The sequence below is a fragment of the Paenibacillus sp. NPDC057934 genome (genome assembly GCF_042887565.1).
Classification (GTDB): Bacteria; Bacillota; Bacilli; order Paenibacillales; family Paenibacillaceae; genus Paenibacillus_AQ.
In genome coordinates this window covers 690780-748450 of the sequence record NZ_JBHVPB010000001.1, presented here as the reverse complement: position 1 = coordinate 748450, position 57671 = coordinate 690780, and the positions used below count along the sequence as shown (strand labels likewise).

General features: G+C 49.2%; 48 protein-coding genes and 1 pseudogene (1 of these 49 only partly in view). 11 read left to right on the top strand and 38 right to left on the bottom strand.

From position 1 onward, the window contains the following. The first annotated feature begins 14 nt into the window (after nucleotides 1-14). A complete protein-coding gene (locus tag ACFVRY_RS03590; protein ID WP_387497364.1) occupies nucleotides 15-908 on the top strand; it encodes a DMT family transporter in 894 nt (297 codons plus the stop codon). A 140-nt stretch (nucleotides 909-1048) separates the two neighbouring features. Here the strand turns inward: ACFVRY_RS03590 and ACFVRY_RS03585 are convergent, their stop codons facing one another. The 15 genes from ACFVRY_RS03585 to ACFVRY_RS03515 all read right to left on the bottom strand — a co-directional run bounded on the left by ACFVRY_RS03585 (nucleotide 1049) and on the right by ACFVRY_RS03515 (nucleotide 19202). Then, nucleotides 1049-2539: an MDR family MFS transporter gene (locus tag ACFVRY_RS03585; RefSeq protein WP_387497362.1), complete on the bottom strand. Its 1491-nt coding sequence runs from the start codon at nucleotides 2537-2539 to the stop codon at nucleotides 1049-1051. A 20-nt stretch (nucleotides 2540-2559) separates the two neighbouring features. Continuing rightward, entirely contained in the window at nucleotides 2560-3219 is a 660-nt protein-coding gene (locus tag ACFVRY_RS03580) for a TetR/AcrR family transcriptional regulator (RefSeq protein ID WP_387497360.1), read from the bottom strand. A gap of 345 nt (nucleotides 3220-3564) precedes the next feature. Continuing rightward, nucleotides 3565-4380 (bottom strand): GNAT family N-acetyltransferase, encoded by an 816-nt coding sequence (locus tag ACFVRY_RS03575; protein WP_387497358.1) that lies wholly within the window; start codon nucleotides 4378-4380, stop codon nucleotides 3565-3567. 34 nt (nucleotides 4381-4414) lie between these two features. Then, the gene (locus tag ACFVRY_RS03570) at nucleotides 4415-5209 is read right to left on the bottom strand and encodes a M15 family metallopeptidase (protein ID WP_387497356.1); all 795 of its coding nucleotides are present in this window, start codon (nucleotides 5207-5209) and stop codon (nucleotides 4415-4417) included. Nucleotides 5210-5320: 111 nt separating this feature from the next. Then, complete coding sequence (locus ACFVRY_RS03565) at nucleotides 5321-6247, bottom strand: hypothetical protein (protein WP_387497354.1); 927 nt, start codon at nucleotides 6245-6247, stop codon at nucleotides 5321-5323. A gap of 70 nt (nucleotides 6248-6317) precedes the next feature. Next, nucleotides 6318-7640: an FtsW/RodA/SpoVE family cell cycle protein gene (locus ACFVRY_RS03560; RefSeq protein ID WP_387497352.1), complete on the bottom strand. Its 1323-nt coding sequence runs from the start codon at nucleotides 7638-7640 to the stop codon at nucleotides 6318-6320. Beyond that, nucleotides 7637-7969: a PadR family transcriptional regulator gene (locus tag ACFVRY_RS03555; protein WP_387497350.1), complete on the bottom strand. Its 333-nt coding sequence runs from the start codon at nucleotides 7967-7969 to the stop codon at nucleotides 7637-7639. The genes ACFVRY_RS03560 and ACFVRY_RS03555 overlap by 4 nt, the downstream gene beginning before the upstream one ends. A gap of 157 nt (nucleotides 7970-8126) precedes the next feature. After that, complete coding sequence (locus tag ACFVRY_RS03550; protein WP_387497753.1) at nucleotides 8127-9539, bottom strand: DHA2 family efflux MFS transporter permease subunit; 1413 nt, start codon at nucleotides 9537-9539, stop codon at nucleotides 8127-8129. Nucleotides 9540-9616: 77 nt separating this feature from the next. Continuing rightward, on the bottom strand, nucleotides 9617-10201 hold the full coding sequence (locus ACFVRY_RS03545; RefSeq protein ID WP_387497348.1) for a TetR/AcrR family transcriptional regulator: 585 nt from the start codon (nucleotides 10199-10201) through the stop codon (nucleotides 9617-9619). Nucleotides 10202-10390: 189 nt separating this feature from the next. Continuing rightward, complete coding sequence (locus tag ACFVRY_RS03540) at nucleotides 10391-11263, bottom strand: carbohydrate ABC transporter permease (RefSeq protein ID WP_387497751.1); 873 nt, start codon at nucleotides 11261-11263, stop codon at nucleotides 10391-10393. An 8-nt stretch (nucleotides 11264-11271) separates the two neighbouring features. Continuing rightward, entirely contained in the window at nucleotides 11272-12147 is an 876-nt protein-coding gene (locus tag ACFVRY_RS03535) for a carbohydrate ABC transporter permease (protein ID WP_387497346.1), read from the bottom strand. Between the two features lie 118 nt (nucleotides 12148-12265). Next, complete coding sequence (locus ACFVRY_RS03530; protein WP_387497344.1) at nucleotides 12266-13603, bottom strand: extracellular solute-binding protein; 1338 nt, start codon at nucleotides 13601-13603, stop codon at nucleotides 12266-12268. Nucleotides 13604-13778: 175 nt separating this feature from the next. After that, nucleotides 13779-15344, bottom strand: a complete 1566-nt coding sequence (locus ACFVRY_RS03525) for a response regulator (protein ID WP_387497342.1) — start codon at nucleotides 15342-15344, stop codon at nucleotides 13779-13781. Between the two features lie 2 nt (nucleotides 15345-15346). Further along, nucleotides 15347-17107, bottom strand: a complete 1761-nt coding sequence (locus ACFVRY_RS03520; protein ID WP_387497340.1) for a cache domain-containing sensor histidine kinase — start codon at nucleotides 17105-17107, stop codon at nucleotides 15347-15349. A gap of 184 nt (nucleotides 17108-17291) precedes the next feature. Beyond that, complete coding sequence (locus ACFVRY_RS03515; RefSeq protein WP_387497338.1) at nucleotides 17292-19202, bottom strand: beta-N-acetylhexosaminidase; 1911 nt, start codon at nucleotides 19200-19202, stop codon at nucleotides 17292-17294. Between the two features lie 271 nt (nucleotides 19203-19473). Here ACFVRY_RS03515 and ACFVRY_RS03510 point away from each other — a divergent pair, with 271 nt between their 5' ends. Continuing rightward, nucleotides 19474-19926, top strand: coding sequence for a DUF4395 domain-containing protein (locus ACFVRY_RS03510; protein ID WP_387497749.1), 453 nt, complete (start codon nucleotides 19474-19476; stop codon nucleotides 19924-19926). An 83-nt stretch (nucleotides 19927-20009) separates the two neighbouring features. On the opposite strand, the gene ACFVRY_RS03505 is transcribed toward ACFVRY_RS03510, so the two are convergent. From ACFVRY_RS03505 to ACFVRY_RS03445, 13 genes are all read right to left on the bottom strand, one after another. Continuing rightward, nucleotides 20010-20531 carry a hypothetical protein gene (locus ACFVRY_RS03505; protein WP_387497747.1) on the bottom strand — a complete coding sequence of 174 codons (522 nt, stop codon included), beginning with the start codon at nucleotides 20529-20531 and terminating at the stop codon, nucleotides 20010-20012. A 123-nt stretch (nucleotides 20532-20654) separates the two neighbouring features. Next, complete coding sequence (locus tag ACFVRY_RS03500) at nucleotides 20655-21593, bottom strand: NAD-dependent epimerase/dehydratase family protein (protein WP_387497336.1); 939 nt, start codon at nucleotides 21591-21593, stop codon at nucleotides 20655-20657. Further along, nucleotides 21590-23323 carry an aminotransferase class I/II-fold pyridoxal phosphate-dependent enzyme gene (locus ACFVRY_RS03495; protein WP_387497334.1) on the bottom strand — a complete coding sequence of 578 codons (1734 nt, stop codon included), beginning with the start codon at nucleotides 23321-23323 and terminating at the stop codon, nucleotides 21590-21592. Before ACFVRY_RS03495 ends, ACFVRY_RS03500 begins: the two co-directional genes overlap by 4 nt. A gap of 6 nt (nucleotides 23324-23329) precedes the next feature. Next, nucleotides 23330-26329, bottom strand: coding sequence for a type I polyketide synthase (locus ACFVRY_RS03490; protein ID WP_387497332.1), 3000 nt, complete (start codon nucleotides 26327-26329; stop codon nucleotides 23330-23332). Next, entirely contained in the window at nucleotides 26326-28050 is a 1725-nt protein-coding gene (locus tag ACFVRY_RS03485; RefSeq protein WP_387497330.1) for a fatty acyl-AMP ligase, read from the bottom strand. The genes ACFVRY_RS03490 and ACFVRY_RS03485 overlap by 4 nt, the downstream gene beginning before the upstream one ends. Nucleotides 28051-28707: 657 nt before the next feature. Then, entirely contained in the window at nucleotides 28708-30312 is a 1605-nt protein-coding gene (locus tag ACFVRY_RS03480; RefSeq protein ID WP_387497328.1) for an HAL/PAL/TAL family ammonia-lyase, read from the bottom strand. Further along, entirely contained in the window at nucleotides 30305-31447 is a 1143-nt protein-coding gene (locus ACFVRY_RS03475) for a thiohydantoin desulfurase (protein WP_387497326.1), read from the bottom strand. Before ACFVRY_RS03475 ends, ACFVRY_RS03480 begins: the two co-directional genes overlap by 8 nt. A gap of 62 nt (nucleotides 31448-31509) precedes the next feature. Next, the gene (locus ACFVRY_RS03470) at nucleotides 31510-33180 is read right to left on the bottom strand and encodes a thiourocanate hydratase (protein WP_387497324.1); all 1671 of its coding nucleotides are present in this window, start codon (nucleotides 33178-33180) and stop codon (nucleotides 31510-31512) included. Nucleotides 33181-33205: 25 nt separating this feature from the next. Then, nucleotides 33206-34561: an LLM class flavin-dependent oxidoreductase gene (locus ACFVRY_RS03465; protein WP_387497322.1), complete on the bottom strand. Its 1356-nt coding sequence runs from the start codon at nucleotides 34559-34561 to the stop codon at nucleotides 33206-33208. A 74-nt stretch (nucleotides 34562-34635) separates the two neighbouring features. Further along, on the bottom strand, nucleotides 34636-35574 hold the full coding sequence (locus tag ACFVRY_RS03460; protein WP_387497320.1) for an ABC transporter substrate-binding protein: 939 nt from the start codon (nucleotides 35572-35574) through the stop codon (nucleotides 34636-34638). A 29-nt stretch (nucleotides 35575-35603) separates the two neighbouring features. Further along, nucleotides 35604-36254 (bottom strand): ABC transporter permease, encoded by a 651-nt coding sequence (locus ACFVRY_RS03455; protein WP_387497318.1) that lies wholly within the window; start codon nucleotides 36252-36254, stop codon nucleotides 35604-35606. Next, a complete protein-coding gene (locus ACFVRY_RS03450) occupies nucleotides 36251-37390 on the bottom strand; it encodes a betaine/proline/choline family ABC transporter ATP-binding protein (protein WP_387497316.1) in 1140 nt (379 codons plus the stop codon). The genes ACFVRY_RS03455 and ACFVRY_RS03450 overlap by 4 nt, the downstream gene beginning before the upstream one ends. A 236-nt stretch (nucleotides 37391-37626) precedes the next feature. Beyond that, a complete protein-coding gene (locus ACFVRY_RS03445) occupies nucleotides 37627-38367 on the bottom strand; it encodes an IclR family transcriptional regulator (RefSeq protein ID WP_387497745.1) in 741 nt (246 codons plus the stop codon). Between the two features lie 457 nt (nucleotides 38368-38824). On the opposite strand from ACFVRY_RS03445, the gene ACFVRY_RS03440 reads away from it, so the two are divergent. The 6 genes from ACFVRY_RS03440 (at nucleotide 38825) to ACFVRY_RS03415 (ending at nucleotide 43046) form a co-directional block, all read left to right on the top strand. Then, on the top strand, nucleotides 38825-39403 hold the full coding sequence (locus tag ACFVRY_RS03440; protein ID WP_387497314.1) for a CD3073 family putative ECF transporter S component: 579 nt from the start codon (nucleotides 38825-38827) through the stop codon (nucleotides 39401-39403). Next, nucleotides 39393-39911 (top strand): CD3072 family TudS-related putative desulfidase, encoded by a 519-nt coding sequence (locus ACFVRY_RS03435; RefSeq protein ID WP_387497312.1) that lies wholly within the window; start codon nucleotides 39393-39395, stop codon nucleotides 39909-39911. Before ACFVRY_RS03440 ends, ACFVRY_RS03435 begins: the two co-directional genes overlap by 11 nt. Then, nucleotides 39904-40740: an ATP-binding cassette domain-containing protein gene (locus tag ACFVRY_RS03430; protein WP_387497310.1), complete on the top strand. Its 837-nt coding sequence runs from the start codon at nucleotides 39904-39906 to the stop codon at nucleotides 40738-40740. The genes ACFVRY_RS03435 and ACFVRY_RS03430 overlap by 8 nt, the downstream gene beginning before the upstream one ends. After that, on the top strand, nucleotides 40731-41603 hold the full coding sequence (locus ACFVRY_RS03425) for an ATP-binding cassette domain-containing protein (protein WP_387497308.1): 873 nt from the start codon (nucleotides 40731-40733) through the stop codon (nucleotides 41601-41603). The genes ACFVRY_RS03430 and ACFVRY_RS03425 overlap by 10 nt, the downstream gene beginning before the upstream one ends. An 18-nt stretch (nucleotides 41604-41621) precedes the next feature. After that, nucleotides 41622-42413, top strand: a complete 792-nt coding sequence (locus ACFVRY_RS03420; RefSeq protein ID WP_387497306.1) for an energy-coupling factor transporter transmembrane component T family protein — start codon at nucleotides 41622-41624, stop codon at nucleotides 42411-42413. Nucleotides 42414-42587: 174 nt separating this feature from the next. Further along, on the top strand, nucleotides 42588-43046 hold the full coding sequence (locus ACFVRY_RS03415; RefSeq protein WP_387497304.1) for a CcdC protein domain-containing protein: 459 nt from the start codon (nucleotides 42588-42590) through the stop codon (nucleotides 43044-43046). A 60-nt stretch (nucleotides 43047-43106) separates the two neighbouring features. Here the strand turns inward: ACFVRY_RS03415 and ACFVRY_RS03410 are convergent. From ACFVRY_RS03410 to ACFVRY_RS03395, 4 genes and pseudogenes are all read right to left on the bottom strand, one after another. Beyond that, nucleotides 43107-43458: pseudogene (locus ACFVRY_RS03410) on the bottom strand (SDR family NAD(P)-dependent oxidoreductase). A 4-nt stretch (nucleotides 43459-43462) separates the two neighbouring features. Beyond that, the gene (locus tag ACFVRY_RS03405; protein WP_387497743.1) at nucleotides 43463-43543 is read right to left on the bottom strand and encodes a hypothetical protein; all 81 of its coding nucleotides are present in this window, start codon (nucleotides 43541-43543) and stop codon (nucleotides 43463-43465) included. A 262-nt stretch (nucleotides 43544-43805) separates the two neighbouring features. Continuing rightward, a complete protein-coding gene (locus ACFVRY_RS03400) occupies nucleotides 43806-45284 on the bottom strand; it encodes an Lsa family ABC-F type ribosomal protection protein (protein ID WP_387497302.1) in 1479 nt (492 codons plus the stop codon). 262 nt (nucleotides 45285-45546) lie between these two features. Then, nucleotides 45547-46746, bottom strand: coding sequence for a YibE/F family protein (locus ACFVRY_RS03395; RefSeq protein ID WP_387497300.1), 1200 nt, complete (start codon nucleotides 46744-46746; stop codon nucleotides 45547-45549). A gap of 174 nt (nucleotides 46747-46920) precedes the next feature. Here ACFVRY_RS03395 and ACFVRY_RS03390 point away from each other — a divergent pair, with 174 nt between their 5' ends. The 3 genes from ACFVRY_RS03390 (at nucleotide 46921) to ACFVRY_RS03380 (ending at nucleotide 52290) form a co-directional block, all read left to right on the top strand. Further along, nucleotides 46921-48009: a HupE/UreJ family protein gene (locus ACFVRY_RS03390; protein ID WP_387497298.1), complete on the top strand. Its 1089-nt coding sequence runs from the start codon at nucleotides 46921-46923 to the stop codon at nucleotides 48007-48009. Nucleotides 48010-48178: 169 nt separating this feature from the next. Beyond that, nucleotides 48179-51055 (top strand): S-layer homology domain-containing protein, encoded by a 2877-nt coding sequence (locus ACFVRY_RS03385; RefSeq protein WP_387497296.1) that lies wholly within the window; start codon nucleotides 48179-48181, stop codon nucleotides 51053-51055. 77 nt (nucleotides 51056-51132) lie between these two features. Then, the gene (locus ACFVRY_RS03380; RefSeq protein ID WP_387497294.1) at nucleotides 51133-52290 is read left to right on the top strand and encodes a HupE/UreJ family protein; all 1158 of its coding nucleotides are present in this window, start codon (nucleotides 51133-51135) and stop codon (nucleotides 52288-52290) included. 110 nt (nucleotides 52291-52400) lie between these two features. Here ACFVRY_RS03380 and ACFVRY_RS03375 read toward each other — a convergent pair whose 3' ends face one another. From ACFVRY_RS03375 to ACFVRY_RS03350, 6 genes are all read right to left on the bottom strand, one after another. Continuing rightward, complete coding sequence (locus ACFVRY_RS03375; RefSeq protein ID WP_387497292.1) at nucleotides 52401-53855, bottom strand: DUF4179 domain-containing protein; 1455 nt, start codon at nucleotides 53853-53855, stop codon at nucleotides 52401-52403. Between the two features lie 21 nt (nucleotides 53856-53876). After that, nucleotides 53877-54386: a sigma-70 family RNA polymerase sigma factor gene (locus ACFVRY_RS03370; protein ID WP_387497290.1), complete on the bottom strand. Its 510-nt coding sequence runs from the start codon at nucleotides 54384-54386 to the stop codon at nucleotides 53877-53879. A gap of 139 nt (nucleotides 54387-54525) precedes the next feature. Further along, nucleotides 54526-55479 carry an ABC transporter substrate-binding protein gene (locus ACFVRY_RS03365; RefSeq protein WP_387497288.1) on the bottom strand — a complete coding sequence of 318 codons (954 nt, stop codon included), beginning with the start codon at nucleotides 55477-55479 and terminating at the stop codon, nucleotides 54526-54528. Between the two features lie 32 nt (nucleotides 55480-55511). Continuing rightward, complete coding sequence (locus tag ACFVRY_RS03360; protein ID WP_387497286.1) at nucleotides 55512-56540, bottom strand: FecCD family ABC transporter permease; 1029 nt, start codon at nucleotides 56538-56540, stop codon at nucleotides 55512-55514. Between the two features lies 1 nt (nucleotide 56541). Then, a complete protein-coding gene (locus tag ACFVRY_RS03355; RefSeq protein ID WP_387497284.1) occupies nucleotides 56542-57546 on the bottom strand; it encodes a FecCD family ABC transporter permease in 1005 nt (334 codons plus the stop codon). Nucleotides 57547-57668: 122 nt separating this feature from the next. Further along, nucleotides 57669-57671 carry the final stretch of a helix-turn-helix domain-containing protein gene (locus ACFVRY_RS03350; RefSeq protein WP_387497282.1) on the bottom strand. The gene runs 1641 nt beyond the window's last position, so the window shows 3 of its 1644 coding nt (coding positions 1642-1644); its start codon lies beyond the right edge, outside the window; it ends in the stop codon at nucleotides 57669-57671.

Here is a 57671-nt window from a genome sequence, read left to right as displayed (position 1 = left end):
AGGATGATGAACTGATGAAGCCGTTTAAGGCTGATCTCTTGCTGATGGTTGTAACTGTATTTTGGGGCTCTTCCTATCTGTTTATGAAAATGGGACTGGATACCCTCGGCGAATTTAATCTGATTGCGCTCCGATTCGGGCTTGCTTTTATATTATCTGCCGCGATTTTCCACAGGCGCCTGCGCAGGATCAATGCCAAGACCTTGAAGTATGGGGCCTTGCTTGGATTCCTGCTGCTAGGCGTGTTCACATGCATTACGTTTGGGCTAAAGACAACCACGACTTCAAATGCCGGGTTCCTGGTCGCGTTGACTGTCATTTTCGTTCCATTGCTTCAGAGGTTGTTCTTTAAAAATAAAGTCGGATTCCCGCAAGTCTTCGGCTCCCTGCTCGCCATCGGCGGAATCGGTCTGCTTACGCTGAATTCTTCGCTGACCGTGCAACCCGGCGACCTGCTCTGTACGCTATCCGCAGTATTCTATGCAGTACAGATCATCGTTACTGGCAAAGCTGTCAAAGAAAACGACACGCTGAGCATCGGCATCCTGCAGCTCGGCTTTGCCGGCGGATACGCACTGGTGCTGTCCCTACTGTTCGAGACGCCTCATCTGCCCTCTACCTTGCCTGGCTGGACCGCCATTCTGGCACTGGGCATTCTGTGCAGTGCTTGCGGCTTCATCCTGCAGCCGGTGGCACAGAAATACACCTCGCCTGCACGCACCGGACTCATTTTCTCGTTAGAGCCAGTCTTCGCCGCCTTGTTCGGCTACTGGTTCGTCGGAGAGAAGCTGACGAACCAAGGCTATGCCGGGGCGGCACTAGTTCTGCTCGGTATTGTTGCATCCGAGCTGCTGGGTAAGGCATCCTTCGCCCCAGCTTGGATGCAGGGGAAACGCGGTGCCAGTTGATGGCGCCGCCTTAAGGGGGCATGGCAAACGTGCCTGCCCCCTTAAACTTCCTGCACAGCAAAACCCGCAAGTCTCCATCTAACGGAGACTTGCGGGTTTTTATGCTATAACTATGCGTTACGCAATCTTGGGATAGTGGCTTAGTGCCCCATCATCATCGCTGCATCCGTCTTATTGCCCTCTTCAGGGTTAGCGGTTGCTACCTTTGGCTTGCGCAGGATAATACTGATGACTACACCGGCCACGGCGATACAGCCAGCCAGGAAGAAGACATCATTGAAAGCTAATACAGAGGCTGCCAGCGGGTTGCCGCCTTTAGCCATCTCACCCATATGGGTTGTGATTTGACTGGTTAGGTATCCGGTCATACCTGCTACAGCAAAGGAAACAATAACTTGTTGTGCAGCTGCAGTAAGAGGCGTTACACGGCCAACCCATTCACGCGGTGCGGAATTGAGCACATGTGTGTTCAGTGGCATCATGGTCAAGCCCATACCCAGACCCATCATGAACAGGTACACCATAATTTGCGGAAGCGCGGTGTCCATTGTGATCCCTGACAACAGGAACAGAGCTACAGAGATAATCGTCAGGCCGACAAAGGCCAGCGGACGTGCACCGATCTTGTCGAATAGGCGACCTCCAATCGGCATTCCGAATCCGGCAGCCAACGCCTGCGGCAACAAAATCAAGCCAGTCTCAAGCGGTGAAAAATTGCGGATCTGTTGAAGGTAGAGCGGAACGAACAACATGGTACCAAATAGTGCCGCTTGTGTTACCCAAGTCAGGATAATACCACGGGTAAAGTCGGAAGAACGGAAAACGCGCAGTTCCAATAGCGGATGCTTATGCAGCAGCTCAACGATAACGAACAAGACCAGAGCTACGCCACCAACAGACAATCCTACGATTGCCGATGTGGACGACCAACTGCCACCACCGCCTTCGTTAACGCCATAAGCCAGCATGGAGAAAGCGATTGGCGCCAGGATCATGCCCAGCAGATCAAGATGTGTTCTGCCTTTTTTCTCGGAAGCTGGTAGGTATTTAATGCCCAGAATAACAGCTATGATGCCAATTGGCAGGTTGATCAGGAAGATCCAGTGCCAGCTTACGTACTCCACCAACCAACCGGAGAGAATCGGTCCAAGGGCTGGGGCAAGCAGCATCGGAATCCCGAGCATTCCCATAATGGAACCTCTACGCTCTGGCGGTGCCAGTTTGAAGACCATTGCCATCCCGATTGGGGCAACCATACCGCCGCCCAGGCCTTGAATTACGCGGAAAAGAACAAGTTGACCCGAAGTTTGGGCTATGGAGCACAGTACGGAACCCAGAACGAACATGATTACTGTCGCCAGAAAGACCTGCTTTGAACCAAAACGGTCAGTCATCCATCCGGCTAGCGGAATGACAGCAGCCAGGGCTAACGTGTAGCCTGTAATAGCCCATTGCACTGTTTTGAGGTCTGTCGCGAAGTACTCGACAAGTTTAGGAACGGCGACATTAACGACCGTACCATCCAGAATAACCATTATCATACCCACGATAATCGCGAGCAACGGAGGAATGATAGCTTTCAATGAGAAAGCCTGCCCCTCTGCCGTATTTCCATTAACACTATTTGACATTCTTTTCTCCACTCTTTTCTCTATAAATTATATTTGCTGAAATAATGCTCAAACAGCGTATCAATCTGCTCATCGAGAGCCGGAAGGTTAAACACTGGCGTGATCTGTTCCCTCTTGCCAGGCATGTTTGTAATCAGCGCTGGAATCACAACGGCTCCATACAGCTGAAGCATCATCAGTTGCAGACTGTTATCTTCCTCTACATGTGTGATCTCTTTCAATGTATTGTGCATTTTTTTGACCCTCAGGATTTTGGCATAACGATCATATTCTGTAGGTGAGCACATGATCTGGGGTCCCTGCTCCAGTACCTGTCTAGCCAACCCGGGATATCGGAGTAGATTCACAACATACCGACTTAAGAATTGCTTGAGCCGCTCCTGCGGCAGCAAGGAGACATCTTCAAGTGCCTGGAAGGCATCATCGAACGTTGAGAGCAATACACGAACGGCATCTGTCATTAGACTTTCCTTGGAGCCGTAATAATAATTCACCAGCGCAAGATTAGTTTCGGCTCTGGCGGCGATTTTACGCAGTGTCGCACATTGGAATCCTTCCTCCTTGATCAACATCACCGTAGCATCCAAAATCGTCTGTTTAGTATCTTTCTCTGAATGGTCTGCGCTCTGGTCCAGTGTGTTCATCGCTACCGTTACAACCTCCTTTCTCCATGTAATCATTGTTTTAAACACTGTTTAATCGAACACTAATGTACTCCTGAACACCTATCCTTGTCAATAGTCAACATCAGGTAACGGGTGTACTCTGTTCCTTCTATCCGGCAGTTTGGTCATCACACGTTATACTTTCCCTGGAGACGTACTAAATAATTCATCAATACAATCTCCATTCTTCATGTAAATCACTGTTTTAAACATTGTTTAACCGAACATTAATTTACACCTGAACACCTGCCCTTGTCAATAGTCAAGATTAGGCATTTCCATCTATAAAAAAAGCAGCGTTCTCCTAATTGGAAAACACCGCTTTCATACTTTCAGTTGGTTCTTATAGCAAACCCTTTCTTAGGGTAGCGGCCCCCATAACACTCGGGTCCAGGCAATCCGCAATCCGGCACGCTCCATATTATTCTGGCTGACACTACCATATGCTGCTTGTCCGGCTACCAGTTCACAGCCCGCCTTGTATGCTTCGTGCAAACGACTTTGCAGCAAAGTGCTCTGTAGGCCGCGTCCCCGGAAGGCTGGCAGCGTCGCAGCGAGTGCACAGGAGGCAATGCCTTCATCAATATACATGGCCGCGACGGCTGCTGCCTGCCCTTCCCAGAAGCCGAGGAATAGCTTCCAGCCTGTATGACGGAGAAGCCCGATATTGTTGCTGATAAAGTGTCCTTTAGCATCCAATGACATGCCTGAAGCCAGACAATGCACCTCCGCATACGTGTCAAAGAGATCCTCATCCACCACCTCAGTAACGGTGATATTCACGGGTAGCTGAGCTGGCTCGGCAAGCGGCAGTCCATATAACACGGATTGAAAACTGTGCGGGTACAACTCCATTGACGCTAATCTTCCTAGCAACACCGGACTGCTCTCAGAGGGGTCAATTTCGATTTGAAAACTCCGGTCCCTGGCCCGGTAGAAATCCGCGATCTCTTCAAGCAGATCTTTCTCAGCGTCCGTAATCCCTTTGACAGAATTAAAAAGCGCCCATGGCATCTCCTGTATGTAATATCCTGTGGCTGTCCCGAAACGCCGAATCTCTACACCCATGGGGTTGCCAGACCGTTCACCAATGGAAGCTATTCTGGAGGTGAAGAAGCTAATTTCCGCCTGTTGCAGCCGTTTGGCCAGTTCCTTGTTTACTATAGGTAAGCTCATAATTATTCTCCCCCTTCATTTTCAATAATGATTTCTATTCCACGTCAAAATCAAAATATTTCCCGGGATAAAGTTCCTTTTTTAAAGTAAAATGCCACCATTCTTTGCTGTATGGCTGAAATCCCTCTTTCATCATGGCATCCTTAAGTATTTTGCGGTTGGCCATCTGTGTCTTGCTGATCAGCTTCGTGTCGTAATATGAAATGGGACCGAAAAAATCATAAGGGCTACCCATGTCCACTGCAACACCGTTTTTGAGGTAAGCCACTGTCAGGTCCACCGTACTGCCCCGTGAATGACCGGATTTACTGGAGATAAAGCCGAGTTTGAACAAATTCTTTTTATCCAATGCGGGATAATACTGCTGTTTCATCTGGATATCGCTGGCGTCCTTGGACCATCGGATAAAATGATTAACAGCCTTTTGCGGACGGTAGGTGTCATAGATTCTAAGAATATATCCTTGGCGTGCCAGGTTATCGCTGACTGCCTTAAGCGCATTAGCTGCTGGCTGTGACATAATCGCAAACGGGGCCTTATAGCCGTCAATACGTTTTCCCACAAAGTTGTTGCTGCCGTAATAGCGGATCTCATATTGTGCAGGAATAATTTCATCCAGATAAACAAAACCCTGGGGTAGTTTATGTTGCTTCTTAGGCGTGGGCAACGGCTTGGACTGATCGGAACTTTCGGATTTGTGAAAACTCCCGGAACTTACCTCAGTGTTCGCAGCTGAAGCATAATCTCCCAAATCCAAAGGAGTCATTAATAGCATAAGTGCAACGCCTATGCATGAAAATCTCTTCAGCACCTGTGTCTTCTGCTTCATGGTTACAATCTCCTCTTTCCTATCATCAGGCGTACCTACTCGGTCGATCATTTTACTAGAAAATACAATAAAATAACCCCCTAACTTCCGTTAAGGGGCGGGTGGAATTCGTTATTTCACGTGTTTATCGAGGAACTGCTGAACCTCCGGCGTCAATTCGTCATTAGAACTGCCCAGAAGTTCCAACAACTTCGCAATCGTCTGCAAAAGTTCGCTGCTGTCCGGACCGTTGTTCAACGCGGTCTCATATGCAGCACGAAGCTTCGGATTTAGCTTAGGAGGTTCTCCTACCTCACCATCATAGGCGGGAGTATTGCTGGCACCAAAGAATACACGAGACAGCGACAGGTTCAGCTTTACTGCCTCCTTCCGGTTCGAAGCCGGGTATGTCTTAACAAAAGCTTCTTTGGAAAGCGCCCGCGAGATGACCTGATCCCAACCAATAACGATTCCACCATCACGGGTCATCGGCTGATTGGATTCGACCGCCATGAGATCAATATACTCGGCGATATCCTTTTGAATAAAAGGCTTAAAGATCTTGAATCCTTCATAATGCATGACCGGATAGTACATGCCTTCACTGCTGTCCAATTTGTAGCCGTTGTCACGACCTTCAATCAGCACAGCACGGACGCTGGGATCAATAATTTTACTTAGAAGGCCGGAGTAAGTCAGCTCCTTAGGGCGGGCAGCAGCTCTAATCGCCGTTTGTACCTTCTCACCATACATCTTCTCTGAAAAGATCGGGAGCTCCACCACTTGGGCATTTTCCAAATGAAGTGTCATTACTGTAGCATACCAGACATTAACATCTTTAATGTGATTAATTAGATAGTTGCGTGCTTGGGCCAAACTGTCGGGGTTCTTCACATATTTTTCGAATTGCTTATACACAGCGGTAGTCTGCTGCGTAGCCGCGGCATCGGCCGCTTGAGGCAGAAATACAATCGCCCCAGTTCCTGTCCCCAGCAACACAGACAGTCCTAACAGTATGCTCCTACTCCATCGATGCCCTACATGACGATGCAGATTCATAAATACCCCCTCTTATGATAAGTTCCAACTCATAATAATGTAGACGGTTTCCAAATAAAGAAGGTTACATTTATTTTATTGGACGAATTGGAGCCATTGGAATCATATCTTTTCTCCGGTAGATGCCCAGCAACAGCCCGACCGCAGCGAATTCGATTATCACATGACCGCCATAACTAAGAAACGGAAAAACAATACCGCTCAGTACCACCTTTCCACTCACAATAGACAATCCATAGAGCAGCCGTATGACGAGTATACTGCCGAGTGTCAGAACCAGCGCTTTGCCAAAAGGCTCTCGAATTAGGTGCAGGGTCTTGACCAGTCTGGCTGTAAACCACAACACCATCCCCAATAGCAGCAGGCCGCCTGCCCAGCCAAAACAATTGACGAGATAAACGGGGAGCATGTCTGAATGAGGATAAGGCAAATGTTCCGGAGAATTGGCAAATCCATGACCCCACCATCCGGCGGATCTGACCACATCTCGAATCTGAGTGTACATATATCCACTAGTTGTCGCATGTGCATTCGGATCGAATGCACCTTGAAACCTTTCCACAAAGGAGGCTGTATTCCACGCTTTAACGGCAGTTATAACTGATAAAACCAAAGCTAGCCCCAGCGCCCATTGCCATTGACGAGTACACCAAACATAGACAATCAAAGCAACTAATGAATAACTGATCAACTCCGGTAAGGAATGGAACATTGCAAGTAGTAGAAGTGGTACAGCAACGATCAGCAATTCAATCCATCGACGATATCGCACCGAGCTGATAAAGGAGTCCCTTGAACTCGTCAAAATGCCAGCTAACGCGATACACAGAAAAGGAGTCAAGAAACTCAGCGTAATCGGGAAATGCACCACTCTTAGAATCAGGAAGGCTACACCGTTGATCGTTGTCCCACCCGAGTACAATGCTATGATGCCTATCAAGGTGACGATGTACAACGGCCAGGCAAGCTTTTGCAACTTCCGAAAATCAACAAAGTACAGTCCGAGCATCAATACAAGACCGATGGTCATATAGTAAACCTGACTTTTAAAAAAGCTCCAGCCCTTCATCGCACTTGTAGGATTCGAATCTACAGAAAGCATCACTACAAGGCTTAATGCCGCAAAAAACAGCACGGTCCCCAGCAGCCCCCAATTCATCCGCGGTTTATGTACACGGTTCAGCGTCTTGCCCAGCGACTGCGGATCTCCCATCTGGGCAACGGCCCAAGCCTCTGACCCCGCCTGAGGGAAGCCATGTGCTTGTCTGTCCTGAATCAATTCTTCCAGATGGCCGGAAAGCTCCTCCCGGATATCGTCATGCATGTCTTTGGCCCTCACCTCCAGACACACCTGATCGAGAAAAAGCTTACGGTGACTCTGTTCACTCATCATACCCCGCCCTCCCCAAGCACAGAGTCTACGGCTCCGCGAAACAGCAACCACTCCGCTCTTTTTTCCTTCAGCTTCGCTTTTCCCTCATCCAGTATCCGATAATACTTGCGCTTGCGCCCTTCTACCTCCAGCCAGTAAGCCTCCACCCAACGCTCACTCTCCATTGTGTGTAGAATGGGATACAGCGTTCCTTCCTTAAGTGAAAAAACGCCCTGGGACCGATTCTCCAGCTCTTTGATTAATTCATATCCGTACAGCGGCTTCTCCAGCAGCAGGGTCAGAATCAAGGTTGCTGTGCTGCCCTTCAGCATTTCTTTACTGACTTTCAAATGCTAACACTCCTTTCTACATCTAAATGGTCTGAAAATAATACCTAGGTTCACTATACATAGATTTACTATGTATATAATACACCAATATATGTAAGTCGTAAAGACATGAAAAAACACACCCGCCGGAGCGAGTGTGCTTTGATTTTAATAAATATTAGTGCATTGGAGCTTGCGCTTTATGCTGAACAATAACACGTCTGATGAAGAATGCCAGTACCAATCCAACCACGGACATGATCAGACCGAATACAAATGCGTTCTGCACACCCTGCGTGAATGCAGGAAGCAGATTGGCGGGATCGGCAGGATTGTCGACACCCTTCAGGTAATTCTTCGAGCCTGCTGTCATGATGCTGACCGCAAGCGCTGTACCAATCGCACCTGCTACCTGCTGCAATGTGTTCATGATTGCCGTTCCGTCAGGATACAGCTCCATTGGCAACTGGTTGATACCATTGGTTTGTGCTGGCATGAAGATCATGGATACCCCAATCATCAGCGCGCTGTGCAGGACGATAATGAAAGCAACCGTCGAAGCGGCATTGATGCTAGAGAAGAACCACAGTGTAACTGCGACAATCGCAAGACCCGGAATGACCAGCCATTTTGGACCATATTTATCGAACAGACGCCCCATAATGGGTGACATCAAACCATTGATCAGACCACCCGGCAACAGCAGCAAACCTGCTTTAAAGGCCGTATAACCTTGACCTTGTTGCAAATACATTGGCAGAATCAACATGGACGACAGGATAACCATCATACAGATGAAGACCATGGCCACACCGACTACGAACATCGGATATTTGAAGGCACGCAGGTTGATCATTGGCTTCTTCATTGTGTTTTGACGAATAACGAAGAGCACCAAGGCAACCACACCTACAACGATTGAAAAGATTACTTTCGGACTGCCCCAGCCCTCGGCTTCACCAGCACTGCTGAACCCGAAGACGATTCCGCCAAATCCAAGTGAAGACAGGATGATGGACAGCACGTCGATTTTCGGTTTAGTAACTTCGGTTACGTTCTGCATGTACACGATTCCGAACAGCAAAGCGATCACCAGGAACGGCAGCGACAACCAGAAAATCCAGTGCCAGCTGAGGCTTTCAATCAACAGTCCGGCAATCGTAGGACCAATCGCTGGGGCAACCATGATGACCAGACCGATCATCCCCATTGCAGCGCCTCTTTTTTCAGCCGGAATGATTACAAGGATCGTATTAAACATCAGTGGCAGCAGCAATGACGTACCCATCGCCTGTACTACTCTCGCCGTCAACAGAAACTCAAAGTTCGGCGCGATAGCTGCCAGGAAGGTACCTAAGATCGAAAAGATTAATGCGGCAACAAACAACTGTCTAGTTGTAAACCACTGTAGCAGCAAACCGGAAATCGGTACGAGAATACCTAGTGTAAGCAAGTAGGCTGTTGTCAGCCATTGTGCAGTTGACGGTGTGATTTGCAGTACATTCATCAGATCGCTTAACGCGACATTGAGTGCCGTCTCACTGAACATCCCGATAAAACCGCTAAGCAACAGGGAAATTAGGATCGGCATTGTCCTGATTTTTCTTTCTTCTGTCTGTTGCTGTTTGTGTAAAGTTGTATCCACTCTCTTATCCTCCTGAAAATCTATTATTCTCTCTCTGTTATGCTAAGCAAAGCCGGAACAATCTTGACCGCTGCCAGCAGCGGTTGCTCATCCCGGTAAGTCAGCGCCTGAAGCAGTGATCCCTCTAGCAAGGATACCGCTGCGGACGCCTGAGTCGTCGCTATTTCTTCTTCAATACCTTCTGTCAGCAGACGTTCTTTGATCACCTCCTGCCAGTCTTTAAATACAGATTGACATGCGGCTCGCAGCTCTTCGCTGATACAGGACGTTTCTACCGCCAGCCAGAAGCTGAACGGAACTACGCCTTCGAATGAAGAATCCACAGCCTCTTTGGCCATATCCAGAATAAAATCCTGTATCCCCTTTGCAGCAGATTCGCCTGTCTCCATACAATGTCTAAGCTTACAGGCTACAATCTCACTGGTGCGGTTGATGCAAGTTAGTGCCAGCTCCTCCTTCCCGTGGGGAAAATAATAATAGAGTGATCCCTTCGGCGATTCGCTGTCCTTGATAATCTGGCTCAGACCCGTTGCATGATAGCCTTGCGTGAAAAATAGCCGCGAAGCAGTATCCAGTATGGCTTCACGTGCATTCGGCTTATTAGACAACCCGACACTTCCTTTGCATTATAACAATTGGTCTATATAATAAAACCACAGCCCAGGAAATGTGTCAATTTTTATTTTCTTAAGATTAAGATATTTTACACAACAAGCGATTAGCATAAAAAAGCAAGGCACTTCAGTGAACTGAAAGGCCTTGCCTTTGCTTTATTATGATATTGAAATGGACGAGGATCAGCCTTTCACAGCTCCTGCTACCATCCCTTTCATAATTTGATTCTGGAATAACAGATAAATGATGATGGTCGGAATGACAGCGATCGACATGGCGGCCATCGTCAGGCTGTAGTCCGTACCGTATCCATCCGAGAACATCGACAGGCTGAGCGGCAGTGTCTTGAGGGCCTGTTTATTAATAAAGACGAGCGCGAACGCAAAATCATTCCAGAATCTGAGAAAGCCGAGAATGGACACGGTAGCCATGGCGGGAACTGACAGCGGAACGATAATCCGGAAGAAAATTCCCCAGTATCCGTTACCGTCGATCATTGCCGCTTCTTCTAGCTCTTTGGGCACGGAAGTCAGATAGGCGGCAATGACGAATACCGCGATGGGCAGCTCAAAGGCTGTATACGGCAGGATCAGCGAAGCATACGTATCCAGGATGCCGAGACTCTTCATCAGAATAAACAGCGGGACGAGCGTGCTATGAATGGGAATTAACATACCAAGCACGAACAGCATCATGATGAAGCCTTTGAAGCGGAACTCCAGGCGGGATACAATAAAGGCCGTGAGTGTGCCCAGAAATAGAGTCAACACCAGCGATAAGACCGAGACGATAACCGAGTTCATGAATGCTTTGCCAATGCCGCCAATTTCCCAAGCCCTGGTATAGTTATCGAACTGCCAGACGGACGGAAGCGCGAACGGACTGCCGAAGAATTCCTGATTCGATTTAAACGAACTGATAAACAGCCAAAACAGCGGATACAGCGTAACCAGCGCATAAACTAGAAGAAAGAGATGAAGGATCCAGGTAGCTCTGAATTTCAGGACTCTGGACGAAGGGTTCGCAGTAGTTTGCGGCAGATTGCCGGAAGCCATCGTCTTCATTACATCCCCCTCTTCCGCATCAGTACCTGGCTGCCGAGCACCAGAATCATGCTGATAATAATAATTAAGGTAGAAACCGCCGACCCGTAGCCATAGCGGAAAATTTCAAAGGTATTATTGTACATGTACGTGGCCAGAAGTTCAGTGGACTGCGCAGGTCCCCCACCTGTCATGACAAAAATCAGGTCAAACGCTTTAAGACTTCCTGATATGCATAACACGATAGCGACCTTAATCGTATCCCAAATCATCGGAATGACTATGAGATACAGCCATTTCCCCTTGATAGCCCCGTCGATCTTGGCCGCCTCCTCCACATCCGAAGAGATGTTCTGGATCGCGGACAGAAAAATAATCAGGTATGGTCCGATGTTCGCCCAGATCACCGGCGCACTGACCGAATACATATTGATGCTCGGATCGCCGAGCCAATCGCGAATCCAGGAGCTAAGCCCAATCTGCTCCAGCAGTACATTCAGTATCCCGATCTGCGGGTGATAGATGTACCCCCAGATTAATCCGATCACGATGCTCGATACGACCATTGGCATAAAAACAGCCGAGCGGACAAACCGGTGAAACAGCGTGCTTTTTCTAAGAATAAGGGACAGTAAAAGAGCGATCGGCAGTTGCCCTAGAATAGAGGCGACGACGATGATCATGTTATTCTTGAGTGCCCGCCAGAAAATAGGGTCCTTGAGCGCCTCGACGTAGTTGTCCAGCCCGATAAAGCGGGCGGCACCAATGCCTTTCCAGTCAAAAAAACCGTAGTATGCGGACCAGAGAATAGGAACGATAACGAAGAGCAAATAGATCGTCAAGGCAGGCAGCAGCCCAATGATAATAAAGCCTCTGAGTCGGTTCGTGAATGCCATAGGCGGCCTCCTTTGGTTACTGTGATAAAAGAAGTGAACGGGCGTCCGTCTCCGCTGAGAAGACGGACGCTGTTCATATAAGAATTTCCAGGTAGCTTAGGCAGGGCTTAAAATTAACTTATTTGCCGAGATCGCGAGCCTGAGCATCTTGAATCTTCTTCGCAATGTCTTCTGGTTTGCCGCCCATAGAGAGCTCCTGCAATCCGTTATTCACTGCTTCCGTAGCCGAGGAGGTTAGATAAGCATCATAGACGGGTGTCAGCTTCACTGATTTGTACAAGTTATACGCCTTGTAGAACAGCGGCATAACCTGGGACTCATCGAGATCCACATTGTACGTCACGATCGAGTTGCTGCCTGCAATTGCTTTCATGGCATCCGGTCCGCTGACGGTATAAATCAGCTCCAGCGCCGCCTTCAGTTGATCGCCTGTTGCGCGCTTGCTGAGCGCAAGACCGCCGCCCGAGCCGCCGGACATGGATTTCGGATCACCTTTGCCCCCAGGAACGGAAGGTAGGACCGTCACATCCACTTGCTTCAGCTGCTCTTCCGTACCGGATGCCGCCATATTCGTCAGCGCCCATGCGCCATCGATCATCATTGCTGCTTTGCCTTCGATGAAGTACTGTTCCATCTGCGTGTTGTCCAGGCTGTTGAAGCCGGACTGGAATGCTTTAGCATCGGATAATTGTTTAAAATAAGTCAGGGCCTGCACAAACTCCGGATCGGTGAATTTAGCGCCGTCCTGGTTAACCGCCTTCTTAAACCAGTCCGTTCCAGTCACGCGATCTGCCAAGGATGAGATGATACTGGACTGGGCCAGCCACGAAGCCTTGTTGCCAAGTGAAATCGGGGTGATTTTATTGTCATTGAACGTCTTAACCGCCGTCATCATTTCATCCCACGTGGTCGGAATCTTAACCTTGTATTTTTCAAAAAGCGATTTGTTATAGAACAAGAACGAGGTTGCAGAACCGCTAAGCGGTGTCGCGTACACTTCTCCGCCAAAAGACAGCGTATCGAGCGAACCTGGAATAAAGTTGTCCTTCCATTCAGGATGCTCATCGAGTAAGGATGTAATCGGTTGGATCAGCCCACCATCGTAGAACTCTTTGATGGATGTACCCGATTGGGTGAAGAAAACGTCAGGCATCTCATCGGCCGCTGCCACAGTCTTCAGACGCTGACGGTAACCGTCAGGAGGAATGGCTTGGGCGTCCAACTGGACTTCGGGATGTTCGGCTTTGAACTTGTCAATCTGTGCACGCACCGCCTTCGCCCGGAGGTCGTCGCCGGAGAAGTTATGCCAGATGGATAGCTTGATTTTTGGGGAGGCTGTTCCGGCTTTGGTACCCTCCGCTGCACTTGAGTTTCCTGTATTGTCTCCTCCGCATGCTGCAAGCAGTAACGACATTGCTGTTGTACAGGCCGTGATGGCCAGCGTTTTCTTTTTCATTGCCATGCCCTCCTTAAGTTCTATTTATACATTTAGTATAGGTACGCAAGGTCGGAGCCAACAGGAGACATTCTACAGGAACAGGGTAGACAAAATTCGGTTAATGGCATGAAAACGGACATCATTTTCAGGAAATGTTCTGAAATAACCCTATACATAACACATTAGAGTTACATTAGTTGACATTAGATAAACGATATTCAGATGGTGTACAACTCATTATTTTTTTGAACTGTTGGCTGAAATATTTCACATCCTCATAACCGACCTCGCCCGCGATCTCGCCGATTTTCTTCTGTGTCGTAAGGAGCAAGCGGCCCGCCCGGAGCATCCGTTCCCTGGTCACGAATTCTATATAGCCTTGACCGGTCTCCCGCTTGAAGACCTCACTGAAGTGGTTGGGGGTCAGATGGACGACTCCGGCAACTTGCTGCAGGCTCAGTTGTTGGTTGAGGTGATTTCGTATATATGCGATGGCACGCTGGATGTAAGAGTATCGACTGTCGCTCGCTCCCTGATGGAACTCGTTCATGACGGTCAGTAGTTGACGAAAAAGCTCGTCCTCCAGCCGTACGCCAGCTTCAAAGGCGAAGATCGGAACCGCCGTAGACTCGCTGGCGCCAATCTCCCGGTTTCGGTCTAGCCAGCGGTGAGCGACGATAACGATCGACTGTAGATAAGCCTGTAGCGCTGTCGGAGTTGCATCAGGGTCCTTAAGCTGCTCCTCAACAATCCGGTGGGTCCAGGCATGTAGCTGGGTCGCATAATTCTGGATCAGCAGCCCCAGAAGCTCCCTCTCTTCCTTCTCCGGGCAAACCGTTCGGCCGCCTTTGCGCCGCTCAATATCCTTCATCTCATACAACCCTTGATCTCCGAACAATACCCGGTAGGCATAGACCTTAGCGGCTTCCTCGTAGGATTGGGGCAGCTCGCCAAGCGAGTGAACAATTTCTCCGGCCGCGGCAAAGAGATCACATTTAAGCATTTCCCGCACCTGATTCAATGCTTTCTCCAGCGTGCGCATACAGGGCCAGCCTTCTTCAGCACGGAGTGCAACAATGATTGTATGGTTGCGGACCAACGTAATGCATGGCAAAAGCTCCTGCAGACGGTTCTCCGCGCTTCCCAAAATCAGCTCGCTGAACCTTTCGTCTCCCCAGCCGGAGGCCCCGACCAGCAGCACCCGCATCGGCTGATCACCGCAGATCTCCCCTCTTGAAAGGACACCGTTCTGCTGCAACCAATCTATTACCGGCTTAAAGCTTGCCGTATCCAAAGAACGTCTGCTTCCGCCTGTCAGCCATTCTTCAAGCAGACGGCTACGCAGCGCCGCAGCGGAAGCCGCCCCATGCTCAGCCGCTTCGCGCTTAACGCTCAGATTCTGCTGGGCTTTCATTACCGCCTTGATGACTTCCTCTGGACCGCTGGTCTTCAGCAGATAGTCAGTCACTCCCTCGCGCAGTGCCTGCTGGGCGTAACGAAAATCATCGTAGCCGGTCAGGATAATAATCTCGACCTCCGGCAGCCGTCGCTTGATCTCCTTAGCAAGCTCAATCCCGTCCATCCCTGACATTCTTATGTCAGTTAACACAACATCAGGTCGTTCATCAGGAAGACGCTCCAACACCTCCTCAGCTGACTCCGCCGGAGGTAGCAGCGTCATGCCGAGCGCCTCCCAATTAATAACTGTGCATAACCCCATGCGAATGATAGCCTCATCGTCAACGATCAGTATATTCATAGCTAGCCCTCCAATACAGGTATGGTAAACGAGATTCGAGTGCCGCCTCCCGGCGTACTCTGGATATGAAGACCTGCTCCGTTGCCGTAATGCAGTTTAAGACGGCGATGTACACTGCTCAGGCCGTATCCTGAGCTCAAAGCGCCGGACCGCGACTGTTCGTTGGTGTCCCCTACTAGCAGCAGGTTGCGCAGCTGAATTAGTTTCTCCTCATCCATGCCAACTCCGGTGTCCTCCACAACAAAGGACATGCCCTCACCCCGCAGCTCAGCATGGACGAAAATCGCGCCCTTGCCCTGTTTTTTCTTCAGACCGTGCATGATGCTGTTCTCGATCAGCGGCTGCAGTAATAGCTTCAGCATCGTTCTTCCCTGTATTTCCGGATCGATCAGGAAGGTGGCGTCGAATTTGTCCTGGAAGCGCATTGACATAATGTGGACATAGTTCTGTGCATGCGCTACCTCCTGTCCTACAGAGCAGAATTCCCTACCATCATTGAGACTGAACCGCAGAAAATCACCGAGCGCTCCGACCATTTCCGCGACCTGCTTGTCCTTGTTCATAAGCGCGATCCAGTGGATCGAAGACAACGTGTTATAAAGAAAATGCGGATGGATCTGGGCCTGAAGGGCCTGAATATCCGCTTCTTTCTTCTTCGCCTCATTCACTTGCAATTGACTTTTCAGGCGCTCAATCCGCTGACCGAGCTTATTATAGCTATGTAGGACCATCCCGATTTCATCTGTGGATCGGACCTCAAATTGCTTGACTGGATCACCAGGACTTAGAGATTTCAACTTTCTAGACAGCTTGGTCAATGGTCGCGTAACCCATGCGGTAAAATACAGTACCAGTCCACCCGCAAGCATCGCCGCGACGCCCATGGCGACCGCTGTAAGGGTAAGCACGTATTCGTTCTGTGCAGTATACATCCGGGTTGGGATGACGCCGACCAGCTTCCAGTTTAGGCTCGGCAGCGTGTAATAGAGCAGCGTATTACTCTCTCCGCCCTGATCCATTTTCAGGACACCATCGCTTCCCCTCAGCTCCCCCAGCCCCGGAAGCAACTTTACAAGCGGCAGATTCAGCCCTTCACCGGTCTGGGAAGACATGATCCGGTTATCCTGATTAATGAGCCACAGCCGGCCGGTTGCATTCCAGGCCGCGTCCCCCAGCATCTCTTGTATCTCATCTACATCGACACTGATCGCCATCTCTCCGAGCGGCTGGAACTTATCGGTACTGCGAATCGGCCGAACCAGTGAGAACACGCGCTTGATACCGTCGTCCGTCGTTTGGTTCTCATAGAGCGGAGTCCACCACTTTTGAGCGGGGTTATAATCGGCTGAGTTCTCTAATAGATTCTGCAGCCCGGAGTACAGCAGCGTCGTATTGGATAGCGTCGGATATCCGTTGTCGGAAGTAATAGTGATATTGGAAATGTAAGGTTTGGATGAAGCCAGATTAAGCAGAAAGGCCACACTTTGCGAATATAGGGAGAAGTCCTCCTTATCGCTGCCGAGATAGGATTGTATGTTACGCTGTCCAATAATGAACACCGACATGGTCTCAATGTCATTGATGATAAAGTCCAATTTGTCCGAAAGCTGCCGCAGCGTATTCATGCCGGACTGCTTTTCGATTTTTTCTGTCAGATTAGAGGCGATCCGGTAAGTGACAACTCCGGCACCAAGCAGCGGGAATACGATCGCTATGAGGAGCAGCAGCGATAGCTTCCTTTTCAAAGAACGCTTGAACCACATCTTCCTCTCCCCTTTCCTTGTTTCGATTGCTCATCATTGTACAACACCATGCGCCTTATGGGCCTCCAGTTTCGTAAAAAAGGTCCGCCCTATTTCAACTTCTTCCAAGTGTAGTAAAGAAGCTGCTCCGGTTACCCGGTCTAGCCGGTCGGAACAGCTTGAGATGCCGCCTCAAATTAAAAGGTTAAAAGGGATTCAACACGTGAAAAAACACATTCGGCGAAGCCATGCGGTAATAATAGCTGCACCATCCGGTACCCTTGTGGTTAAATCGGTTGGCCGTACTGTACGGCAGCCGCTCCTGCTCCAGCTCTTCGATTCTGGCGATTCGTCCCTCCGCGTAATCCAGTAGCCGCAGCGCCGCAGAGTCAAGCCGGTTCACGAGACCTCCGTACCGGATGTCCAGCACCTCCCAGCCAAAAGGCTTGAACATGCGGTGCCAGGCAGTGCGGTGTGCAGCCCGAAGTTCCCTAACCGCCTGTGCAATCTCCGGCAGTTCCTGCTCCGCAATCAGGATCAGAGTAGCCTTATCGCCGGCATCATATACCCTTTTCAATTCGATACCGATCTGACTCTTGCGCTTCAGCACTGCGCACAACTTCTCGGGAACCTCCAGCATCTGGGCAGCGGCGTGATCGCTGGTGCGGCGCTCCGCAAAGCTTCGCTCAAGCGCTTTGTAATGAGCGGTTAACTCCAGCCCCTCAATCTGATGGTCGAACAGTCCAAGCAGCACATCCTGGTACAGCAAGAATTTTGAAGGATTACTCTGCACACGGTTGTCAGGCTCGGCCCCAGGTGTTTCGTCCAACTCCTTCATCATAAGGTAGCTGTCAGCTTCAATACCGGTGCAGAATTTCACCCGCTCCGCAAGATGTCCCCATTCTGGGCGTTCCGGTGAATAAGCATGCTCTGCATACAACTGGAGGCCAAGCAGCGTGGCGAACGGATTGCCCTCGTTGCCATCATCCCCCCACATCGTCGCATACACTTCATTGATACCCTCTTTTTTACACACCTGAAGCGCCGTATCTGATGCCTTTAGGGACAGACCGTAATTAACCCCGAACGTATTGAAGATCCACACAGCTCCGGCAAAAGCCAGCTTCGAGCCAAGAGGACGGTGCTTCGCAACCAGCTGTTCATACTCCTCCGCTTCCGTATGCACGTAATCCCAATACACCATGTCTACGTCTTTAGGGATACGGCGCTGCATCTCTTCTGGTATCGACGTTTCCGCGTCATAGTATTCACTGCCATTCTCGGAAGCGAGCTTCAAGAACATATCGCTCCACATCATCGGCTCAAGTCCGCGTCTACGCACAATCTCCAGCACCTTTTCCAGATGCGAGGTCATGATATCGAACCGGCCGCTGTACCCGTTCCGATCGAGGTATTTGCCTCGGCCAAGCTCCTCAGCCTCATCCATTCCAATATGGATTTTACGGCTACGGAATGGTGCACTGGCCGACTCAATCATCCGCTCCACTAAACTTAGCGTACGATCCTCGCCTACCAGCAGCGCACCTTTCGTATCCTTGTAATGGGAAACTGGCTCCCACTTCAAGAATTCCTCCAGATGCGCCAACGTCTGAATGCTTGGGAACGCCTCGATACCGAACTGCGCTGCATAATCGTCGATCTCACGAAGCTCCTGCTGCGAATAACGGCCCCGCATATACCCGAAATAAGGCTCCCCCTTAATTTCATATGTATCCTCCATATAGAGCATGACCGTATTCAGTCCCATCAAGGCCATCTTGTTCAGCATGACTTTGAAGCTGTCCGTGGTCAGCACCGCGTTGCGGGACAGGTCGAACATGGGGCCAACGAGATCAAATTGCTGCTGTTCGGTAATATGGAAGATCGCATTCTTTCGTGCGTGCTGAACCAGCAGACCAAGTCCACGGAAGAACTGGTGGGGTTTCCCATACCTTATATATCCCCGGCCACCCTCACAGCCGACCTCAATGCCTTCACCAGAAATCTCTACCCGGATGGGCATTCCGTCCTCCTCTAGTAGAACCCCAAGCTCACCAGCCAGAATCTCGATTCCAGGCAGCAGAGTCAATATGTCACCCTCAAACCTTAACTTCATGTTGTCATCCTCCTCAATATTCCCATTAGTAAGCTTGCTTGTGCCTTCCTCCGCTATGCTGAAATACAAGAATCGCCAGCGGCTTCTAGTTGATAAAGCATAAAATCTTGAAATCTTATAGAAGGCTGTGTCTTTTAAACATTATAACGTTATATTCTTATTTCTGATTCCTATCCTATCTTATGAGCAGGTTGAAGCGCAATACATGAATTAAAAACAGAAGATGTCTTCCCAAACGTCTAAGCCACCGTTATACTATGATTATTCCAATATGATAGGTGTGATTAATGTGAGCAATGGTATCAAAGGTATTCCGCGGCCACTCGTGAAAACCAACCAGAGCTTTATCGTCCTTTCTGTCCTGCTAACCTGGTTAACCGGGCAATACTGGATTCTTGCGTTTCCGCTCGCAGCCGGATTATCGGGCCTGATCTTCGGATATAATCCCGTCATCAAGCTGGCTGCCCGTTTCCTTAGAAAAGAACGGTCCGCCTATATCCTTGAGGATTGGGAGCAGCAGCAGTTCAACCAAAGTATCGCTGTGAGCTGCCTTGCTGCCGGATTGCTCAGCTTCCTTGTAGGCTGGACCCTAGCTGCCTACATATTCACTGCGCTGGTTGCCGTTGCTGCAACTGTAGCCATCCTCGGCTTCTGCATCGGCTGCTTCATCCATTATCAATGGAGAATGTATACCTACCGGCGCAAGCAAAGCAGCACGCATTAAGACACAACAAGAACCCCGGCCTTGAGTTATGGACACAAATCCATAATTCTGACCGGGGTTTATTTGATGTAACTACACTATTATTACTCGGCTACATCCCAGCGATGTCGATACTTCTCGAGACGCGGGTGGAGGAATGCCGGCGTCTCCGACAAGAGCAGGCGAATCTTCACAATCCACTCTTCAAAAGAGGAGAACGAAGCGAACTGGTTCGCCATCTCCGGTGTCAGGTATAAAAAATGCGGAGACTGATATCTCTCAGTCAGATGACGAAGCGCGGAATCTAACGGCGTATATTTCTTCCTCTTCCCTTCCCAGCCTTCCACCGTTATGAAGGAAACTCCCTGTTCTCTTTTCCATTCATGTAGACGATCCTCCCGCTTGTAAAAAGCTTGAACTGGCTCTTTGGACAAACGGCGCACGGTCTCTTCATGAAGCGGATAGAGTACCAGCTTGGTAAACTTGCGATCCGCAGCGGTCTTGGCCGCAGCCGCAAGCTTCGGGTCATTGATATGTTCAAATGAATCATAGAAAATCAGAGTGCCTTTACGCTGTTCGACTGGCGGCTCATAGCCGTAAGGGACGTGAACAATATCTCTTGTCATCATTTTCCTCCTGTTTCATCATATCTACAGCATATCATGTGACAGGATAAATCGTACAATTCCCCTGGAACAGAAAATCCGTGGAACAAGCTGTCTGCTTCAGGCATTTTCTCATTCTTACGGCTATTTCTGTGGCTGGCCTTCCCGGAACCATCTTAGCGTCTCCTTGACGGCTTTCGTATGAGGTGTGGCGGCATAGGTCGGGAACCGCTTTTTAAATTTGTTCTCATCCAGAACCAGCGGATACTCGAACTCATACAGCAATTCGTGGAATTCCTTGGCTTCCTTATCGAACAGACCGGCTAGCCCAACAGCCCAGCCCGGCAGACTGCGGCATTTCCGCGGACTTCCTGCCTCATCCTGAACTAGGTTCAGGAATTGTTCTCCGGCAATCGCCCCGGCGCCCGACACATGCCATTCTCCCTTCTCTCCGCTCTCGGCGAGTATTACGGCTGCCTTGGCGGCATCGCGGATATACACCAGGTCATGGGGCGCATCGAGCTTGCCCGGCCAACTGAGCACCTTGGACTTTAGAGCCCCTGTAAAAATCGGCCCGAAGACCCGGTTGGTCACATTGGGGCCAAAATAATCAGGATACCGGGGAATCACATACCGGAAGCCCTGTTTTTCCGCTTGCCCTTTCAAGGACTCTTCTAAATGGTTGCGAAGCTGACCCTTACGTGTCTCAGCTGCTTTAGGATGCTTCTCATCCGCAGGCAAATATTGAAATTTTCCGTATCCGTACACATTGCCCGGGAAAACCAGCTTTTGACTGGAATTCAGCTGATCTGTAAGGCTTTCTAGAGCTTGCGGCATCACCGTGTACCAGTCCTGGTAGGGAACGTTTAGGCAAAAGTAAACTGTGTTCACCTCTTTTAACAACTCTTCCAAAGAACCTTGTTCTCGAATATCCAATGGCTTCGTCGTTAACAGAGGGCCGCTCAGACTTTGCAAGGCATCACTCAGGCGATGGTAAGTAGCTGTCACAGTCTTTCCCTGTGAGAGCAGTTCCTCTGTAATCGCCAGTCCAAGTCCACCGTTGCCGCCAATAACGAGGTTCATATGGTTACAGACTCCTTTTTCAGTGATTGAATACCTTCAGCTACCTGATTGACCGTCCACTCGATTTGCTCTTCTGTATGATTGGCTGTGATGAAAAAGCGGATACATGCCCCTTCCTCGGGAACGGCAGGATACAGAATGGGATAGACATTAATCCCTTTCTGATACAATATTTCTGTGAGCTGCAAAGTAGCATCAGAGTCGCCCACAATAATCGGAATAATTGGGGTGTCGTTGCTAAGCCCCGTCTGTAATCCTAGTGACTTGGATTGCTCCAGGAACAGTCTGGCGTTCTGCTGCAGTCGGTGGACTGGCGCCGGATCTTGCTCCAGAGCGCGAAGTACGGCCAGCGACGCCGCTGCATTCGCCGGAGTAATACCTGCGCTGAAGATAAACCCGTCCGATAGATACTTTAAATATTCGATCATGGGAGCGGAACCGGCAGCATAACCGCCGCAGCTCGCGAACGCTTTGCTGAGGGTACCCATTAACAGATCAACTTCAGCCGGAGATACGCTGTGATACTCACAGATCCCTCTGCCCGTAGCTCCAATCGTACCAATGGAATGAGCTTCGTCAATATAAAGCATGGCCTGATGCTTCTTCTTGATCTCAATAAATTTGGGCAGATCCGGGATGTCCCCGTCCATACTATACACACCTTCAATGACAATTAAGGCCCGGCGGCGGTGATGACGTATCCGGCCCAGAATCCGGTCGAGCGCCTCCCAGTCATTATGGGGAAAAGACACCCGCTGCGCACCCGATAACAGGCAGCCCTGAATCAGACTGTTGTGAGAAAGCTCATCATGCAGCACAATATCTTCTTTACCTACAAGCTTGGCAATGGTTGAGACATTGGTTGCATGTCCGGCTGTGTAGATCAGAGAAGCCTCTGTCCCCACAAACCTGGATACCGCATCTTCCAGCTCTCCGTGCAGCGGAATTTCACCGGATAACATACGGCTGGCGGATACCGATGTCCCATACTCGGCCACAGCTTCCTGAACAAACGTAATGATGTCGGGATTGCCTGCATATCCGAGATAATTGTAAGAGGAGTAGTTGATGTACGGCTCGCCCTCGATGACGACAGTATCCTTATTAATCCCGCCCCGCAGTCTGTAATAGGGATTCACTGTTCCCGCATTTTCAATCCGCAGCTTCAAAGCCGCATATTCTGGGAACTGCTCTACCCCGAGCTGAGGCTGAACTCGCGGAAGATTGTGATCTTCTTCCACCGACATAACCATGTCTGCTGCCGGGGCTACCGATGGATCTCCTGTGCCGCTTACGATTCCGACAAGTTCACGGATGGTAAGATCGACCACTTCCAGCGGAATAATCACTTCTCGATCGGGATACCGCTTCTTAAGCTCACTTTGCAGCTCCATCATCATCAAGGAGTCGAAGCCAAGCTCGTTTTTCAGTGCATCCGATGGTTTTAATTCCGTAGCCGGATAGGCTGCAATGCGACTTACTAAGAGCAGCACTTCCTGTTCAATGCTAACCGGTTGCACCTCACCTCCGGGTGTAGCAGTCGACGTGACGTGAATGATTTCACGTGCTGCGGCAGGCTCTGCCAAGTCACGATGTGGAGCAGTCGCCGATTGCTCTCGCAGTTCGGTTCGTCCCGTTCCGTTCGACAGCATGACCTGACTCTGGAGCTCCAACGCATTCGACTGTTTCTTAACAATTTCCAGAAGCTGATTCACTAAAGTATCTTCCATCAGCATTTATCCCCTTTTCAGCATATATGTGCTCTGATTATTAATGGTCTCCAATTGATGCTCAATAATCTCCAGAACAACAGGAAGATTGAAATCATCCACAGTGCTGGCATATTCTTCAACTGGCGGCGCTTCCTTAAGCCAATACTGTCGTCGGTTGAACTCATACGAAGGTAGTTCAGCAAGTTCCGGCTTTAGCGGAGCATAATAGCCCTTCCAGTCGACGTCCGATCCGCGCTCAGCCAGCAAGGTGAGGCTATGATGGATGACCTCCCAGTCCGCACCATCCTTGTTAAGACTTGCCCCCCAGGCAAGATCCCCGTTCACATACCTCCGAGCCATCTTGATCAGTCCGCCGGGACCTATCTCAATCACTGTAACCTTCATTTCCCGAAAATATGTCATGCAGTCGTGAAAACGAACCGTTCCGCGCAAATGATCCCGCAAATAATCGGCCGATATCGCCCGGCGAGGCTGGCCATCCAGATTGGAAATCAGCGGAATATGACCTTCATAGTAATGAACTGTACTCGCGGCTTGATGGAATTCGTTCAGAACAGGCTCCATTAAGCTGGAGTGAAAAGCGTTGGAGACCGCCAGCTTTTTATAAGGAATATTCTGTTCCAGCAAGATCGCAGTGAATTCTGCCAAATCCTCGGCCGTTCCTGACACTACCGTCTGCCCTGGAGAGTTGACTGCCGCCACGGACAACCCGAGTCCACTCTTCTCCATCCAGTGGCGAACTGCGGACTCATTGCTCTGTACGGTCGCCATCTCACCTTGAAGCGGAGTGGAACCCATCAGCTGCCCGCGGATGCGTACCAGTTCCACTGCTTCGGACAGTTCCAACATTCCAGCCTGGCAAGCCGCCGCATATTCTCCGATGCTATGTCCAGCCACATAATCGGGCTTGATGCCGAAGCTGCTCCACAGTTGGCTAAGGGCATATTGAATGAGAAAAAGCGTAAGTTGTGTATATTCCGTCTCATGGATGGCCTCACTTAAAGCCCCGTCACTTCCGTACAGGATTTGCATTACTTTATCCGAGGTTGCCTCGTCCAGACAGGATAATGCGCTGGAAAGCGCCTGTTGAAATACCGGTGAGGTGTGGAACAACTCTCTGGCCATTCCCGGATACTGTGAGCCCTGCCCGCCATAGACGAAGGCGATTTTGCCGGGTACCCGGCTGACCGCTTGCCCTGCGGCTGATCTCAGCTTGCTGGCAAGCTCTTCCCGTGACCGCCCGTCAACATGAATCCGGTACGGAAATACATCTCGACGGCAATGCGCCGTATAACAAAGATTGTGCAGATCGAGTGGGACGGGAGCGTTCTCCAGAAGATGAACATAGGCATCCTGCATACGGCGGAGAGAGGGCTCGCTTTTGGCAGAAAGAGTAAGGATATGACCCGGATACAGTTGGCGGCGCGCACCCAGTCTTTTCGGTGCACGATAGGATTGTAGAATCACATGGGCGTTCGTCCCGCCGAAGCCAAACGAACTGATTCCCGCATTCTTCATCTTATCCTTCCATTCCTCAGCCTCTACTGGAATAGCCAGCGTTGTTCCCTCCAACGTAATATGTTCATTCATCTTCTGCAGATCCGGATGACGCGGAATGATCCCATGCCTGAACATCAGACAGACTTTGATCACACTGGCGATTCCGGCTCCCGCTTCCAGGTGGCCGATATTGGCTTTCACCGCTCCAACCCGGGTGATGCCCTCTTGCTTATTAGCGAATACTTCCTTAAGCGCATTAATTTCGATGGGGTCGCCAAGCTTTGTCCCCGTTCCATGCGCCTCAACATAACCAATATCGTTCACGCCAAGTCCAGCCTTTGATAACGCGCGTTCCACCACGCTCTTCTGCGAAGTACCACGCGGCGCGGTCAATCCGTTGCTGCGACCGTCCTGATTCACAGCCGAACCTTTGACTACGGCATAGATTCGGTCGCCGTTTGCCAGCGCCTCACTCAGCCTCCTCAGAACAACCATACCGCAACCTTCACCGCGCACATAACCGTCTGCCCGCTCATCAAAGGTATGGCAGCGCCCGCTCTCAGACATCATCCGAGCTTTAGAAAAATTAATATACAGGTCAGGGTCCAAAATGAGATTCACTCCCCCAACCAAGGCCAAGCTGCTCTCCCCCTCCTTCAGACTGCGGCAGGCCTGATGGAGCGCCACCAAGGATGAAGAGCAGGCGGTATCTAACGAAAGACTGGGTCCGGTAAAATTGTAGAAATAAGATAGCCTGTTAGCGGCAATGCTGAATGCATTGCCCGTTCCGTGGTAGGCAGTGATTTGTTCCGGCAACTGTTTCAGCTTCGAATAATCATTCGTGCTGATGCCTACGAACACGCCGACATCGCTGTTCTCAAGCTCTGACGGCCGAATGCCGGCATCCTCGAAGGCCAGCCAGCTCTGTTCCATCAACAGCCGCTGCTGCGGGTCCATGACCTCTGCCTCCAGCGGAGAGATACCAAAGAATCCGGCATCAAATTCCCGGACGCGTTCCAAAAATCCTCCCCACCGCGCATACATCTTTCCTTTTTCATCCGGATTGTCGCTATAATACTCGGCGAGGTTCCAGCGGCTATCCGGAATTTCCGAAATGGATTGTCTGCCGTTTAGCAGGTTCTCCCAGAATTGTGCCGGAGACTCCGCACCCGGAAACCGGCACGAGATGCCAACAATGGCGATATCCTCTGTCTCTCCAGCATTACCCAAAGCTGCCCCCTTGGCCTGGAGAGCCGGACCGGCTGAATGGGTTCCTTCATGCAGATAGTGTGCCAATTGTTCGATAGTAGGGTAATCATAGAACAAAGTTGGAGAACAAACCCGCTGCAGCTTCTCCTCGATTTTCCCGGTGATCTGCACTGCCTTGAGGGAATCCAGCCCCAAATGAAGAAAGGGCTCATCCATCGGCACATCTTCTAGTGACACAGAGGTGGCCTCCGCAATTTGTTCTACCAGCCATAGTCTGATCTCAGCCAAATTCATCTCGTCGTTCCCCCTATGGCTTGCTGACCACCAAGAACTTCCAGCTCTCCGCCTAAATACCGGGATTTGCAATCATAATGTTTGATCTTCCCGCTGACCGTCCGAGGCAGTGTACCCGATGCTACAAGCACAATGTCATGCGGTGCTATCCCAAATCGGCTTACCAGACCCTGTCTTATACTCCGCAGGGCCGTTTCCTGTACCTGATCCTCCAGTTCGCCTTCCATTTCCTGCAGAATAACGATCCTTTCTTCTTCCTCAGCCTCCACAGAAAAAGCAGCACCAGCCTGAAATGCGGGATGAAGACTTTGAACATACGCCTCAAGATCATTAGCGTAGAAATTTTTGCCGCGAACAATCAGTAGATTTTTAAGTCTTCCGACAATATACAGCTCACCGTCTCGCAAGAAACCGGTATCCCCGGTGCGCATATAATCACCTTCACCACTTGTGAGGATCTGATCAAAAGTCTCTGACGTGCGTTGTTCATCATTCAGGTAGCCAAGCGCGACAGAGCGGCTGCGCAGCCAAATCTCACCAATAGCATTTTCCGGTAGCACTATGTGTGTCTCTGCATCGACAATGATCAGGTCCTGCTCGTCAACTGGCTGCCCGCAGCCCACAAGGGTTCGGGCTTCTTCCAAGGAAATTGTAACCTCCACTACCCGGTTTTGCTCTAGCGCGGCTGAATCACAGTGGAGGAGTTTTGGATCTTCCTCTCGGGTTCCACCGGAAACAATCAGCGTGGACTCCGCCAGTCCATAGCAGGGATAAAAGGCATTGCGCCGGAATCCAGCAGCAGCGAATTTCTGGGCAAAGCCCTCTATAGTGCGGCTGCGCACCGGTTCGGCGCCGGAAAAAGCAATTTCCCAACTGCTCAGATCGAGCCTCTGAAGTTCCTCTGATGTAACATGCGCCAAGCACAGATCAAAAGCGAAATTAGGCCCGCCACTTACGGTAGCTCGCTTCTCTGAAATGATTTCTAACCACAGAGCTGGACGGCGCAGCACTTCCTGGGGACTGATCAGGTGAACCGGCAATCCTGCATACAGCGGGGCCAACACACCACCGATCAACCCCAGATTGTGATACAGTGGAAGCCAGATCACCGCACTGTCATTCTCCGTCAGTCCATGCTTGCGGCTAACATTCCGAACATTATGCAGGAGATTGTCATGACTTAGCACCACCCCCTTGGACGTGGAGGTCGTTCCTGATGTAAATTGGACAAAGGCCGCTTCATGCGGATTGGCTTCCATAGCAACAAACGGAATGTCGTCCATTTCATCAATAGACAGCCAGTGTAGTGAGGAGAGTTCTTCTTCCTCATCCATCAGATCCGCGACATGCTCAAGAACAGGACTGGATGTCACAATCACACTAATGCCAGCCATTGCCACGGCGCCCTGCATGTTGTACAGATTCTCCGACGGCTTGGGGATTTCAAGAGGGACTACCACAGTCCGGCTATACAGACAAGCGAAGAAAGACACGACAAATTCAAAACCCGAGGTGTGCAATAGGCCTACCCGGTCCCCTGGCTTGGACACCAGAGCAATAGACGCAGCCACCCGCTTGGAGCGGACTGCTAAATCGTGATAGGTCAGCATGCTCTCTTGGTCACCTTCCCTGTAAGTGAAGGCAATCCGGCTTGGGGTCAGAAGGCTTCTTTCGTTCAGAAGCTCCACAACGGTGCTTAATTCTTGAATAATGCTGCTCACGATCATTCTCCTTTGGGTTAAAGCGCGGTATCTCAGAGTGCGATCCGTTACACTATGATGTATTTCACTTCCGAAAATCCGCCCGACTTTTCAAAAATAGGCCTATCCATGTATAAAAATCTTCTGCATTTCCTCATCCTGCACAATAATCAAAAAGTATAATTTTACCTTTTAATGTAATCAACCCCTTTCAGGAATGCCATTAGTATACATCCTCTTTTCCACAGGATTCATTGATAGAAAATGATGAATCCTGTCGAAAATCACGGCATTTGTGTACATGTGGTGAATTTACTTTTTTAGTAATTTCAACTTTGAAATGCTACCAAAACTATAAATTTTCGATACAAATAGCATCACTGAAAACCCTAAGCAGTTTACGAAAATAAACGAAAAAACCGGAGCTTCCCTGCAAAGGAAAACCCCGGCTGTTTGTCTTACATTTTTTCTTCTGAATAGTTATAGAACAGCAACAGCCTCTTAATAGAAGCTTATCTGCCATGTGCTTAGGGCATTGGAATAAATGGAACTGTTCCTGTTATTTTAATTGAATTCTCTTTTTTCTAAGAGTAACTGGAAAAAATCCCGTTAATAACCTCATTACTGGACAATTAAGGGATAAAAGAGACTAAATTCTATGTTATTCCTTTAATATGATTAATTATTAATATGATTACCTGATTTATTTCTCACTGCATTGATCCATCTGCCATCCTTGAACAGGCGGTAAGCCCGTTCGATATCCACAGTCAGACTACGATCTTCCGACAAGAAAGGTATTTCAGAGCGCAGCAGTTCATAGCCCGCTCCGGTACCCTCACCCAAGCGCAAATCGCCTCGAAGGTCAATAGCTTGGGCAGCATGAAGAGCTTCGATCGCGAGGATGTAAGCTAAGCGGTCAGCGATCTCCCGGAGCTTGGAGACGACATAAGGCGAGTTAGATGCATGATCTTCAATGTCTCCTGCGAGCGACAGATAATCGGCAGAGACCGGGTTGCTGAGATGACGGATCTCCGCATCCAGTGAGGCGGCTGTTTTCTGTACTGTGCAAAAGCCGATCGAGCGGTTCGGATCAGCAGTCAGAAACCGGCTCAGGCCTGTAAAGCCAGGATCGCCAAGCTTGATCATCCGGTAGCAGGAACTTTTGGAGACATGATGCAGGGCACTGCCGAGCATCTCAAACCCCAACGTCCATGTCACTGGATCATAGTTGGCACAGGACAAGATGCGCCGTTCTTCCGTCAGGACACATGGATTATCGTCGGAGCTGTTCAGATGAATCTCCAATTGCTGCCGCGTGTAATCCAGAGCGTCCCGGGCGGCTCCGTGAATCTGGCAGGCATCCCGGAAGCTCAGCGGGTCTTGCAGCGATTCCGGATTGAATCCGCTCCACAGATCACTGTTCTTCAGCGCTTCCCGGACCTGGGACAGACTTCCCAGTTGGCCCGGAAACGGTCGTTTGCGGTGCACCGATTCATCCAGCGGGCTGATATTCCCGCGGATGGCTTCCAGGGACAACGCGTAGACGTAATCTGCGGACTCCAGCAGATTACGGATTTCGACCAATGCCAAGGCTCCATTGCCTGCAGAGAGTGCGTTGGAGCTGACAATGGCCAGCCCGTCCTTTGGACCGAGACTTAGCGGTGCCAGCCCCGCTGCCGCGAGTGCTTCAAGAGCAGGCAACCGGCGTCCGGCGACATCCACTTCTCCTTCGCCGATCATGGCCAGACCAATATGCGAGATGGTGGTGATATCCGCTGCGCCCACAGACCCGCGCAGCGGCAGAACCGGATGAATACCCAGATTCAGAAATTCAGCATAACGCTCAGCAATTTCCGGCTGGGCGCCTGTCGCGCCCGCCAGCAGGCCGTTGAGCCGGGCCAACATGACTGCCCGAACCACTTCCTCCGGCGCGTCCGGCTGTACGCCCGCACTGTGCGACAGCAGCAACTTGCGGTTATAGGCTTCAAAATAATCAGAGTCAATTACCTTATCCTTATTCCAGCCCACTCCCCGATTCAATCCATAAACCGGCACGCCTTCGGCCGCGAGTTCGAAAATCACCTTACGAGCCGCTTCCAGCCGCTCCCGGGCTTCTGCTGCAATAACTACAGGTCTGCGATGCCGTGCTACACGGTTCACATCCTCAATACTCAAGTTGCAGCCATCCAATATCAAGTGATTAACCCCATTAACTGAATGGTTATACACTTCATTATCACCTGTAGCCACTGTTCCAAAGACTGCTATGTCCTTAGGCATAGACCTCTATCTCCTTACTCTCCCTTTTCACTTTAATTTCCTTTTTCTCTTTATCGAAGGCATAAGTCTGCAGATCAATACCCAGCACTTCTTCGACCTCAGGGTACACGCTAGGGTCTTTTACACTGGAACTAAGCGGAACCTTCGATTTATCGATGGAGAATACAGCAACCTCCATCCCCTCTCTTATATCACCTACACTGACCGGCAATCCCGTCTGCAAATCGAACGTAGTAATAACATCCGGGAAGGTTGTCAGACGCTTGCCCTTTTGATCGTCCACAGCCATATATTCATTCATGACATGAAGGACCAGCGTTTTCTTGGGAATTTCGACTTCAATCGTGCCGATGTCAAAAGCGCCCGAATAACGCACGTTCTTCGCACTCACCGTGCCTCTGCCGAGAATTTTACCCTTCGTTTTGCGAACAATCGCCTTCAGGACAGCCTCCGGTCCATCCGGCTCAGCCTTCAAGATTGTTCTGCCCAGCTCCAGAGCAATGGAAATGCCCCCGATTGCGGCATGTTCCTTGATATACTTGGCTGGAAGTGGATGCCTTGCAGCGGCAATGAATCCACCCGCCATGTCCGAGGCCGTCCGCAGAATATTAGAAGTTCGAGCCGGTGTTCCTTTGACCACCAGTTCGATATAGCTGCCGTTCTCCGGATTGCCCCCGGCCACAGCCTGTATCGTTTCGTAGTCAATGGAAGACGCAAGGCCGAGCGAGCCCATTTTGCCAGTAGGATGCGCGCGGATGTCTCCAGTGGCATCAATGACTGCCAAACCAAGCGCAGCCGCAGGCAACCAGCCGTTAATCGTACTGGACATACCATTTTGCGGTGTCATGACTCCGGCAATCTTACCGTCATATTGATCAATCACAAGCTGTACCGCTTTGATGTAATCTTTGCCGAGCATCTGCCAGTCCCGACCTGCCGGAGCACCTATGGCCGTACAGGTCAGAATGATCGCATCATCCGGCAGTTCATCTATGGACAACAGCTTGGGCCGGCCAAGACCAAGAGCAGCATGGCCGATCTCCAGTCCATGATCGACCCACCCGCCGCCGCCGCTGGCGAACACGGAGCCTCCTTTAACCGCTGCTTCCACATCATCTCTTGTCAGTTCACGCATGTGTATTTCCCCCTTATGTCAATTATGCAATTTCTGCGCTGGGACATTAATCTCGCACTACGTTATTCCGCAGGAATTGCCTCATAGCGCGTCGTATCAATCCGGGCGATGCCTTTCTCCTGCACTTCTTTTAGAGATTCGTCGTAACCGGCATCTGCATAGCGAAGTACGCCAATCCCTGTATCGTTGTCAAGCGCGGTACGAAGACGCAGATCACTTGCCTCCGTACCGTCGGCCACAATCGTAACCCCGGCACTGGTCATATAGCCGGAGTATCCTCCCCCACCGGAATGGATGGCCACGAGATCGGCCATCGACGAACAGTTCAGCATCGCATTCAGCAGCGGCCAATCAGAGATAGCATCGCTACCATCCTTCATCCGCTCCGTCATGATGTTGGGATGAGTCATGGCTCCGGCATCCAGATGGTCACGTGAGAAGGCTACTGGACCAGCAAGCTTGCCTTCGCGAACCAACTTGTTAACCGCGAGTGCCAGCTTGCTGCGATCTTGATGGCCGAACCAGCCGATGCGGGCTGGCAGACCTTCGAACGGTACGTACGTATTGGCAAGCTTGATCCAGTTGGAGACGATCTCATTATCGCTGAATTCCTTCAGGATATAGTCATCAATGATTCGAATATCCTCAACTTCACCGCTGAGTGCTACCCAGCGGAAAGGTCCAATTGCCCTTGCAAACAGCGGACGCAGGAAAGCCTCTGTAAAAATATCAATATCAAACGCATTGTCTACGCCGTATTGCACCGCCTGGGAACGGATGTTGTTGCCGTTGTCGAAGACAACCGCTCCCCGTTCCTTGAACGCCAGCATCGCCTGAACCTCTTTGGCGATGGACGCTCCGGCAGCGGCTTGCAGCTCAGCCGGCTGATCCTTACGGGCCGCAGCAGCCGAAGACGGTGTGTAGCCGCTCGGAATATATCCGTACAGCAGGTCATGTGCGGACGTCTGGTCCGTCACAACATCAGGCTGTACGCCCCGTCGCAGCAACTCCGGGTAGACATCGGCGGCATTGCCCAGCAAGCCGACCGATATACTCGTGCCATTGGTTACCGCCTCCTTAATCCAGAACAGCGCCTCATCGAGGCTGTCAGTCTTCCTCTGCAGGTAACCAGCCGCGATCCGCTTGTCGATTCGCTCCTCCGCCACCTCTACACAAAGAATGGCGGCATTCGCCATATGGCCGGCTAACGGCTGCGCGCCGCCCATGCCGCCAAGTCCAGCGGTCAGAATGAATCGTCCTCGCAGATCGCCGCCAAAATGCAGCCGGGCAATGCTTTGAAAGATCTCATAGGTTCCTTGGATAACACCCTGTGAACCTATGTACTGCCAGGCGGCTGCGGTGAGTCCGCCCCAGATGATCAGCCCCTTGTCCTGCAGCTCGTAGAAGTTCTCGCTGGTCGCCCAGCGCCCCACGAGATTGCAGTTCGCCATGACCACCAGCGGCGCCTGGCGGTGCGTTTTGAAGATACCGATTGGCTTGCCGGACTGGATGACTAGTGTCTCATCCTCTTCTAGCTGCTTCAGTGTCTCAACAATTGCCTGATACGAGGGCCAGTTCCGCGCCGCTTTTCCCAGGGAAGCATACACAATCAGCTCCTTCTGGTTCTCCCCGTTCTCCAGCACATTCTCCAGCATACGTAAGAGCGCTTCCTGTCTCCAACCCTTGCAGCGCAGTGTTCCGCCTCTCTTCGCAGTAATTCTTGTCACTCCCATCCCCCGCTTTCTGTTAGCTGTTCTGTCACTGTGGTGTGACGGTTTCCGGCGTTTTAGCATACCGGCTTTCCGGCTTACTGAAGCCCAGATGTTCCCGTAGTGTAGTACCTTCATATTCCCGGCGCAACAGACCTCTCTGCTGAAGGATCGGCACGACCTTCTCCACGAAATCGTCGAGCGCTCCCGGCAAATACGGGAAAGCGATATTGAAGCCGTCGGCAGCACCACCGGTGAACCAGGCTTCAATATAATCAGCAACCTGCTCAGGTGTTCCAGCAAAGACCCGTTTTGTGGTGACCCGCTTTGCAACTTGAATGAGTGTTAAATTCTCATTAATTAGAAGCTCACGTATGCTTTTCAATTTAGATTTGCTCTGATTGAAACCTTCTTCCTCCGGCAGAAACGGCAGCGGTTCATCCAGCGGATAACCCGACACGTCCACTCCGATGTAATGGGACAATAGGTCCAGTGCTAGCGTATCAGGAGTCTGATTCTCCACTTCAGCCAGGCGTTCCGCCGCTTCCTCTTCGGTGTCTCCAAGAATGGGCATCAGAGCCGGCATGATTTTGAGATCATCCGGAGAACGGTCATATTTACCCAATCTGCCCTTGATATCTGCGTACAACGCCTGACCCTCAGCCAGCGTGCCGCCAGGAGCGAACACAACTTCAGCTGTTGCGGCAGCCACTTCTTTTCCCGCCTCAGAAGCTCCGGCCTGAATCAGTACCGGATAGCCTTGCGGTGGACGAGTAACATTCAGTGGGCCTTTGACTTTAAAGTGCTTGCCCTCATGATCCAGATTATGAAGCTTATCTTTATCTGCGAAAAAGCCGCTTTCCTTGTCAAATAGAAGCGCATCCTCATCCCAACTATCCCAGAGTCCCTGAGTAACATCTACAAACTCCTTGGCCCGTTCATATCGCAGTTCATGCTGCAAATGACTTTCCTTTCCGAAATTCCGGGCCTCCTCGTCCGTCTGAGAGGTCACAATATTCCACGCAGCCCGCCCGCTGCTGAAATGATCCAGCGTTGCGAGCTTACGCGCAATATGATACGGATCGTTATAGGTCGTAGAGATCGTTGCAGCCAGACCAATATGGCTGGTTACCGCCGCAAGCGCGGACAGCAGGGTGAACGGCTCCGGCCGAACACTGTTGGAATGGCTGATCCCCGACTCAAAACGGTCCCAGACGTAGAGCTCATCGGCGTAAAAGAACATGTCGAATCGCCCACGCTCCGCCGTTTGCACAATTCTTTTGTAATAATCGAAATTCAGAAGTCCCTCAGCCTCAGACCTAGGATGTCTCCAGCTTGAAATATGCTCACCCGCCGGAAAAAACATCATTGCCCCCAGCGCAAGCTGCCGTGTACTGTTGCTCATAACGTGTTATCCCCTCTCATTCGCTATTAGTTGACTCATGTCATTGTCAGGCCGTCAATTGGTTATGAGGAAGCTTACTTGATTAGCCCTTGTGACTTCAACCATTCACGAGCGACATCAATAGCTGGCTTCTGTTCCTGTTCCACTTCGGCATTTAACTTCTGCATAGCGGTTTCGTCCAATTTTCCTGCCAGCTTGTTGAGGGTTTCTTTCAATTCAGGATGCTCATCCAATGTCTGCTCGCGTACAACCGGGAAAGCGTCATACGGAATAAATACATGCTTGTCGTCCTCCAAGGCCACGAGATCGTTCGCCAAAATTTGGCTGTCTGTCGAATACGGAAGCATCACATCAATCAGCTTCTGCTTGATCGCTTGGTACCGCAAGGAGCTGTCTTGAATGGACTTCGTTTCCTTGAACTTTGGCTTATAAATACTTTCAACGTATGGCCAGGCATCCGCACGGTTCAGGAACTCCTCACTCGCTCCAAAGACCAGTTCGCCAGATTTCTCGGCAAGTTGTGAAGCTGTCTTTAACCCGTATTTCTCGGCGGTCTCCCTGCGTACAGCAAAGACATAGGTATTGTTGAAGCCCAGTGGATCAAGCGCAATCAGCTTGTTTTTTTCCTTTAGCTGGGTTACAACGGTCTTAAAAGCTTTGTCTGGATCAAATTCCGGCTGTAGCTTTAAAATATTGATCAGTGCTGTCCCGCTGTACTCCACATATGCATCCACATCTCCTGAGCCAATGGCATTCCAGAGCAAGGTGTTATCCAACTTCTTAATCTCGGTCTTTAGCTTCGTGTCATTCTCAACTAGGAGTTTCAAGGCATTCGCCAATATATCCGACTCAGCAAATCCTTTTGTTGCTAGGACAATCGTATCCTTGCCCTCGGAAGCCTTGGAATTGGAGCAGCCCGCTGCAGTAAACACTGTGGTGAGTACTAATCCTAGGGTAATAAGCAGCTTACTTCCTTTTGTTACCGTCCATCTTTTTGGGTTTACAGTTATCATGATCCATGCCACTCTCCCTTGGTAAATTCTTAAAATTTATTCAAGTGCCGCAGGCCTTTCGGGGTTAGCGCCCGGTTCAGCAGCAGCAATATGAAGTTGACGGAAATGACCAGCAGCGAGACCGGAATGGCCCCTTCCATAATGGTAACTGTATTGATCATGGCAATTCCTCTGGTGATGATGTCTCCAAGCCCTCCGGCGGCAATGTAAGTCGCAATCGTCGCCAGACTGATGGTCTGTACAGCGACCAGCCTAACACCAGCCATGATGACACTGCGTGCAATTGGGAGCTGAACCATTCTCATCATCTGCCATTTGGTCATGCCCATTCCGGTCCCTGCCTCAAGGAGAGAAGGCTGAACCCCATTAATGCCAACGTAGGTGTTCTGAAGCATCGGAAGCACAGCATATAAAGTCAACGCGATAATGGCAGGGGTAGTGCCGATACCTACCAGTGGAATCATGAACCCGAACAGCGCCAGGCTCGGAATGGTCTGGATGGCCGAAACAACGGTAATGATCGTGTTCGCCATCCGTTTGTGGCTGGTCAGAAAAATCCCGAGGGGAACCGCGATAAATCCAGCAATGAGAACGGAAATTAGAGATAGATACATGTGCTCTCCCGTTTTGCTCAGTATCATCGGCCAGTCAGCGGCTAACGTATCCCATACATGATTCATGCGCTATGCTCCTCCCTGTGAAGATGTCGTCCCAGTGCTTCTATGACGCTGGAACGGGTTACGGTGCCAATCAGCCGGTTGCTGTCATCCACGACAGGCAGGATCCGGTGATTGCGAATCTGCTCGAAAACTTCGGACATTGGTGTGTTTGCCAAAAGAGAGCTGGTATCACTTTGGACGATCGCACCAACTTTTAGCGTGCTGTCATGCAGAAGATGCTGACTGATTTCTTCAATTCCGACAATCCCCAGCAGTTCACCCCACGTCCCGGTTACAGCCAAAGCTTCAGCGCTGTTTGCTCTCAGAAGTTCAAGGGCTTCTTCGATTGAAGCCTGATGATCAATAGACAGACCGTCAATCATGATATGGTGAGCTGTTCCTGGCGACAAGTCGTTCTGGAAACGCTCCGGGCCCAGAAATTCAACCACAAATTCATTAGCTGGGTGAGCCAGTAGTTCAGCGGGCGTACTGCTCTGCACCACTTCACCTTCGCTCAGCAGAATAACCCGGTCAGCGATCTTCAGCGCTTCATCAATATCATGTGTGACGAAGACAATCGTCTTGTGCAGGCGTTGGTTGAGGTTAATCAATTCTTTCTGGAGTTGGACCCGACTGATAGGATCGAGTGCACTAAATGGTTCATCCATCAAGATGATCGAGGGATCGGATGCCAAAGCCCGGGCCACCCCGATCCGCTGCTGTTGTCCGCCACTTAGCTCATGGGGATAACGTTTACGGTACTGCTCAGGCGGAAGACCAATCAATTGAAGAAGCTTGGTTACCTGCTCTTTGCGCTCCTCCTTGCCTGCGCCTTTGAGTCTCGGAACAATCCCGATATTCTCTTCGATAGTCATATGAGGAAAGAGACCTATCTGCTGAATGACATATCCAATATCCCGCCTCAGACTCACAGCGTCCACAGAGCCGATATCCCTTCCTTCAACAAGAACCTGTCCCTCACTAGGCTCCTCCAGCCGGTTGATCATTTTAAGCAGTGTAGTCTTACCGCAGCCGGAAGGTCCGATAATCGTTACTATCTGCCCTTTTGGTACCGTGAGGTTAAAATCACGCAGCACTTTTCCCGAACCGTAATCCTTACTTACATTCCTGAACTCAACCGCTACTGCTTCAGCCATACTGCTTCCTCCCCTTTCAAAATGTATTATTCTCATTTGTAAACTTGGTTTTAATGCGAAAGCTTACCTCCAAATAGCAAAGAGGCCTTATTCTTCGTCTGAGCGAAAAACAAGACCTCCATAAGTATGGTCAGTCATATTATTGTTATATGATAAGTTAATACCGTAAGACAATAATATTGGTGCAATACTCTTTTGTCAATCATAAATTAAACTATTCAAATCGGAATTAAAAACTAATTCCCGCCGCCCATCCGCCGTGACAGCTCCGCTGCCGCTTTGGTTACTGCTTCGATGTTTGTCTTGTCCTGCTCGTTGTTGCACCGGAAGCTGGGTCCAGCCACGGCGAGGCTTGCAATTACAGGACCTTGACCGTCCGTGATTGGTGCCGCTATGGCATACACATCAGGGTCAACCTCACCCTTGGTAATGCTGTAGTTCTGCTCACGAATGGTCGCAAGTTCAGCTATGAGCCCTTCTCTCTCCTTGTCACTGCTAAGCAGCTGCAAGATTCTCTCCGTTACCTTGGCGCTTTCGAAAGCCAGAATGCATTTGCCCGAAGCCCCCATATGTAGTGGCAGAATCCGTCCATTGTCGATGGAGAATTGAATCAGGCCACGGCTCTTCACATTCTGAATACATACCGCATTGTTGCCCGTTCGGACAAACAGAATTGAAGTTTCCTGCACCTTCTCCGTCAATTCTTCCATAATGGGGAGGGCCAGCGGCAGTAAATCACGTTGGAACTGCATGTTCAGACTACGCGCCAAATCAAGAATGCGCAGGCCAAGGCCGATCTGGTTCTTCCCCCTCCTTTCGATAATTCCATTCTGTTCTAAGGTCTGCAGAAAACGATAGGTCGTACTCTCTGGAATGGACACTTTCTGGGCGATTTCACTCACCGTCAGAGTCCCGCTCTCTTCCGACAAAGCGAATAAGATATCCAGCGCACGGCTTAACGTCTGCGTTCCGTTCATTTTTTGCACTAGCCAACGACTCCTCTTTTATCCAATAGAAGACTTGTAATATTGTGATTTTAGCCTATTTTGCGGAAAAATTACAGTTCGATCTGTTTAAAAAGATTCATCTCCTTTGTTATCACTATTAGAGAAGACTTTATTTTTTCACGATAATATCATGCCTCCCTAATATTAACAACTAGTATTATTATCGGATTATATGCGAATAAAACGATTTCTCTCTTAAAAATGAATAATAATACCATTGACATCTAGGGATTTCGACTTAGAATATAATTTATTAATCCCATCTACACACTTGGATTTAATGATTCGTCTGTAGCTGTTGTTTCTACTTAGGGTCTTTCCTTCAACAGCTCGCTATGTACAAAGGGGGAGTAGGGTTCATATTTTCATTGCTCATCTATCTGTAAAGTCATAAAACAAATTATGAATCCCTAGGAGGAACAACCGTATGAATCAAAAGACTCTAGTAATCACGCTGGGCGCGCTCGCGATTGCGATCAACGTCATCGCAGGCACTGTCGTCAGTAATCTGAAAATTCCTTTTCTTTTCCTTGATACTGTAGGTACCATCTTTATTGCTGCTATATTTGGTCCGTTATGGGGCGGGCTGGTCGGCCTGTTAACTAACCTTGTTCTCGGCGTGACTTCCGGCTATACCGCCATCCCTTTTGCACTAGTTAATATTATTGTGGGACTCGTGGTAGGATACGCTGCCCGCAAGAACGGCTTCCGATTCTCTTCCGCATTAATCTCCGGTATCTTACTTGGTATTCTCTGCCCCGCAGTCGGCTCCGTAATCGCCATTGGCTTGTTCGGCGGCTTGACCGGAGGCGTGCAGGATGTTGCTGTACTTTGGTTGAAACAAGCGGGTTCTAGTCTCTTCGCGGCGGCCTTCCTGCCTCGGCTTGGCGAGAATCTGATCGATAAAATTCTGTCTGCACTGCTTGTCTACTATGTAGTTAAAAATCTGCCGCAATCCCTCATCAAACGTCCATCCCAGAAAAAGAAGGCTTCCCGTGCAGCGTAGTAAACAAATCGTTGTCGCCTCTCACTGCGTCATTAACCAAAACGCCGTAGTGGAAGGCGAAGCCCGGAGTCCAGGCGTCATGAAAGCGGCAGTCGACTGGACTTACGAGCAAGGATACGGAATGTTCCAATTGCCTTGTCCCGAATTCACATTTTTGGGACCCGAACGGCCTCCAATGACTGTAGAAGAATACGATACTCCGGAGTTTCGCGCGCATAATCGCAAAATTCTACAGCCTGCGGTTGAGCAGCTCAAGACCTATCAGGATCACGGATATACAATTGTAGGCGGCCTTGGTATTTCAGGCAGTCCTTCCTGTGATCCCGGTAAAGGTGTGTTCATGCGGGACTTTCTGGAGCTCGCCGCCGAGGGCGGTGTAGAGATTGATTTCTTCTGGCAAATTCCGAACACGGCTGACGGCACCTTCAATCCTGATGATGCCAAAAGCGTGTTCGGACCTGTAAATCAAAACAAACCCGAAGGGAAGGCGGCGACCCTCAATGATTGATATCCGGAACGCCACCTTCTATTACAATGAACCTGATGAAGAGGAGGAGGATGCCGGCCACAAGCCGGCATTATCTCATGTATCCCTTGAAATTCCCTTTGGTGAATTTGTCGCTTTTCTGGGACGTAATGGCTCCGGCAAATCCTCTTTGTCCCGGTTACTCAATGGCATAGAGCTGCCGACCGAAGGAACGGTATTGGTAGAGGGCCATACTACGTCTGAGCGCCCCTCCCTTCCAGCGATCCGCCGGGCGGTCCAGATCGTGTTCCAGAATCCCGAAAACCAGCAGGTGGGCATCACTGTCGGTGAAGACATCGCCTTTGGGCTCTCTAATATCGGCTGGCCACAGGAGGAAATCGCAAGCCGTATCACCTGGGCCATTCAACTGGTTGGGCTGGAAGCAGATGAAGAACGTCCTGTCAGCAACCTGTCCGGCGGCGAAAAGCAGAAACTGGCCCTAGCCTCCGTTCTCGCTCTGGCACCGCGTTGTCTCATCCTGGATGAAGCCACTTCTATGCTCGATCCTGTAGCCCGCCGGCAATTCGTTGCGACCCTACATGAAGTTAGAAAGCAGGTGCCCTTCACTCTTATCTACATTACACACCATCTGGAAGAGGTTACCGGTGCGGACCGTTGGGTGCTGTTCCGCAGCGGAGAGATCGTAGCTGAAGGTACTCCCGCCGAACTGGAGCAAGACACCGTGCTACTGGAGAATTGCGGACTGGAGCTGCCTTATTACCATAGGCTCGCCGGACTGCTGCGCCAGCAGGACGTCTCTGTTCCAACAGATCTGAATGAGCAGAAATTGAGGGATTTATTATGCAGATAAAGCTGAATGACGTTACCTATACGTACAGCAAACGCCGCAGAAATAAGCCGCTTGCAGGTCCATTTGTGCTGCAGCATCTAGGTCTGAGCGTGGAAAGCGGCGAGATGCTCGCCATTGCTGGAAAATCCGGCTCTGGCAAGTCCACGTTTCTCCAGCTTCTTAAAGGATTCCTGGCTCCTTCAGAGGGTACGGTAGAACTGGACGCCACAGACCCGCATCTTGCTCGCCGACCCGAGGTGTTTGACCGGGTCGGATTTATTTTTCAGTATCCGGAGCATCAGCTCTTCTCCACCACCGTGTTTGAGGACATTGCCTTTGGACTCCAAAGTGCCAAGCTCACAGCGGAAGAGAAAGAAGTCAAAGTGCGCGCAGCCATGGAGGCCGTGCAGCTGGATTACGAGCAATTCAAGGACCGCAGTCCGTTCGAGCTAAGTGGCGGTGAAAAACGTCGGGTCGCTATCGCTGGTGTAGTTGTGCTGGAGCCAGAAGTGTTGATTCTTGATGAACCAACAGCTGGACTGGATCTTCAGTCTCGGACCGCCCTCTTCGATCTATTGCATTCGATGAACCAGCAACGAGGAATGACTGTGATGTGGGTCAGCCATCAGCTGGAGGAAATTCTGGAGCATGCTTCGCGCCTCATCGCCCTGAAGGAAGGACAATTTCTGGCGGACGGGCACCCCACCGATCTTTTGTCAGATCCGTTGCTACTGGAAACCTTTGGATGGGACGAACCGCCCGCTTTGGCTGTAACGCGGTTGCTGCGGGAGCTAGGAGCCGTTTCCAGCAATAAAATCCTATCCCCGCAAGAAGCAGCAGATACCATAACCAAGCTGCTAAGCAGCCGACAAATATCAGTCTAATGAAAATGAGGGAATAGTATGTCCGGAAAAAGCTTCTTGCTCTATCAGAAACGCAACTCCTGGCTGGAGCGCTGGGACCCGCGGATGAAAATATTAGCTGTACTGCTGTTCGGGGCCGCGCTTCTGCTGACCCATAGCCCGGAGCTGAAGACGGCGCAGCTTCTGATTCTTATTGTCCTATGGGGAGTTGCCAAGTTATCCTGGCGGGTATTGGTCTTTACCCTCTTGTCGCTGTCGCTTTTCTTCGCTTCGACAATGATTTATCAAGCTTTACTGGTGACGAGCGCAGGGGACGCAATGATCACCTGGGGACCGCTTCACTTCTCTAGGCCAGGGGCCATCAAGGGAATCATGATGTGTGAGCAGATTGCCGGAATCGTGCTGCTACTCTCTCTGCTGGTGCGGACGACTTCTCCCATTCTGCTCGCAGAGGGACTAGAAATTTTACTGAAGCCTTTGAAAAAATGGCGGCTTCCCGTACACGAAGCCGTGATGATGTTCTCCATCGCCCTGCGGTTCCTGCCCATCCTCATGGAGGAATTCGATAAAATCCGCAAGGCGCAGCTGGCCCGCGGGGGCGGTTTCCACCGAAAGGGGATCACCTCTCGCTTCAGCGGCGTGTTGCCGATGCTGATGCCTTTGTTCGTGATGTCCATCCTCCGTGCCAAGGACCTGGCCGTGGCGATGGAATCCCGCTGTTACCAGGGTGACGAAGGCCGTACACCGATCCGCATCTATCGCTTCCGGCTTAGTGATTATGCCGTCTTCACCTTTTCACTGGCTAACCTGTTGTTCATTTTTGTGTGGTAGAAGTGATTAATCTTAAACAGCGTCAGAACTGGATGTAATCTCACATCCTGGTCTGACGCTGTTTTTTTGCGGGAAAATGACAAAAGTCACCTTAACGAATTACTTTGTACACTTATAAAAATTTTAAATATCCGCGATACTTAGGTTACACAAAAAACAGACGAGGTGTTTCATATGAATCCATTATCTTTAACAATCTCATTACTAATTATCGTACTTATTTTGAGGGGTGTTATCCAGGGCAGTAAGAAGCCATTGCACGAATCTGGTCGGAGACTGTTGATTCCGGTTCTTTATATCTCTTCATCTTTGTTTGAATTGTTCGACCCTACGCTGGTGCTTACATCTGGCGGAATTATCAGCTCGATTGCTATAGGTGCGATTCTGTCGATCCCATTAATTCTGGTAACGCAATTTGAGCGGAGATCGGATCGCAAGATGTATTATAAAAGAAACGTATCTCTTTATGTATTAATTATTGCCATCTTCTCGCTCCGGTTACTCGACTTCTTGTTCATTACTGGTATCGATCCCAAGACGCTTGGTTTCCTGAATAATGTATTCACCCTAACCTATATTGCCATTTGGCGGATGGCGAGCTTCATTAAATTTCATCATGCCAAATCTAGATAAGACGAGCTTAAGCTCTAAGCAAACTGAGCTCCGAGTGTGATCTCTGTATTGAACTACATTCTAGGGTGAATAATCATAGGGTGCAGATTCGCACAGCAAAACAAAACAAGTGCTCAAAACCCGGCTAAACCGCCAGGCTTTGAGCACTTGTTTGACTATCTTGATTGCAGCTTCTTTGGATGCTGCATAGGCAGCCTGGTTCAGATCCCCATTAATTCCCGCTCCAGAAGCAAAGTTAATGATGTGCCCCTGAGGTCTCTAGGAAAGGCTTCACACGAGAAGCTTGGGCATTGTTAACCAGGATATCCAACTGTCCAAAGATATCGATCGTTCGACTAACAATTTTCGAATGCGTACTGAAATCCGCCAGATCGGCATGAATGAAAATAGACTCCGGCCCAATTAGCTTCAATTCCTCAATGGCTTGATTGCCTACCTCTTCGTTGTAGTCCCACGATTACAACCTTTGCCCCTTCCTTTACAAAAGCTTTGGCAATTCCATTCCCTACGCCTGACGCCCCACCCGTAATGATCGGTCCACGTTTTATCGTGCTTAAATCTACTTTGGATGATGTGTTGCTTTACATACAAAGTATAAGGAGTATTATTAACTTGAAAAAGAATGTATATTTTGGTGATTAACAATTCAAATTGTATAATTCAAAGGGTCCGCTCACTTGATTTCCATAACAATGTACATCTCCGCACGAAAAAAGCCGCGATATACGCGGCTTTAAGCTCATTCCCTTGTGCACTTCATTATAGCTCAATCACCTTAGTGGCAATATTGTTGCAGAACTCGCTATCATGCTCTACAAAAAGAATCGTCGGTGCATATTCATGCAACAGCTCTTCAATCTGCATCCGGGAAATCACATCAATAAAATTAAGCGGCTCGTCCCAAATATGCAGATGGACCTTCTCACATAGACTTTTGGCAATCAGCACTTTTTTCTTTTGACCACCGCTGTAATCCTCAATGTTCTTTTCGAATTGCATTCTGGAGAAATCCAATTTTCTAAGAATCGCTTTAAACAGGCTCTCATCTATGTCATTCCGCCTCGCGTAATCTGTCAAATTCCCCTCTAGATGTGAGGTATCCTGGGATACATAGGATATCTTAAGCTGGCTTCCTTTTCTAAAAGTACCGGTATAACTAAGCTCCTCTCCGCAAATCAATTTAATAATGCTCGATTTACCGGAGCCGTTCTTCCCTGAAAGGGCAATCCGCTCACCCTGTTCAATGGTGAAACTGACATCCTCACATACCGTCTTCTCCCCATATTGGATCGAGACTCCAATCAGCTCGGCAAGCTGGTTTTTGTGATAGGCCAGCTGTGCGATCTTCAGATTTTCGGTGCTTTCAATATTTTTGAGCAGCTTGGAACGGTCGTCAATGAACGTCTGCTGTCTTTGCTCAATGCCCTTAGAACGTTTCATCATTTTGGCCGCCTTATGGCCCACATACCCTTTATCTAACTTGGAGCCGGAATTCCGGGTACCATTTTTCGATTTTTCCACTTTATCCGACCAATCACTAGTTCGTTTAGCTGCTTCCGACAGGCGCCGGATATCTTTCCGCAAATGCTCGTTCTCAGCCAGCTCCGATTGATCCTGACGCTGTTTGTTCTCCCACCAATCCGAGAAATTCCCTTTTTGAATCTCGATGTTGGTCTTGTTGACCGAGAGGATATGGTCCACGCAGTGATCCAGAAAGGATCGGTCGTGCGACACCAGAATGTAGCCACTTTTACCACTCAGATAGCTGCTAACCAGTCGTCTTGCCTTCATGTCCAGGTGGTTGGTCGGCTCATCAATGAGCAGGAAGCTATTCTCTTTGAGGAATAAGGCAGCCAGCAGCACCTTGGTCTGTTCCCCGTTCGATAAGGAATCGAAGGACCGGTACAACACATCCTCAGATACCTCCAGCAATGTAAGCTCACGCATCAGCTCCCAATGCTGATAATCCGGGTAGATCTCCTCTACGATATCTATCGTATGGTACTCCTTGTGCTCAACATGGAACGGAAAATATTCAAAGCTGACTTTAGCAGAAATATGACCGCTGTATTCGTATTTACCGAGCAAGAGGTTCATAAAGGTTGTTTTCCCTCTGCCGTTCCTGCCCGTAAATCCTAACTTCCAATCGGTATCGAGCTGAAAGCTCACATTCTCAAATATATTATCGTAGCTGCCCTCATGGGCAAACGTGAGGTTCGTAACACTAATCAATGACATACAACCACCATCTCCTTGTGCAAAAAAATAAGAGCTACAAGAAAGTTACTTTCTCGTAGCTCAAATAAACACAACTAATCTAACGCCTTGAGGGCATAGATAAGAGATATTGTTTGAGTGAAAAGAATAAGTAACTTTCTTGCATCAGAAATAAAACATGCGAAAAATCATCGCTTTTTTGTTTTATCGCTACGCAAGAATTCTACATTATCCCTTTCAACCCCTGTCATCAATAATTAGGGTAATTTTAACATGCGTGTCGTTAAATTTCAACTTTTAGATCCGTTTCCTCTCCAATCTTACTCATAGCGATCTTCTTTTCGAAGCTGGGAATAATTTTCGAAGAAATAAAAGCAACAATCGGTACGGTCAGAACGACTCCGAAACAACCGGCAATCCCCTGGATCACTTCGATCGTCACCATATTCATATTAGCGAGCTGGTTAAACGAGGTTTTGATCGCATACAGGATCATAAGTGAGGCAAGCGTAGTTCCGGTGATCGCCAGGATCAGCGTGTTAGCCATCGTCCCCATCATATCCCGGCCAACGTTGATACCGGATTTGAACAGCTCTTTTTGCGAAAGATTAGGGTTCGTACTATAGACCTCATGCACCGATGCCGCAATAGAGATAGCTACGTCAATAATAGCGCCAAGCGAGGAGATCAAAATCCCTGCGAAGAGCATCCCCCCGAGCTGCAAGCCTGTCTCATCAGAGATCGTGATTAGCACGTCTACCTCTGCCGTATTATAACCGGAGATATGGACTAGAGAACCGAAAACGTAAGCAAGTGCCCCTGAAATTATCACCCCGCAAATCGTCCCCAAAATTGCAGCCCAGGACCTGGCGGTCCATCCGTTCAGCAGCAATAAGGTTACACAAGTCGTCAAGATGACAATCAGCACAGAAGCGAGTATGGGGGAGTAGCCTCTGTACAGCATTGGAATGAACAAATAGATAATGCAGGCAAAGGTAAATATAATGCCCAATACCGATTTTAAGCCTTTTTTGCCGCCAACCCACCACAGCACCCCAAAGAACAGCAAGATCATTGCTGCTATATACGGAACTCTATAATAACTGTACACAGAGATTATGTAATAGGTCGCGTCGGCAGAATCAATATTAACGATAACGGTCTGCCCTTCTTTGGCAATCACATTTAGATACACACTGACGTTATTGGTAATCTGGTGGACTTCACCCTGATGTTCCCCGGTCAAAATTTTGATCTCAAGCTCTTGTGAACCGTTGTATAAATCGCCTCGTTCAGAATCTCTTGACAAATTCTCGCTGATGACTCGTAAGACCTTTGCTTTCTCGAATGTTTTGGAGGCGGTACTGCTCCCATGCTCGTTGTGCTTAATTTCGGAGGACTGGTTGAACAGATACATGCCTAAAGAGATACACAGTATAAGCCCAATGAACAGCGTGACTCTTAAATTCTTTGATGCAAGCATACTCTACCCCCATTTGTTGTCCGTAAGCAGCGCTCAGATTACACCAATAATCTATCCTATCATTTCAGGATTAACAAGAAATATTTTTTCTGTCTTTCATTTCATGAGATTTTGATGATAATATGTGTGCGTCAGCGAATCTATCAAAATCGGTGTGGGAGGACTTCAATCCGTATGAAAAAATGGCTCAGGCTTGTGGTACTATCGTTTCTCATTTGTGGAGTTTGGTTAAGCACGGGCATCCCTGTGTCGCTAGCCCACGGCAATGTGAGTGTAGCCTACTCGGACATTACACTGGAGCATAACACGATCAAATATGTTCTCCAGCTAGATATGTATGACATGATGGCCGAGGTGAATCCGGATGATCCCGACCTTGCCTTGACCACTGAGAAAGTCTTGAATAAATTTTACAGCACTCATCAGGCAGAGGTGGAGCACTTGCTGCTTACGAAGATAAATCTGTATAGTGACAGTTTGCCGCTGGAAGGAAGAGTGACGCAGTTTCGCTATATAGAAAAAGAGAACGAGGTGCAGCCTTTTGCCGAAGCCGTGATTGAGTATCCTGTCAAAAGGAATCCCCAGCAGTTCACGCTCGACTACAATCTTGTCTTTGACCGGGATCAATGGCATGTGAATTATGTTAATCTCGCCCTTGGGGAGCTGAAGAAAGAGGCTGTACTGATTGCACAGATTACAGAGCTGCAAGTCGGCGAGCTGAAACTGCCCAGGATAATCCAATATTTTTCCCTACTAGGGATAGAGCAGTTTTTCCGCAGCTACGAATCGATTCTTGTGCTGGCCATCCTGATCCTTGGATTACAAAGCACCAAACCAGCGCTCCGAACACTTGCTATGTTTGCCGCTACTCAGTCCTTAACCTTGCTTCTTAGCGGACTGCATATCATAGCCCTGCCTGATCGTTTGTTGAATGCCCTGATTCCGTTAAGTGTTGTCTTTCTAGCGTTAAGTATTTATTATAAGGCAGCTGTACAACAGCTCTCCTGGATTGCCGGCGGGCTTGGTATAATTCATGGCTTCTGGTATGCCAGACAGCTACTAGGTCTTAGAGAAGACGGTGGGCATTTCGCCGTTTCTGTGACTGCTTTTTATGCCGGTCTTGAAGCTTCTGTGGTCCTCATTTCGTTAAGTTTATTAATTATCATCAATTGTTTTCGGAAGGTTAAATATGCCACTCCCTTGATTTTGAGCGCAGCCGCGTTCGTCGGACTAATCTCTTTTACGATTAAGGTTTTCTTCTAAATGCTTAGCCGGGAATCCGCAAAATAAATTCCGATACGAGTACTCGCACTTTCACATGGAATTAATAGAGTCTAGCATCACTTTTAACAACTGCAAGTTATATTGGTACAGGTACTCTTCCGGAAAACACCGTTAGAGCGTCCAAAATTGTCCAAGGGGTGGTTGTTAGATGTTGAAGAGGTTCAGTCAAAAGAAACGCCGTGTATACACCGTCAGTATCTTGGCTTTATCCATGCTCCTGATCATCGCGTTGTTGCCACCGGGGATCTTAGGCTTTAATTCCAAGATCAGCCCGCTTGATGTGGCCAGAGCCGCCTCCTTCCCTTACACGATCAGGGATATTGCGCTTAACCCCGGGGCAGATGAGAGCAAATTGAACTTTGCTTGGCTAACCCCAGGCCAACCGGTAGCAAGTATTGTGCAGATGGCCAAAAAATCGGATTTGAACGGTACAGCTTTTCCGGAAGCAACAAAGGTAATGACCTTTACAGGTACAGCAATACCCGCCACTACAGTTACGGATTCGGTCTATTATTCTAACAAAGCAACGGCCTCTGGTCTGGCCAACCAAACGGAGTATGTGTACCGTGTCGGAGATGGCAATGAAGACCACTGGAGCCCCATCTACAATTACACCACCCAAGATCCTACCAACTACACCCTCATGTTTGTCGGCGATCCGCAGATCGGCTCCTCAGGCAGCGTAACCAATGATACTTACGGATGGACGAAAACACTCAACCAAGCCGTAAAAAATTTCCCCAATTTCAGCTTTATCATGTCCGCAGGCGATCAAATTGAGAATAAGTCCAGCACATCTCTTGAAACAGAGTATGATGCCTTTGAGAGTCCAGATGTGCTCAGAAACCTGCCTATGGCAACTGTCGTCGGCAACCATGATGTCAACGTCAATTACAAATATCATTTCAACGTGCCCAATGAATCGACCCTTGGTATGATGAAGGATAACCGCAATAAGGATGTTCTTGCCGATAACACCTATGGCGGTGACTATTACTACACCTACGGTGACACCTTGTTTATGGTACTGGACACCAACAATTCCAATGGTGCTGAGCATGCCAAATTCATGCAGGATACTGTGCAAGCTGTTCCCAATACCAAATGGAGAATCGTTACGTTCCATCACGACATTTATGGCGGTGGACAAGCTCACTCTACAGAGCAAGTAATCCTCAATCTGCGGGCAGCACTCTTCCCTACGCTTGACGCTTTGGATGTGGATATGATCTTCATGGGTCATGACCACTCTTATGTCAGAACTTATGTCATGAACGGAGATAATGTTCAGGGCAGACAGCTGGTAGATAGCCAAGGCAGAGACGTCAACCCTAACGGCTCCACTTACGTTACTGCCAACTCGGCAAGCGGAAGTAAATACTACGAATTGAACACAACCCCGGAAAGATATTCGGCTAGCCGGAGCCAGCTCCATACCCCAACGTTCTCCACGATCAAAGTAACACCATCCAGCATTACTGTAGACACATTCCGTTCAGATACGCTAGAGAAGCTCGATACTTACGGCTTCGTGAAAGAACCGGAAAGTGTAAAAGTCTACTCCAATACGACACAGCAGAAAGATACATCGGCAGCGATTGACTTCAATTATGCAATCAGCAACGCTAACGCCGTGAAGAATCTTGATACTACGTTTACGTATGACAGTACCAAAATCAAGTTCGATAGTGCTTCAGCACTCTCAGCAACCCTGGGTACACTGACCATCACCGAAAACCCAGGTGAGGTTAATATTAAAGCCAACCCCGAAACGCCTTTCCGTTCTGAGGCTTATGGCAAGTACGAGGATTTGATCAAGCTGAGCTTCAAACTTGTCAATCCGAAAAACCCTGCAGTAGCTAATGTGAAGCTGAGCGCATCAGCTCTTACTACGCAGAATAAGCACATCGCTGTCCCATCCAACCTGGATGTAGAAACAGCCGCGGTAACGGTAGGTATACCAGTTAGCGGAATTACGCTAAGTAAAGATACGCTTAACTTAAACGTAGGCGAAACAGCTAATCTGAGCGCAGTTGTCGCACCAACAGATGCAACGAACCCGGCAATCACTTGGGTCTCCAGCAATGAGTCCATCGCAACCGTTGATGCAAATGGTAAGGTAACTGCTAAACTCGCGGGGACGGCTGAGATTACTGCAAAAGCACTGGATGGCACTAGTCTTGTAAGCAACATCAGTAAAGTTACGGTATCCACACCTTCAGGCGGTGGTGGTACACCAACCACTGCACCTACAACTGCTCCAACTACCGCACCTACAACTGCGCCTACGACAGCACCAACTGCTTCACCTACACCTGCTCCAACCCAAGCACCTTCGTCGGGGTCGGGATCGGGGTCGAATACTCCACCAACTGCTTCACCGACCGCCTCACCGACAAAAACACCTTCGCCAACTGCAACGCCTGCACCAGCAGCAAGCGCTACGGCGGCACCAGTTGTTACACCAGCCCCGGCAAAAGGAAACACCAAAACCTTCTCGGATGTTCCTGCATCCTACTGGGCTGCTGCCGCAATCAATGATCTGGTCTCTAAAGGTATTCTAAATGGAACAAGTGCGAATTCCTTTGAGCCAGGTCGCAGTGTAACCCGTGCAGAATTCACGGCAATGCTGGTCAGAGCTCTCGGCCTCACAGACAAAGCGACTGTATCCTTCTCGGATGTTAAAAATGGGGATTGGTATGCTGATGCCATCGCTGCAGCAGTCAAGGCAGGGATTGTGCAAGGTACTAGCCCTTCCCTGTTCGGCTCAAAAACAAATATTACCCGCGAAGAAATGGTAACCATGCTGATGCGCGGATACGAGAAGCTGCATGGCAAGTCTTCTGGAAGCTCCAGCGCCACCTTCAACGATGAAGCAAAAATTTCAGCTTGGGCTGCAGAATTTGTTAAACAAGCCGCTGCACTTCAACTGATCAACGGTCGTGCCCAAGGTATGTTTGAGCCTAAGGGAATCACTACCCGCGGGGAAGCGGCACAAGTCATCTATAACTTGCTCAATAAATAAGGAAAGACAGCAGGGTTTACGGGAATATCGTTCATCATGAACGGTATTCCTGTTATTCTTTACAGGGGGGACGAATCATGATCCGTATCCATGCCGCTTTAAAGTATTCCTGTTGTCTGGTGTTAGCGCTTATCATTCTTCTAATACCGTTCGAACAGAAAGTCGATGCTCACGCTTACAGCGCCGGTTACACGACCATTACTTTGACCCAGTCTGCTTTGGAAATGACCTATGCGCTTGATGATTTATCGGTAATCGAGCTCATCGGCGGGGATACCAACAAGAATGGTAAGCTTGAGGGTGGTGAATTTTCTGCTGTAAAAGACCGCCTGGAGTCTTTACTTAAAGAAAATCTGCTTCTCCTAATCAACAGTGAACCTCAGGAGTGGACACAAGTTCACAGTTTGACACTGGAGCAGGAATCGGGTACAGAAAAAGCGGTTCTAAAGGTCTCTTTTCCTCCCGTACAAGCCACCCAATCCGTATCGTTAACAGACCATCTGTATTCACAAGATTCCTCTGCCAACTACGTTAATTTGTTAACCATTCATTATGGCAGCTCCAATACTACGCAAGCTTTATCCGGGAAGTATCGTGATTGGGTCATGCAACTCAGTGACAAAGATTATGCTGCTTTGCCGCAAAATGTACAGCTTACTCCCGAAGCTTCCGATTCAACGGAAGTTCTCTCTGGCTGGTTCTCTTTCTTCAAACTCGGCATGAACCATATTCTGAGCGGGTATGATCATTTACTCTTCCTCTTCTCCCTCCTTCTCGCCAGGCAGACATTCAAACAGTATGCGGCTATGATTACCGCCTTTACCATCGCGCACAGCATCACCCTGACGTTGACGGTACTCGGGATCATCAGTCTCTCACCAAGAATTGTTGAGCCGGCGATTGCACTAAGTATTTGTTTCGTTGCTGTAGATAATATAATTCGCAAAGAAGTCAGCTATCGCTGGGTACTGACATTTCTGTTCGGCCTCATCCATGGGATGGGCTTCGCCGATATTTTAACAGAGATGCAATTACCAAAAAGTCAGCTGGCCGTCGATTTAGTCAGTTTTAACCTGGGTATCGAAGCTGTTCAGGTGATCCTGATTGCAATTCTGCTTCCTGTGCTGGGATTGCTACATAAATGGAGATTCTCTAGGCGTGCGGTGCTCGCAGGTTCGTCGGTTGCTTTTCTACTAGGCGGAGTTTGGCTGCTGCAACGACTGGTTTTTGCCTGATAGCAGGTCTGTTAGATTGTGTTTCTTCTATTATAGAAGCAAAAGCTGCTCCGATAAGTTATCGGTAGCAGCTTTTTAGATTTTAGAGGCTGGCCAGGGACAGGCATCGTTTACTTTTTCGAGTACAACTCTACAGCCTGTGTATCCATAATCGGATTATTATATCTTTCAATGGTTATTGTCAGCGGCTGCGGATAATCCTTAGCTTTCTCTCCAAAACGATAACGAAGCTGATCTTCTGCCGTACCATCTCTAAACCCTAGAGAACCACCGAAGTTCCCTCCTGGAGTGGTTTTATTTACACTGACTTGTTTATGCACTTGACCTTCCGCGTCGGTGAAGGTATCTGCCAAGCTGTTATATGTGCTGCTTAGATATTGGGCATTATCAAACTTATGCCGCAACAGGATCTCTCCCGGTTCTGCGTAATCTTCTGGCTTAGGCTCGACAAGTTCAAGATCGCTTCCCGGCGCTTCAATAATCTCTTTCTTGTTAAGATTAATGACAATTTTCATCTGATCTTTCTCTACTGCAGAAATCCCAAATGCCTTTAACGAGATGGAGTCCGGATCATTATACTCACTGCTTTTAAACACCAGCGTAGCCTTGGAACTATCTGTGTAAACTTCAGAATTGGAAGATGTAATGAACGAAGGGTAGTATGTTTTTTCGGTTTGCCCTGCTTTTTTAACCATTAATATAGGATTTAACAATTGAAATATTTGTTTGTCATTGTCCTTATCATATTCGATATCAACATAGGTCCCTAGTGGGGTGTAGAGAACTTGCTGCACATTAATTTTTTGTCCATCCACTATCAAGGTGCGATTAGCAGACACTGTATGCTGCTGGTTCTTGAACATGTCAGGGTCAAGCTCGAAAGGAATATCAAGCTCGGTCCGATATTTCTTGCTGTTGGTGACAATATCGTTAAGTGTTACATTGAACTTCACATTTTTAGGATAGGATACCGAAGGTAGAATTTTTGCTGAGTATACATAATATGCGGTTTGTCCCGCCCAGACTTCGTTCGTACTGCTCGTCAGACTTGTACCTATAGACGGTGCTTCAAAGGTTCCATAGTTAAGTGTAGCAACCGTATGAATGCGCAATTTATCTGTCTTATTCTCAACACTATACAAGATAAATAATTTTCGTCCGTCTGTGGCTGCGCCCCTGACCTCTACCTTCAGCCCGTTCTTTTCTGCACTATGATAAACAGGCGCTATAAGATTCCGGTCCAGGATGCTTATGTATGACTGATCATCTACGCGTACAGATTTGAACAATTCAGAATCGCTCCAATCCTTGTTCACTTCACTTCGTAGCGTAGCCTGGGCAACCTCCTTTACCGGGGCTTTCACGATTGAAAAGATCATGATAACTGCGGCGGCTGCGACAACCATCGTGATTGCCAATGAATACTTACGTCTTCGCTCTCGTTTTCTCCCTGTCATGATTCCACCTCGCATGGCATTGTATAGTTGCTTTTCCTGGAACGCTTCGGCATGCTGGTTCACCTCATGAACATTCCGGAGCAGAATGTCTTTCTCTTTGTCGATCATTATCATTCACCTCCTGCATCTCTAAAGATATCTCCGAAGCTGCTTGAGGCCTTCGCGTACCCAGGTCTTAATGGTACCTTCAGGTTTTTTAAGCACCTTGGCAATTTCTACAGTAGTCATGTCCTGGTAATATTTCAGGATCACGGCATGCCGATATTTGGGCTTCATGCGATTCATCGCCCGTTCCAGATCAATTCGTTCGTTGCTCTGCATCTCTTGCGCTGCATTTTCTAGCAGCCTCTCTGCTGGGAATACGCGTTTCTTGCGCCGAAGCTCGTCCATACAGCAATTGATCGTGATCCGAATCACCCAAGGTGTAAAGGCCTGCTCGTCCTTCAGCTTCTTACGTTTTATCCAAGCCCGGCAAGAGGCTTCCTGTACGACTTCGAGCGCATCCACTTCATTTCCAAGGTAGCTGTAAGCAATCGCATAAAGTTTACGACGTTCAACATATAAGCGTTCAAAAAAGGCCTCTTCTTCTGACAGTGCAAAATCTGTTTCTCTGATCGTATTTATTGTATTTTCCACCATCACTCCCCCTCAATCTAAAAGTAAGACGCAGTTATGCTCTAAAACGATTTATTTTTTCTCAATTATACCTTCCTCAATGCAAAAGAGACTGCCCCTTCAATGAAATGAAAGGACAGTCTCTTCTTTTCGTTTTCAAAAATTATTTTTGAAACAGCTGCTCGGCATCGTCTAATGCCATGCTTTGGCCAATGGAGGAATAATCCAGCCACTTTTGACCGTCCAGCATGTAAACATGATTGTTTTTGACTGCTTTTAGATTTTTCCAGACTGGATTCTTCTCCAGCTCTTCAAAATTGCTCTTCGCCTCATTGCCTTTACTAATGATCACAAAGATCGCATCCGCATCAAAGTCCGGCAGTACTTCCTTGGAGATCACCTGGTATGGATCGCTCGCGGGAATTTTCTCTACTCCATTAGCCATATTCAGCTTCAAATCCTCGAACATGATTGGTCCCAGCGGGCGTTTTGTCCCCATTACACGAAGCTCTTTCGCCGTCATTCGGATAGCCATAACCTTCGCGTTCTCACCCAGCTGCTCCTTAATTAATCCTCTGACCCGCTCGGCCTTGGTATCGTAATCCTGAATGAAATCCTGGGCTTCCTTCTCGCGTCCGACATGCTCAGCAATCCGCGTGAGATGATCGCGCCAGGTTCCGCTATCCATATCAATGGTTAGCGTTGGAGCGATTTTCTCGAACTTGGGCAAATCCTCGCCGGAATAGACTTTATCAATATAGATTACATCCGGCTTTAACCCGAGCACTGCTTCCATGTCCGGATCTGTCACTACCCCGAGTTTGGTCACACCTTCCAGTCGATCAGCCACATGCGGCAGGAAATCCTTCAAATCACCGCCGATTACAGAGCCAGCAGGAGTAATACCCAGTGCCAACAGGTTGTTGGTGATATGAATGGACATGGAGGCGATTTTAGCGTCCGCACTATGGGTCGGTGAAGTAGATTCCGATTGCGTTGAATCCGAAGTGGCTTCAGAATTTGTTGGTGTTGAATTTACCGATTCGTTAGACTTCCCGCAGGCAGCCAATATTGCGAGCAGCATCATTGAGATTATAGCTAAGGTGAGTTTTTTCATGTTGATTCATTTCCTCCAGAACATTCAATCTATTATTTTGTCTTGAACAATAAATACAGAAAATAAGGGCCTCCGATTGCAGCAACCACCACACCTGCCGGAATGGCATTGGGGCGAAAGATGGATCGGCCGATCGTATCTGCTGTGACCAGAATAACCAGACCGATTAGCGCAGCTACCGGTAGAAAATAACGGTGCTGCGGTCCAGCCAGGCGCCTCGCAATATGGGGAGCGACCAGACCGATAAATCCGATCCCGCCGGCAACCGATACACTAGCGCAAGAGAGTGCAACAGCCATGCCCAACAGAGATAGCCGTTCTCGATTAACATGACTACCTACACTATAAGCGGTCTCGTCGCCCAGCACGAAGAGATCCAGCGCTTTAGAACGACTATAGATTAACGGTACAAGTACAACAATCCATGGCAAAAGCGCACCTACATGTATCCAATCTCTTCCCCATACACTTCCCGCTAACCAGCGTGCCGTGAAGGCATAGGTCTTCTCATCCAGCTTCAAAGATAGTAAAAGGGTAACGGCACTAATCCCGGCGGCTACGGCAATCCCAACCAAGATTAAGCGAATCGGCATCAAGCCCCTGTGGCGGTCATACGCGAATAGGAAGATAATTAGTGCACTCACCGTTCCCCCAACAAAGGTAAATAGCGGAATCAGAAGGGTCACAGGACCTTCCATGGTCCGAAAAAAAGAAACAAAGATGATAAGCCCCAGCGCAGCCCCGGTATTAATTCCGAGAATGCCTGGATCGGCAAGTGTATTCCGTGTCGTTCCCTGAAATGCCGCACCAGCGATCCCGAGGCCGATTCCAGCCAACATCGTGATGATAATCCGCGGCATACGGTAGTCAAATAAAATAATCTGTTCTTCGCTGCTTCCATAGCCTAATAGTGTCTTCCACACCGTCAGCGGGGGTAAGGAAATCGTTCCGGTATTGAGACTAATCATAATTACGGTTACAGCAAGCAGAAGCAGGATACTGCTGACTATAAGCGCGCGTCTGTTCCTTTGTACCTCTACTGATGCCATACTGGGTTTCATGTTAGAGGTCTCTCCTTTCTCTACGAGCCAGGTAAAGGAAGAACGGGACCCCAACCATCGCTACCATTGCACCAATGGCGAACTCTTGCGGCGGATTGACCATTCGTGAAGCAAAGTCAGCCCAGACCAGTAATATCCCTCCGAGTAGAGCAGAGAATGGAATCAGCAGACGATAATCCACTCCCAGTGCACGACGGGCAATATGCGGCACAACCAAGCCCACGAAGCTTATAGAACCAGCTACAGCCACGGATGAACCGGCTAGAATTACGGCTGCAATCAGCCCCAGGATACGGATTCTGTTCGTATGTATTCCGAGATTAGCGGCGGTTTCGTCTCCGAGCGACATAAAGGTAATTGGCCGCCCCATAATAATCGCCCATAGGATCGTAATCAAGACAATCGGTGTCAGAATCCGCAAATGCTCCCAATTCACTCCCGCCACGCCTCCCGCATACCAAAAGGCTAGATCCTGACTCAATTCGAAATAAATCGCGACGCCTGTGCTTAGTGAATGAAGGATCGCAGCAACGACGGCCCCAGCAATGGTTAGCCTTAAGGAAGTCAGTCCGCCCCGGGTTGAGGAACCCAGCAGCACGATAAATGAAGTCGTCAAAGCTGCACCCACGAATGAAAAGATAATGAGTCCCCAATAGGAGAGTCCCGGCATAAAAGCAAAACAAAGACATACCGCAAAGGCGGAGCCTGCGTTGACACCGAGAATGCCGCTATCTGCCAGCGGATTACGTGTCACACCCTGCATTATTGCACCTGCCACGGCAAAAGCCATTCCCGTTACAGCCGCTCCAAGGACCCGGGGAAGCCGCAATTCATGCACAATTTGATGGTTGGTTATCGAAGGATCATATTGAAAGACAGCCAACCATACGGTGCCCAGTGTCATTCCTTTGGCGCCAAAGGAAATCGCTAGAAAGATCGTCAGCAATAACCCTGCTATCGCGGTGATAAACCATAAATACGTACAGATTCTTCGATTTAATCTCATAGGACTGCGCTTCGAAAGCTCCCCCTCATCTAATGATCATGAGAATCATTATCATTTTCTAATTATATCTAACTTACAGGATAGGTACATGCCAATATCCAAGATTGGAACATGGACTTTTTTTA

What these genes read in the sequence shown, in the direction of transcription:
- ACFVRY_RS03510 (WP_387497749.1), top strand. Translation starts at nt 19,474, where the DNA reads ATGATAGGTGTGATTAATGTGAGCAATGGTATCAAAGGTATTCCGCGG.
- ACFVRY_RS03425 (WP_387497308.1), top strand. Translation starts at nt 40,731, where the DNA reads ATGCAGATAAAGCTGAATGACGTTACCTATACGTACAGCAAACGCCGC.
- ACFVRY_RS03530 (WP_387497344.1), bottom strand. Translation starts at nt 13,603, where the DNA reads ATGAAAAAGAAAACGCTGGCCATCACGGCCTGTACAACAGCAATGTCG.
- ACFVRY_RS03560 (WP_387497352.1), bottom strand. Translation starts at nt 7,640, where the DNA reads ATGATGAGTGAACAGAGTCACCGTAAGCTTTTTCTCGATCAGGTGTGT.
- ACFVRY_RS03495 (WP_387497334.1), bottom strand. Translation starts at nt 23,323, where the DNA reads ATGGAAGATACTTTAGTGAATCAGCTTCTGGAAATTGTTAAGAAACAG.
- ACFVRY_RS03430 (WP_387497310.1), top strand. Translation starts at nt 39,904, where the DNA reads ATGATTGATATCCGGAACGCCACCTTCTATTACAATGAACCTGATGAA.
- ACFVRY_RS03465 (WP_387497322.1), bottom strand. Translation starts at nt 34,561, where the DNA reads ATGAGCAACAGTACACGGCAGCTTGCGCTGGGGGCAATGATGTTTTTT.
- ACFVRY_RS03385 (WP_387497296.1), top strand. Translation starts at nt 48,179, where the DNA reads ATGTTGAAGAGGTTCAGTCAAAAGAAACGCCGTGTATACACCGTCAGT.
- ACFVRY_RS03400 (WP_387497302.1), bottom strand. Translation starts at nt 45,284, where the DNA reads ATGTCATTGATTAGTGTTACGAACCTCACGTTTGCCCATGAGGGCAGC.
- ACFVRY_RS03450 (WP_387497316.1), bottom strand. Translation starts at nt 37,390, where the DNA reads ATGGCTGAAGCAGTAGCGGTTGAGTTCAGGAATGTAAGTAAGGATTAC.
- ACFVRY_RS03515 (WP_387497338.1), bottom strand. Translation starts at nt 19,202, where the DNA reads ATGAAGTTAAGGTTTGAGGGTGACATATTGACTCTGCTGCCTGGAATC.
- ACFVRY_RS03475 (WP_387497326.1), bottom strand. Translation starts at nt 31,447, where the DNA reads ATGCGTGAACTGACAAGAGATGATGTGGAAGCAGCGGTTAAAGGAGGC.
- ACFVRY_RS03360 (WP_387497286.1), bottom strand. Translation starts at nt 56,540, where the DNA reads ATGAAACCCAGTATGGCATCAGTAGAGGTACAAAGGAACAGACGCGCG.
- ACFVRY_RS03355 (WP_387497284.1), bottom strand. Translation starts at nt 57,546, where the DNA reads ATGAGATTAAATCGAAGAATCTGTACGTATTTATGGTTTATCACCGCG.
- ACFVRY_RS03500 (WP_387497336.1), bottom strand. Translation starts at nt 21,593, where the DNA reads ATGAACCTCGTTATTGGCGGCAACGGTGGACTTGGACTGGCGATTACA.
- ACFVRY_RS03420 (WP_387497306.1), top strand. Translation starts at nt 41,622, where the DNA reads ATGTCCGGAAAAAGCTTCTTGCTCTATCAGAAACGCAACTCCTGGCTG.
- ACFVRY_RS03375 (WP_387497292.1), bottom strand. Translation starts at nt 53,855, where the DNA reads ATGATCGACAAAGAGAAAGACATTCTGCTCCGGAATGTTCATGAGGTG.
- ACFVRY_RS03365 (WP_387497288.1), bottom strand. Translation starts at nt 55,479, where the DNA reads ATGAAAAAACTCACCTTAGCTATAATCTCAATGATGCTGCTCGCAATA.
- ACFVRY_RS03380 (WP_387497294.1), top strand. Translation starts at nt 51,133, where the DNA reads ATGATCCGTATCCATGCCGCTTTAAAGTATTCCTGTTGTCTGGTGTTA.
- ACFVRY_RS03575 (WP_387497358.1), bottom strand. Translation starts at nt 4,380, where the DNA reads ATGAGCTTACCTATAGTAAACAAGGAACTGGCCAAACGGCTGCAACAG.
- ACFVRY_RS03455 (WP_387497318.1), bottom strand. Translation starts at nt 36,254, where the DNA reads ATGAATCATGTATGGGATACGTTAGCCGCTGACTGGCCGATGATACTG.
- ACFVRY_RS03505 (WP_387497747.1), bottom strand. Translation starts at nt 20,531, where the DNA reads ATGACAAGAGATATTGTTCACGTCCCTTACGGCTATGAGCCGCCAGTC.
- ACFVRY_RS03415 (WP_387497304.1), top strand. Translation starts at nt 42,588, where the DNA reads ATGAATCCATTATCTTTAACAATCTCATTACTAATTATCGTACTTATT.
- ACFVRY_RS03440 (WP_387497314.1), top strand. Translation starts at nt 38,825, where the DNA reads ATGAATCAAAAGACTCTAGTAATCACGCTGGGCGCGCTCGCGATTGCG.
- ACFVRY_RS03590 (WP_387497364.1), top strand. Translation starts at nt 15, where the DNA reads ATGAAGCCGTTTAAGGCTGATCTCTTGCTGATGGTTGTAACTGTATTT.
- ACFVRY_RS03580 (WP_387497360.1), bottom strand. Translation starts at nt 3,219, where the DNA reads ATGATTACATGGAGAAAGGAGGTTGTAACGGTAGCGATGAACACACTG.
- ACFVRY_RS03585 (WP_387497362.1), bottom strand. Translation starts at nt 2,539, where the DNA reads ATGTCAAATAGTGTTAATGGAAATACGGCAGAGGGGCAGGCTTTCTCA.
- ACFVRY_RS03550 (WP_387497753.1), bottom strand. Translation starts at nt 9,539, where the DNA reads ATGCCGATCCTAATTTCCCTGTTGCTTAGCGGTTTTATCGGGATGTTC.
- ACFVRY_RS03445 (WP_387497745.1), bottom strand. Translation starts at nt 38,367, where the DNA reads ATGAACGGAACGCAGACGTTAAGCCGTGCGCTGGATATCTTATTCGCT.
- ACFVRY_RS03460 (WP_387497320.1), bottom strand. Translation starts at nt 35,574, where the DNA reads ATGATAACTGTAAACCCAAAAAGATGGACGGTAACAAAAGGAAGTAAG.
- ACFVRY_RS03395 (WP_387497300.1), bottom strand. Translation starts at nt 46,746, where the DNA reads ATGCTTGCATCAAAGAATTTAAGAGTCACGCTGTTCATTGGGCTTATA.
- ACFVRY_RS03470 (WP_387497324.1), bottom strand. Translation starts at nt 33,180, where the DNA reads ATGGGAGTGACAAGAATTACTGCGAAGAGAGGCGGAACACTGCGCTGC.
- ACFVRY_RS03565 (WP_387497354.1), bottom strand. Translation starts at nt 6,247, where the DNA reads ATGAATCTGCATCGTCATGTAGGGCATCGATGGAGTAGGAGCATACTG.
- ACFVRY_RS03390 (WP_387497298.1), top strand. Translation starts at nt 46,921, where the DNA reads ATGAAAAAATGGCTCAGGCTTGTGGTACTATCGTTTCTCATTTGTGGA.
- ACFVRY_RS03490 (WP_387497332.1), bottom strand. Translation starts at nt 26,329, where the DNA reads ATGAATTTGGCTGAGATCAGACTATGGCTGGTAGAACAAATTGCGGAG.
- ACFVRY_RS03370 (WP_387497290.1), bottom strand. Translation starts at nt 54,386, where the DNA reads ATGGTGGAAAATACAATAAATACGATCAGAGAAACAGATTTTGCACTG.
- ACFVRY_RS03540 (WP_387497751.1), bottom strand. Translation starts at nt 11,263, where the DNA reads ATGGCTTCCGGCAATCTGCCGCAAACTACTGCGAACCCTTCGTCCAGA.
- ACFVRY_RS03480 (WP_387497328.1), bottom strand. Translation starts at nt 30,312, where the DNA reads ATGCCTAAGGACATAGCAGTCTTTGGAACAGTGGCTACAGGTGATAAT.
- ACFVRY_RS03520 (WP_387497340.1), bottom strand. Translation starts at nt 17,107, where the DNA reads ATGTGGTTCAAGCGTTCTTTGAAAAGGAAGCTATCGCTGCTGCTCCTC.
- ACFVRY_RS03570 (WP_387497356.1), bottom strand. Translation starts at nt 5,209, where the DNA reads ATGAAGCAGAAGACACAGGTGCTGAAGAGATTTTCATGCATAGGCGTT.
- ACFVRY_RS03525 (WP_387497342.1), bottom strand. Translation starts at nt 15,344, where the DNA reads ATGAATATACTGATCGTTGACGATGAGGCTATCATTCGCATGGGGTTA.
- ACFVRY_RS03535 (WP_387497346.1), bottom strand. Translation starts at nt 12,147, where the DNA reads ATGGCATTCACGAACCGACTCAGAGGCTTTATTATCATTGGGCTGCTG.